The organism is Streptomyces sp. NPDC048590, assembly GCF_043199535.1.
Taxonomy (GTDB): domain Bacteria; phylum Actinomycetota; class Actinomycetes; order Streptomycetales; family Streptomycetaceae; genus Streptomyces.
Genome location: NZ_JBICWC010000003.1, coordinates 402330 through 458882, shown reverse-complemented (window position 1 = coordinate 458882; position 56553 = coordinate 402330). Strand labels below are relative to the sequence as shown.

55 protein-coding genes and 1 tRNA gene (2 of these 56 running past the window's edge) are annotated in these 56553 nt (G+C 70.5%); 34 read left to right on the top strand and 22 right to left on the bottom strand.

All coding sequences use genetic code 11. The features are described 5' to 3' along the window. Positions 1-108, top strand: the end of a protein-coding gene (locus ACGFNN_RS10355; protein ID WP_393554571.1) for a hypothetical protein. 747 nt of this gene lie to the left of the window's left edge; 108 of the gene's 855 nt are visible here — the last part of the coding sequence; its start codon lies beyond the left edge, outside the window; its stop codon occupies positions 106-108. 255 nt (positions 109-363) lie between these two features. On the opposite strand, the gene ACGFNN_RS10350 is transcribed toward ACGFNN_RS10355, so the two are convergent. From ACGFNN_RS10350 to ACGFNN_RS10325, 6 genes are all read right to left on the bottom strand, one after another. Further along, positions 364-807 carry a hypothetical protein gene (locus ACGFNN_RS10350; RefSeq protein WP_393554569.1) on the bottom strand — a complete coding sequence of 148 codons (444 nt, stop codon included), beginning with the start codon at positions 805-807 and terminating at the stop codon, positions 364-366. A 10-nt stretch (positions 808-817) separates the two neighbouring features. Beyond that, a complete protein-coding gene (locus tag ACGFNN_RS10345) occupies positions 818-1105 on the bottom strand; it encodes a hypothetical protein (RefSeq protein ID WP_393554568.1) in 288 nt (95 codons plus the stop codon). Continuing rightward, complete coding sequence (locus ACGFNN_RS10340; RefSeq protein WP_393554566.1) at positions 1102-2682, bottom strand: caspase family protein; 1581 nt, start codon at positions 2680-2682, stop codon at positions 1102-1104. Before ACGFNN_RS10340 ends, ACGFNN_RS10345 begins: the two co-directional genes overlap by 4 nt. Continuing rightward, entirely contained in the window at positions 2675-3052 is a 378-nt protein-coding gene (locus tag ACGFNN_RS10335) for a hypothetical protein (RefSeq protein ID WP_393554564.1), read from the bottom strand. Before ACGFNN_RS10335 ends, ACGFNN_RS10340 begins: the two co-directional genes overlap by 8 nt. Positions 3053-3129: 77 nt before the next feature. After that, positions 3130-3282 (bottom strand): hypothetical protein, encoded by a 153-nt coding sequence (locus tag ACGFNN_RS10330; RefSeq protein ID WP_393554562.1) that lies wholly within the window; start codon positions 3280-3282, stop codon positions 3130-3132. Between the two features lie 514 nt (positions 3283-3796). Continuing rightward, positions 3797-3868: transfer RNA gene (locus ACGFNN_RS10325), tRNA-Arg, on the bottom strand. Positions 3869-4027: 159 nt separating this feature from the next. On the opposite strand from ACGFNN_RS10325, the gene ACGFNN_RS10320 reads away from it, so the two are divergent. The 25 genes from ACGFNN_RS10320 to ACGFNN_RS10200 all read left to right on the top strand — a co-directional run bounded on the left by ACGFNN_RS10320 (position 4028) and on the right by ACGFNN_RS10200 (position 30255). Then, entirely contained in the window at positions 4028-4531 is a 504-nt protein-coding gene (locus tag ACGFNN_RS10320; RefSeq protein ID WP_393554560.1) for a response regulator, read from the top strand. 137 nt (positions 4532-4668) lie between these two features. Next, positions 4669-5733: an ArgS-related anticodon-binding protein NrtL gene (gene nrtL / locus ACGFNN_RS10315; RefSeq protein ID WP_393554558.1), complete on the top strand. Its 1065-nt coding sequence runs from the start codon at positions 4669-4671 to the stop codon at positions 5731-5733. A 24-nt stretch (positions 5734-5757) separates the two neighbouring features. Next, a complete protein-coding gene (lysA, locus tag ACGFNN_RS10310; protein ID WP_362542343.1) occupies positions 5758-7149 on the top strand; it encodes a diaminopimelate decarboxylase in 1392 nt (463 codons plus the stop codon). Positions 7150-7244: 95 nt separating this feature from the next. After that, positions 7245-8597: a homoserine dehydrogenase gene (locus ACGFNN_RS10305; protein WP_393554556.1), complete on the top strand. Its 1353-nt coding sequence runs from the start codon at positions 7245-7247 to the stop codon at positions 8595-8597. Positions 8598-8603: 6 nt separating this feature from the next. After that, positions 8604-9674 carry a threonine synthase gene (gene thrC, locus ACGFNN_RS10300; protein ID WP_362542336.1) on the top strand — a complete coding sequence of 357 codons (1071 nt, stop codon included), beginning with the start codon at positions 8604-8606 and terminating at the stop codon, positions 9672-9674. A gap of 262 nt (positions 9675-9936) precedes the next feature. Continuing rightward, the gene (thrB, locus tag ACGFNN_RS10295) at positions 9937-10854 is read left to right on the top strand and encodes a homoserine kinase (RefSeq protein ID WP_362542333.1); all 918 of its coding nucleotides are present in this window, start codon (positions 9937-9939) and stop codon (positions 10852-10854) included. A gap of 387 nt (positions 10855-11241) precedes the next feature. Then, positions 11242-13296: a transcription termination factor Rho gene (gene rho / locus ACGFNN_RS10290; RefSeq protein ID WP_393554553.1), complete on the top strand. Its 2055-nt coding sequence runs from the start codon at positions 11242-11244 to the stop codon at positions 13294-13296. A gap of 476 nt (positions 13297-13772) precedes the next feature. Next, positions 13773-14876 (top strand): LCP family protein, encoded by a 1104-nt coding sequence (locus tag ACGFNN_RS10285; RefSeq protein WP_365093665.1) that lies wholly within the window; start codon positions 13773-13775, stop codon positions 14874-14876. Positions 14877-15065: 189 nt separating this feature from the next. Continuing rightward, positions 15066-15290 (top strand): 50S ribosomal protein L31, encoded by a 225-nt coding sequence (gene rpmE, locus ACGFNN_RS10280; RefSeq protein ID WP_351275551.1) that lies wholly within the window; start codon positions 15066-15068, stop codon positions 15288-15290. Positions 15291-15444: 154 nt separating this feature from the next. Beyond that, positions 15445-16521 carry a peptide chain release factor 1 gene (gene prfA / locus ACGFNN_RS10275; RefSeq protein WP_362542322.1) on the top strand — a complete coding sequence of 359 codons (1077 nt, stop codon included), beginning with the start codon at positions 15445-15447 and terminating at the stop codon, positions 16519-16521. Positions 16522-16562: 41 nt separating this feature from the next. Next, positions 16563-17408: a peptide chain release factor N(5)-glutamine methyltransferase gene (gene prmC, locus ACGFNN_RS10270; RefSeq protein ID WP_362665426.1), complete on the top strand. Its 846-nt coding sequence runs from the start codon at positions 16563-16565 to the stop codon at positions 17406-17408. A gap of 64 nt (positions 17409-17472) precedes the next feature. After that, positions 17473-18120, top strand: coding sequence for an L-threonylcarbamoyladenylate synthase (locus ACGFNN_RS10265; protein WP_362542312.1), 648 nt, complete (start codon positions 17473-17475; stop codon positions 18118-18120). Next, positions 18117-18758 (top strand): protein-tyrosine-phosphatase, encoded by a 642-nt coding sequence (locus ACGFNN_RS10260; protein ID WP_393554549.1) that lies wholly within the window; start codon positions 18117-18119, stop codon positions 18756-18758. Before ACGFNN_RS10265 ends, ACGFNN_RS10260 begins: the two co-directional genes overlap by 4 nt. A gap of 139 nt (positions 18759-18897) precedes the next feature. Further along, positions 18898-20187 (top strand): serine hydroxymethyltransferase, encoded by a 1290-nt coding sequence (gene glyA / locus ACGFNN_RS10255; protein ID WP_393554548.1) that lies wholly within the window; start codon positions 18898-18900, stop codon positions 20185-20187. 96 nt (positions 20188-20283) lie between these two features. Further along, positions 20284-21654, top strand: a complete 1371-nt coding sequence (locus tag ACGFNN_RS10250) for an MraY family glycosyltransferase (protein WP_393554546.1) — start codon at positions 20284-20286, stop codon at positions 21652-21654. A 261-nt stretch (positions 21655-21915) separates the two neighbouring features. After that, positions 21916-22353: a hypothetical protein gene (locus ACGFNN_RS10245; protein WP_362542295.1), complete on the top strand. Its 438-nt coding sequence runs from the start codon at positions 21916-21918 to the stop codon at positions 22351-22353. A 222-nt stretch (positions 22354-22575) separates the two neighbouring features. Continuing rightward, positions 22576-23391, top strand: a complete 816-nt coding sequence (gene atpB, locus ACGFNN_RS10240) for a F0F1 ATP synthase subunit A (RefSeq protein WP_362542292.1) — start codon at positions 22576-22578, stop codon at positions 23389-23391. A gap of 75 nt (positions 23392-23466) precedes the next feature. After that, positions 23467-23712 (top strand): ATP synthase F0 subunit C, encoded by a 246-nt coding sequence (atpE, locus tag ACGFNN_RS10235; protein ID WP_014048348.1) that lies wholly within the window; start codon positions 23467-23469, stop codon positions 23710-23712. Positions 23713-23754: 42 nt separating this feature from the next. After that, complete coding sequence (locus ACGFNN_RS10230; RefSeq protein ID WP_329232901.1) at positions 23755-24300, top strand: F0F1 ATP synthase subunit B; 546 nt, start codon at positions 23755-23757, stop codon at positions 24298-24300. Then, entirely contained in the window at positions 24297-25112 is an 816-nt protein-coding gene (locus tag ACGFNN_RS10225) for a F0F1 ATP synthase subunit delta (RefSeq protein ID WP_362542287.1), read from the top strand. The genes ACGFNN_RS10230 and ACGFNN_RS10225 overlap by 4 nt, the downstream gene beginning before the upstream one ends. Positions 25113-25256: 144 nt before the next feature. After that, positions 25257-26828, top strand: coding sequence for a F0F1 ATP synthase subunit alpha (atpA, locus tag ACGFNN_RS10220; RefSeq protein ID WP_362542284.1), 1572 nt, complete (start codon positions 25257-25259; stop codon positions 26826-26828). 3 nt (positions 26829-26831) lie between these two features. Next, on the top strand, positions 26832-27752 hold the full coding sequence (locus ACGFNN_RS10215) for a F0F1 ATP synthase subunit gamma (protein ID WP_393554543.1): 921 nt from the start codon (positions 26832-26834) through the stop codon (positions 27750-27752). Then, on the top strand, positions 27752-29194 hold the full coding sequence (atpD, locus tag ACGFNN_RS10210; protein WP_393554541.1) for a F0F1 ATP synthase subunit beta: 1443 nt from the start codon (positions 27752-27754) through the stop codon (positions 29192-29194). The genes ACGFNN_RS10215 and atpD overlap by 1 nt, the downstream gene beginning before the upstream one ends. Before the next feature lie 109 nt (positions 29195-29303). Then, positions 29304-29678 carry a F0F1 ATP synthase subunit epsilon gene (locus tag ACGFNN_RS10205; RefSeq protein ID WP_325747706.1) on the top strand — a complete coding sequence of 125 codons (375 nt, stop codon included), beginning with the start codon at positions 29304-29306 and terminating at the stop codon, positions 29676-29678. Between the two features lie 130 nt (positions 29679-29808). Continuing rightward, on the top strand, positions 29809-30255 hold the full coding sequence (locus ACGFNN_RS10200) for a DUF2550 domain-containing protein (RefSeq protein ID WP_385024260.1): 447 nt from the start codon (positions 29809-29811) through the stop codon (positions 30253-30255). A 144-nt stretch (positions 30256-30399) separates the two neighbouring features. Here ACGFNN_RS10200 and ACGFNN_RS10195 read toward each other — a convergent pair whose 3' ends face one another. From ACGFNN_RS10195 to ACGFNN_RS10180, 4 genes are all read right to left on the bottom strand, one after another. Next, positions 30400-30981 carry a 1,4-alpha-glucan branching protein gene (locus ACGFNN_RS10195; RefSeq protein WP_393554538.1) on the bottom strand — a complete coding sequence of 194 codons (582 nt, stop codon included), beginning with the start codon at positions 30979-30981 and terminating at the stop codon, positions 30400-30402. 171 nt (positions 30982-31152) lie between these two features. Beyond that, the gene (locus ACGFNN_RS10190; protein WP_393554536.1) at positions 31153-33036 is read right to left on the bottom strand and encodes a glycosyl hydrolase family 18 protein; all 1884 of its coding nucleotides are present in this window, start codon (positions 33034-33036) and stop codon (positions 31153-31155) included. A 155-nt stretch (positions 33037-33191) separates the two neighbouring features. Further along, positions 33192-33842, bottom strand: coding sequence for a response regulator (locus tag ACGFNN_RS10185; protein WP_393554534.1), 651 nt, complete (start codon positions 33840-33842; stop codon positions 33192-33194). Then, positions 33839-35035 carry a sensor histidine kinase gene (locus tag ACGFNN_RS10180; protein ID WP_393554532.1) on the bottom strand — a complete coding sequence of 399 codons (1197 nt, stop codon included), beginning with the start codon at positions 35033-35035 and terminating at the stop codon, positions 33839-33841. The genes ACGFNN_RS10185 and ACGFNN_RS10180 overlap by 4 nt, the downstream gene beginning before the upstream one ends. Positions 35036-35186: 151 nt before the next feature. Here ACGFNN_RS10180 and ACGFNN_RS10175 point away from each other — a divergent pair, with 151 nt between their 5' ends. Further along, positions 35187-35744 carry a hypothetical protein gene (locus ACGFNN_RS10175; RefSeq protein WP_393554530.1) on the top strand — a complete coding sequence of 186 codons (558 nt, stop codon included), beginning with the start codon at positions 35187-35189 and terminating at the stop codon, positions 35742-35744. On the opposite strand, the gene ACGFNN_RS10170 is transcribed toward ACGFNN_RS10175, so the two are convergent. Genes ACGFNN_RS10170 through ACGFNN_RS10160 form a run of 3 tightly spaced genes read right to left on the bottom strand, consistent with a single transcriptional unit; the run spans position 35745 to position 37871 of the window. Continuing rightward, positions 35745-36317 carry a cob(I)yrinic acid a,c-diamide adenosyltransferase gene (locus ACGFNN_RS10170; protein ID WP_393554528.1) on the bottom strand — a complete coding sequence of 191 codons (573 nt, stop codon included), beginning with the start codon at positions 36315-36317 and terminating at the stop codon, positions 35745-35747. Between the two features lie 13 nt (positions 36318-36330). Beyond that, the gene (locus tag ACGFNN_RS10165; protein ID WP_393554526.1) at positions 36331-37080 is read right to left on the bottom strand and encodes an ABC transporter permease; all 750 of its coding nucleotides are present in this window, start codon (positions 37078-37080) and stop codon (positions 36331-36333) included. A gap of 8 nt (positions 37081-37088) precedes the next feature. Further along, a complete protein-coding gene (locus tag ACGFNN_RS10160; protein ID WP_393554524.1) occupies positions 37089-37871 on the bottom strand; it encodes an ABC transporter ATP-binding protein in 783 nt (260 codons plus the stop codon). Between the two features lie 82 nt (positions 37872-37953). Here ACGFNN_RS10160 and ACGFNN_RS10155 point away from each other — a divergent pair, with 82 nt between their 5' ends. The 4 genes from ACGFNN_RS10155 (at position 37954) to ACGFNN_RS10140 (ending at position 42839) form a co-directional block, all read left to right on the top strand. Next, positions 37954-38595: a TetR/AcrR family transcriptional regulator gene (locus tag ACGFNN_RS10155; protein ID WP_393554522.1), complete on the top strand. Its 642-nt coding sequence runs from the start codon at positions 37954-37956 to the stop codon at positions 38593-38595. A 127-nt stretch (positions 38596-38722) separates the two neighbouring features. Further along, on the top strand, positions 38723-39571 hold the full coding sequence (locus ACGFNN_RS10150) for a 3-hydroxyacyl-CoA dehydrogenase family protein (RefSeq protein ID WP_362665404.1): 849 nt from the start codon (positions 38723-38725) through the stop codon (positions 39569-39571). 262 nt (positions 39572-39833) lie between these two features. Continuing rightward, positions 39834-40157 carry an STAS domain-containing protein gene (locus tag ACGFNN_RS10145; protein WP_362542252.1) on the top strand — a complete coding sequence of 108 codons (324 nt, stop codon included), beginning with the start codon at positions 39834-39836 and terminating at the stop codon, positions 40155-40157. A gap of 207 nt (positions 40158-40364) precedes the next feature. Continuing rightward, positions 40365-42839, top strand: a complete 2475-nt coding sequence (locus ACGFNN_RS10140) for an ATP-binding protein (protein WP_393554520.1) — start codon at positions 40365-40367, stop codon at positions 42837-42839. 65 nt (positions 42840-42904) lie between these two features. Here the strand turns inward: ACGFNN_RS10140 and nucS are convergent, their stop codons facing one another. Beyond that, positions 42905-43576: an endonuclease NucS gene (gene nucS / locus ACGFNN_RS10135; RefSeq protein WP_014154036.1), complete on the bottom strand. Its 672-nt coding sequence runs from the start codon at positions 43574-43576 to the stop codon at positions 42905-42907. A gap of 260 nt (positions 43577-43836) precedes the next feature. On the opposite strand from nucS, the gene ACGFNN_RS10130 reads away from it, so the two are divergent. Further along, positions 43837-44229: an SCO5389 family protein gene (locus tag ACGFNN_RS10130; protein ID WP_362542243.1), complete on the top strand. Its 393-nt coding sequence runs from the start codon at positions 43837-43839 to the stop codon at positions 44227-44229. Positions 44230-44321: 92 nt separating this feature from the next. Here ACGFNN_RS10130 and ACGFNN_RS10125 read toward each other — a convergent pair whose 3' ends face one another. Then, positions 44322-45353, bottom strand: coding sequence for an LLM class flavin-dependent oxidoreductase (locus ACGFNN_RS10125; RefSeq protein ID WP_393554517.1), 1032 nt, complete (start codon positions 45351-45353; stop codon positions 44322-44324). A 214-nt stretch (positions 45354-45567) separates the two neighbouring features. Here ACGFNN_RS10125 and ACGFNN_RS10120 point away from each other — a divergent pair, with 214 nt between their 5' ends. Beyond that, on the top strand, positions 45568-45897 hold the full coding sequence (locus ACGFNN_RS10120; protein WP_362542237.1) for an ATP/GTP-binding protein: 330 nt from the start codon (positions 45568-45570) through the stop codon (positions 45895-45897). 10 nt (positions 45898-45907) lie between these two features. Here the strand turns inward: ACGFNN_RS10120 and ACGFNN_RS10115 are convergent, their stop codons facing one another. The 7 genes from ACGFNN_RS10115 to mce all read right to left on the bottom strand — a co-directional run bounded on the left by ACGFNN_RS10115 (position 45908) and on the right by mce (position 55397). Further along, positions 45908-46786, bottom strand: a complete 879-nt coding sequence (locus tag ACGFNN_RS10115) for an ABC transporter permease subunit (protein ID WP_393554515.1) — start codon at positions 46784-46786, stop codon at positions 45908-45910. Continuing rightward, a complete protein-coding gene (locus ACGFNN_RS10110) occupies positions 46783-47901 on the bottom strand; it encodes an ABC transporter ATP-binding protein (protein ID WP_393554513.1) in 1119 nt (372 codons plus the stop codon). Before ACGFNN_RS10110 ends, ACGFNN_RS10115 begins: the two co-directional genes overlap by 4 nt. A 136-nt stretch (positions 47902-48037) precedes the next feature. Then, positions 48038-48817 carry an ABC transporter permease subunit gene (locus tag ACGFNN_RS10105; RefSeq protein WP_362542228.1) on the bottom strand — a complete coding sequence of 260 codons (780 nt, stop codon included), beginning with the start codon at positions 48815-48817 and terminating at the stop codon, positions 48038-48040. A gap of 5 nt (positions 48818-48822) precedes the next feature. Continuing rightward, positions 48823-49836 (bottom strand): ATP-binding cassette domain-containing protein, encoded by a 1014-nt coding sequence (locus ACGFNN_RS10100; protein ID WP_393554512.1) that lies wholly within the window; start codon positions 49834-49836, stop codon positions 48823-48825. Positions 49837-49925: 89 nt separating this feature from the next. After that, complete coding sequence (locus ACGFNN_RS10095; protein WP_362542222.1) at positions 49926-50864, bottom strand: cellulose-binding protein; 939 nt, start codon at positions 50862-50864, stop codon at positions 49926-49928. A gap of 175 nt (positions 50865-51039) precedes the next feature. Beyond that, positions 51040-54765: a polarized growth protein Scy gene (gene scy / locus ACGFNN_RS10090; protein ID WP_393554509.1), complete on the bottom strand. Its 3726-nt coding sequence runs from the start codon at positions 54763-54765 to the stop codon at positions 51040-51042. A 203-nt stretch (positions 54766-54968) separates the two neighbouring features. Further along, positions 54969-55397 (bottom strand): methylmalonyl-CoA epimerase, encoded by a 429-nt coding sequence (mce, locus tag ACGFNN_RS10085; protein WP_362665388.1) that lies wholly within the window; start codon positions 55395-55397, stop codon positions 54969-54971. Positions 55398-55532: 135 nt separating this feature from the next. On the opposite strand from mce, the gene ACGFNN_RS10080 reads away from it, so the two are divergent. Beyond that, positions 55533-56553 carry the 5' portion of an acetyl-CoA C-acetyltransferase gene (locus tag ACGFNN_RS10080; protein ID WP_393554507.1) on the top strand. The gene runs 182 nt beyond the window's last position, so 1021 of the gene's 1203 nt are visible here — the first part of the coding sequence; it begins with the start codon at positions 55533-55535; its stop codon lies off the right edge, out of view.

Genomic DNA, 56553 nt, shown 5'->3' with positions numbered 1-56553 from the left:
GTCAACGTCATCCCGGGGGAGGTGGTGGAGGACGCCTCCCCGGCAGAAGAGGATGTCAAGCTGCCCAAGCAGGGCCGTGACTGGCGCATCGCGCGGAGGCGGAAGTGACGCGGATGCGCGGGTTCCTGGCATGGGCGGGCTCACGCCCCGGAGCTCGGATCCCGAGTCTTGGGCTTCGAGCGCCGTGCACGGCTCCATCACCCGTTCGGGGGTGAGTTCGTCCACGCCTGGAGGCGTGCGGGACGATAGGAGGGAGCACGATCCGGGCAGCGGAGGACCGCCGACGGTTGGAGCGGGCCCAGAGACGCGATTCACTCGCTGACAGGCTCTCCTGCGGCATCCCCCTTGACTCCGACTGCGGCCTCAACGCGGGCCGTGGTGTCGGTGGAGGTCGGCAGCGGTGTCGAGGATGCGGTCGATGTCGGCAGCGACAGCCCTGTCCGTGTTGTTCAGATACCGCACGATCGCCGCGCCCGCCGCCGATACGGTTCTGGGCGGTACGGGGAGCGTCAGGAACAGGCCTGGTATGCCGTACACCTCGCGGAGGATCTCCTCCACGACGAACTCGTTGACCGGTCGACGCTCGGCGCGGTGTGCGGCAGCGACCTTGTCGCTGAAGACAGCGAGGCGCGCGATGCCGCACCGGTCGCCCAGCCTGGGGGCGAGAAGCACGGCGACGACCGACACCAGAAATCCGTTGAAGGCGATCCTGTCCCCCGGGGAAAGGGCCTCATCGAGCGCTTTCGCCCTGCGGTCCTTGAGGACGAGGCATCTGATCTGATCGCGGAACCGGGGTTCGAATCGCATTCCGGGCCTCCTACTCCACGTAGGTGAAACTCATGAGGACGGCGAGCACGGCATCCTCGAACGATTCGTACCGGCCGACCTCGTCGGCCCGCCACAGACTCTGTGGGCGCACGACGGCGAAGGCCGACCACAGCCCTCGATCCTGGATCACCCGGCCGGCGTGGAGAGTCTCCCCACCGTGGTCGAGGACGACGTGCACGGTCTCCTCGCCGACGGGCATTCCTGGCTGCGGACTGAGCGAGAAACGGTGACGTTCGAGGGACTGCCGGAGTTCTGTACTGACGGGTGGGATCGTCATGGCGTCTTTCCCGTGTCCGGGGATTCGGCGGGGACCTCTGCCGCCCGGCGGCGCAGGCGGGCGACATGAGCGCGGAGCTCACCCGGGCCGACGGACTCGTAGTAGCGGCGTGCAGCCTTCGCGAGCTCCGCCCTGCGTGGCAGCGGGGTGGTGAAGTCGCGCAAGACGTCGGCCTGTTCCCGCTGCGTGAGGATTCCCCACTCGCCGTGGGCTCCACCGCAGGCGTCCGTGAGCACGTCGAGGCAGTCGGCCAGCGCCAGTGGTTCAGGATTCTTGTCGCCCCAGTCCGCAAGCCATCGCCGACGCAGCAGCTCGGAGGCTCGTCCGGCCTGGGTGCGGCCGGTAACGGGGGCCGCGTCCGGCTCCTCGCCACTCCCGCCCTCGGGACGCGGGGAGGACGCGCCGATCCCGAGACGGATGCGCTGTTCCAGCCCCGTCAGACGTTCCTTCGCCGCACTGTTGCCCCGGCGTTCGGCGAGGTCGTACCAGAACAGTGCCTGCCTCTGGTTGCCGTACCGCTCCTCGTAGAGCTGCCCGAGGTGGAGCGGGGCCGCGTGATCACCGGATTCGTAGGCCTTCGTGTACCACTGCGTCGCCTCCTGGAGCGCCTCGCCGTCGACAGGCCCCGGCTCGATGCCCTGCATCCTCGCCTGTACCCGGCCTTCGGCGATCTGCCCAAGCCGATTCATCGAGGGGGCGTGTCCGGCCGCGGCTGCCGCCTGATAATGCGCGGTGATCAGAGGAAGCCGCTCGATGCCGTCCTTGGTCTCGAGGCGGTACGCCTCGCGGTAGAGGGCTTCCGGATCAGCCCCTGGTTCGGGCGGTGCCTCGGGGGCGTTGTTGCGGGCGAACACCCAGCCGGCGGCGTTGTCCTCGACGCGGCGGCCGGGCTCGGGCCTGCCGTTCTCGACGAGCTGGTCGGCGACCACGGGGAAGACATGATCGAAGGTGAGGCCGGCCGGTCCGCCGGGGATGCCCTGCCGCACGGTGTCCACGAGGGCTCGGGTGAAGTACGTCTGCGCGTCGTGGACATCCTCCTTCTCGTACCAGGAGGTCTCGAACGCGCTGCTGCTCATCAGCAGGTAGGCGCCGGACACCGGGGGCAGACGGTCTGCGGAAAGGCGGCCGTACTCCTCGGTGGCGAGCCCCGCGTAGCAGCAGTCGAGCACCGCGATCTTGACGGCGGCACGGCTGGCGCGGAAGGCGTCCCGCACATCCTCGAACAACAGCCCTGTTGCGGTCGTGTAATTGGAATCGATCCTGGTGTCGCCCACGGTGAGGCACAGTCGCTCGCGATGATCGTAGATGCCGTGGCCGACGTAGTAGAAGAACGCGATGTCCGTGGCCGCGACGAATGTCTCGATGAGCTCGACATGGGTCGTGCCGAGCGTGGGGCGGTTGTCGAACTCCTTGACGGAGGTTTCGGGCCACGAGCCGCACACCGGGTCCAGGAGCAGCTCCCGCATCCGGTGATAGCTGCGTTCCACGGCCCGTGACGTCTCGAAGTCCGTGTAGTCCCAGGTGCCCATGAGAACCGCCCGCGAACGGGAGTAGTCCCGGCCGGTCAGGTCAGTCATCGCTGAGCAGGCGGGATGCGATCTCGAGGACCGTCTGCGGGTCGTCGGAGTTCTCGACGTTCACCGTCACGGAACGCTTGCCGCGTGTCAGCGTCACCGTCACGGACGACCGCCGGGACTTGACGAACGCCGGAAGGGTCCGGATCGCGACCGTGAGCACCGCCGCCGAAGGCACGAGCAACTGCAGAACCTCGACGACCCCGAGCTGCCCCACGCCCGGGCCGGAGCGCATGCGGGAGACCTCCAGCCCAGGGAGGGAGCTGAGACGGCGGTACAGCGGTCCTACGTCGGCCGGCTCGGAGACCGACAGGACCACTTCGAAGGGCGCGTCGGCGTCTCCGGCCCGCTGTGAAGAGGTCGCTTCAGTCATAGGGCCTCCCAGTCGATGGTGCATCCGGTCCGCACGTCCGCGGTCACGTCGTGCACGTGTCCCCTGCGGGACAGCCCTTAGGACGGGTTGGCGGGGTCGTCGGGATCCAGGAGATCAACACCCTGGTCCTCCAGCTCCCGCAGAGCCGTCCCGATCTTCCGCAAGCAGGGGTCGCACAGCGTCATGCCTTTGTCGAGCCCGGTTGCTTTGCACCTTTCACACGTGCTCATCGAGTACTCCCTCGTCGGCAACAGAGTTTTCGCTCAAGGGTGTTGTGCGCATCGTGGTACGCGAGAAAAATACCAAACGGTCCGTACTCGCGGCAGGGCGTTCGCGTAGTCCGCTCCGCGAGGTCTTCCGGTGGGTGTGCGACGAAGGGGTGCGTGGGCGACGCCTCACGCTCAGGGTTCCGGGCCTCGCCGTCGATATCGGACCAGCCGCGGGGATCCGGGACCCGCGCCGTCAGCGCGATGACATCGCGGACCCACTCCGCGTGGCGGCACGGGCCCGTGGCGACGTACGGGCCGCCGGGCATCGGCTTGCCGTGCGGCCAGGCCGTCGTCGGGCCGTTCGACCGCTGGTCACGCAGGCGCTGCGCCAACTGTGGCCGACGACTTCGATGCCTTCTTCGAGAAGTGGAGGAGAGCGCTCCGGGAACACATCGCCACGGCGATGGGCAAGCGAAAAGACCCTCTGCTCAGTGTCACCACTGGCAAGAGGGTCTTTTCGGCACTTCCTGCGAAGTGCCCCCGGCAGGATTCGAACCTGCGCACCCGGCTCCGGAGGCCGATGCTCTATCCCCTGAGCTACGGGGGCGTTGCCGCTGCTCTCGGCGGCGACGAGAGAAACCCTACCAGCTCCGACGGGGTGCCCACGTACAGGTTTTACGCGTCGCCGGCGGTCGTGGCCGAGGTGTGGTCCGGGGCTTCCGGGAGTCGGCACGGGGGAGCGGCGGGTCCCCGTGCCGGGACGGAAGTGGGCAAAACCCGGACGCGGCGCCTCCGCCCGCCCTACGCTCGGAGGGTGTCAGGGGCGTACGGCCGCGTGCTTGTTGTGGACGACAACAAGGTCATCCGGCAGCTGATCAGGGTCAACCTCGAGCTGGAGGGCTTCGAGGTCGTGACCGCGGCCGACGGCGTCGAGTGCCTGGACCTGGTGCACGAGGTCCGGCCGGACGTGATCACCCTCGACGTCGTGATGCCACGCCTCGACGGCATGCAGACCGCGGCCAGGCTCCGCGCCGACCCGCGCACCGGACATCTGCCGGTCGCCGTCATCAGTGCCTGCACTCCACCCGAGGCCGAGTCCGGGTCGGCCGCCGCCGTCGACGCCTTCCTGGCCAAGCCCTTCGAGCCGAGCGAACTGATCAGCATGGTGCGCAGGCTCGCCCGCAAGGAGCTCCCCTCGGCGTCCGAGGACGGATGCGGGTTCGAGGATCTGCGGGGAGCGGGCGCAGCGGAGCGCAGCCCGGCCGGCTGAGCGCCGCCCGTGCCTCCCGTACGCCCGCGGGCCGCTCCTGCTCGTACGCCGTCGGCCGTGCGCCGGCGACCGCCCTCGGCGCCCGGATGGGGAAACCGGTTGGCGGGGCGCCCCCCTTCCTCCCATACGCTTGACCCGTGACCCCCGCAGATCTCTCCCGGACCGTGCTGCACGCTGTGCGCCGCGCGGTCGACGAGGACGTCCTGCGCGCCCCCGTTCCCGCGAGCGTGCGGGTGGAGCGGACACGGCCCGGGGGCAGCGGTGACTACGCCTGCGCGGTCGCCCTGCAACTGGCGGGCCCCTCGGGAATCCCGGCCCGTGGTGTGGCGGAGATCCTGCGTGAGCGGGTCGCCGGGGCGCCCGGCATCGGACGGGTCGAGGTCACCGGACCCGGCTTCCTGAACTTCACCCTGGAGAGCTCCGCCGGGGAGGCGGCCCGCGCCGCGCTCGTACGCGACGTACTGGCCCGGGGGACCGGCTTCGGCCTTGGCACAAGCTGTGCGGGGCAGGTCCGCCGGCTCCACCACCGCCGCGAGGTCCGGGCGGCGGTGTGGGCAGCCGCGGTGAAGAGGCTGCTGGCCGCCCAGGGCGCCCTGGTGCGCACCAGCTGCGAGGAGGCGCCCGACCCGGACTGGGAACGTCTGGGCGTCACCGTCGACGCCCATGGGCGGCCCCCCGTGCCGCTGGAGGAGACGAGGCCCGTCCCCGCCGCGGCGACGGCCGGTGAGCTGCTGGAACGGCTGGGGGCCGACGCGGCGCTCTGGGGCCTGCTCCGGCCCGCCGCACACGATCACGCGCCCCTCGACGACGGCCTCCTCGTCCAGGGCGAGCCCAACCCGCTCTTCCTCGTCCGCTACGCGCACGCCCGCAGCCGCGCCCTCGTCCGCGAGGGCCTGCGGCTCGGCGTCACCCCCCGCTACGAGAGCGACGTGGACGCGCCGGCCCTTCACGAGGTGCTCGCCGCCCACCCCGACGCGCTCGCCGCGGCCGCACGCCACCAGGCCCCCGACCGGGTCGCCCGGCACCTGGAGACCGTCGCCGCGGCCTTCTTCGACTTCCACGACGCGACCCCGCCGCTGCCCGTCGGCCACGAGAAACCCTCGGCCGCCCACCGTTCCCGGCTGGCCCTTGCCGAAGCAGCCGGTACGGTGCTCGCCGGTGGCCTGTCCGTACTCGGCATCAGCGCGCCCGAACACCTCTGAGACCCGAGAGAGCAGAGCAGAACGATGAGCCGATCCGCCCACCCCGCCGGCCCCCGTCACGCCGACGTCCTTCCCGAGGGCCACTACAGCGCCCCGGCCACCGACCTGAACGAACTCGACCCGAAGGTCTGGTCCCGCACCGTCACCCGTGACGCCGACGGCGCGCTCACCGTCGGCGGGATCGCCGTCGCCCGGCTCGCCGAGGAGTTCGGTACCCCCGCCTACTTCCTGGACGAGTCCGACTTCCGGGCACGCTGCCGCGCCTGGGCCGACGCCTTCGGCACCGAAGCCGACGTCTTCTACGCCGGGAAGGCATTCCTCTCGCGCGCCGTGGTCCGCTGGCTCAAGGAAGAAGGGCTGAACCTCGACGTGTGCTCCGGGGGCGAGCTGGCGACCGCGCTGGACGCCGGGATGCCCGCCGAGCGCATCGCCTTCCACGGCAACAACAAGACCGTCGCCGAGATCGAGCGTGCCGTCGAGGCCGGGGTCGGGCGGATCGTGCTCGACTCCTTCCAGGAGATCGCCAGGGTCGCCCACACCGCCCAGCGGCTCGGTACCCGCCAGCGCGTGCAGATCCGCGTCACCGTCGGCGTCGAGGCCCACACCCACGAGTTCATCGCCACCGCGCACGAGGACCAGAAGTTCGGCATCGCGCTCGCCGGCGGCCAGGCGGCCGAGGCGGTCCGCAGGGCGCTCACCCTGGACGGCCTCGAACTCGTCGGCATCCACTCGCACATCGGCTCGCAGATCTTCGACATGGCCGGCTTCGAGGTCTCCGCCCGGCGCGTGGTCCAGCTGCTCGCCCAGATCCGCGACGAGCACGGCGTCGAGCTCCCCGAGATCGACCTCGGCGGCGGCCTCGGTATCGCGTACACCTCCGACGACGACCCCCGCGAGCCGCACGAGATCGCCAAGGCGCTCGGCGCCATCGTGACCCGTGAGTGCGAGGCCGCGGGCCTGCGCACCCCCCGGATCTCCGTCGAGCCCGGCCGGGCGATCGTCGGCCCCACGGCGTTCACCCTCTACGAGGTCGGCACCATCAAGCCCCTGGAGGGCCTGCGGACGTACGTCAGCGTCGACGGCGGCATGTCGGACAACATCCGCACCGCGCTGTACGACGCCGAGTACAGCGTCGCCCTCGTCTCCCGCACCTCCGACGCCGAGCCCATGCTGGTACGCGTCGTCGGCAAGCACTGCGAGAGCGGCGACATCGTGGTCAAGGACGCGTTCCTGCCGTCCGACCTGGCCCCGGGCGACCTGATCGCGGTGCCGGCCACCGGCGCGTACTGCCGGTCGATGGCGAGCAACTACAACCACGCCCTGCGCCCCCCGGTCGTCGCCGTGCGCGACGGTCAGGCGCGGGTCATCGTCCGGCGCGAGACCGAGGAAGATCTTCTGCGTCTCGATGTCGGCTGATGAAATTTACATCTCAAAATCCGGACGGGTGACAGAAACGCCCGTCCGGTGAGTGAGACTGGTCCACACATCAGAAGTATGAGAAACGAGGTCGGATGATGCGTACGCGTCCGCTGAAGGTGGCGCTGCTGGGCTGTGGAGTGGTCGGCTCAGAGGTGGCTCGCATCATGACGACGCACGCCGACGACCTCGCCGCGCGCATCGGCGCACCGGTGGAGCTCGCCGGTGTCGCCGTCCGCCGGCCCTCCCGGGTGCGCGAGGGCATCGATCCCGCGCTGATCACCACGGACGCGACCGCCCTCGTCAAACGCGGGGACATCGACGTCGTCATCGAGGTCATCGGGGGCATCGAGCCCGCCCGTACGCTCATCACGACCGCCTTCGAGCACGGCGCGGGCGTCGTCTCCGCCAACAAGGCGCTGCTCGCCGAGGACGGCTCCGCGCTGCACGCCGCGGCCGAGCGGCACGGCCGCGACCTCTACTACGAGGCGGCCGTCGCCGGCGCCATCCCGCTCGTCCGCCCGCTGCGCGAGTCGCTCGCGGGTGACAAGGTCAACCGGGTCCTCGGCATCGTCAACGGCACGACCAACTTCATCCTCGACAAGATGGACACCAGCGGCGCCGGCTATTCCGAGGCGCTCGACGAGGCCACCGCGCTCGGGTACGCCGAGGCCGACCCGACCGCCGACGTCGAGGGCTTCGACGCCGCCGCCAAGGCCGCGATCCTCGCCGGGATCGCCTTCCACACCCGGGTGAAGATCGGTGAGGTGCACCGCGAGGGCATCACCGAGGTCACCGCCGCCGACATCGCCTCCGCCCGTCGCATGGGCTGTACGGTCAAGCTCCTCGCCATCTGCGAGCGGGCCGCCGACGGCCGGTCCGTCACCGCCCGCGTGCACCCCGCGATGATCCCCCTCAGCCACCCGCTGGCCTCCGTCCGTGAGGCGTACAACGCGGTCTTCGTCGAGGCGGAGGCGGCCGGGCAGCTGATGTTCTACGGCCCCGGCGCCGGCGGCTCCCCGACCGCGTCCGCGGTCCTCGGCGACCTCGTCGCCGTCTGCCGCAACATCATCGGGAAGACCACCGGTCCGGGTGAGTCCGCGTACACGCGCCTGCCGGTCAGCCCCATGGGCGACGTGGTGACGCGGTACCACATCAGTCTCGACGTGGCCGACAAGCCTGGCGTACTCGCCCAGGTCGCGACGGTCTTCGCCGAACAGGGCGTATCGATCGATACGGTCCGACAGCAGAGCCGACATTCGAGCAGCGACGAGATCGCCGGCGAGCAGGGCGGCGCCGGGCGGCGGACGGGAGGGGACGGCGAGGCATCCCTCGTGGTCGTCACCCACCGCGCGCCCGACGCGGCCCTCTCCGGGACCGTCGAAGCGCTGCGCAAGCTGGACACCGTGCGTGGTGTCGCCAGCATCATGCGTGTTGAAGGGGAGTAAGGACCCATGACCAGCAAGGGCACCCACCAGTGGCGCGGCATCATCGAGGAGTACCGGGACCGTCTTCCGGTCACGAGCACGACGCCGGTCGTCACACTCCGTGAGGGCGGTACGCCGCTCGTCCCGGCGCAGGTCCTCTCCGAGCGCACGGGCTGCGAGGTGCACCTCAAGGTCGAGGGCGCCAACCCCACCGGGTCGTTCAAGGACCGCGGTATGACCATGGCGATCACCCGGGCCAAGGAGGAGGGCGCGCAGGCCGTCATCTGCGCCTCCACCGGCAACACCTCGGCCTCCGCGGCCGCCTACGCGGTGCGTGCCGGCATGGTCTGCGCCGTCCTGGTGCCGCAGGGCAAGATCGCGCTCGGCAAGATGGGGCAGGCGCTCGTCCACGGCGCCAAGATCCTCCAGGTCGACGGCAACTTCGACGACTGCCTGACCCTGGCCCGCAGTCTCTCGGACAACTACCCGGTGGCGCTGGTCAATTCGGTGAACCCGGTCCGCATCGAGGGCCAGAAGACCGCCGCGTTCGAGATCGTCGACGCGCTCGGCGACGCCCCCGACATCCATGTGCTGCCGGTGGGCAACGCGGGCAACATCACCGCCTACTGGAAGGGCTACAAGGAGTACGCGGGAGACGGCCTTTCCACGCACTCCCCCCGCATGTGGGGCTTCCAGGCGTCCGGCTCCGCGCCGATCGTGCGCGGCGAGATCGTCAAGGACCCGGCCACCATCGCCACGGCCATCCGGATCGGCAACCCCGCGTCCTGGCAGTTCGCCCTGGACGCGCGGGACGAGTCGGGCGGCGCCATCGATGATGTGACGGACCGTCAGATCCTGTCGGCGTACCGCCTGCTGGCGTCCCAGGAGGGTGTCTTCGTCGAGCCCGCCTCGGCGGCGTCCGTGGCCGGTCTGCTCAAGGCCGCCGAGGAGGGCAAGGTCGACCCGGGGCAGAAGATCGTCTGCACCGTCACGGGCAACGGCCTCAAGGACCCCGACTGGGCCGTCGCGGGCGCGCCGCAGCCCGTCACCGTGCCCGTCGACGCGGTCGCCGCGGCCGAGAAGCTGGGCCTCGCCTGATCTGCTCCACCCCAGCTCAGCCGCCGTTTCACGACGGAGAGCGCATGGGAGGTGTGCGACACGCATCGTGCGCCTCCTGTGCGCCCTATGTCGCCACAGAACCTTCCTTCGATAAGCTGTGGCCGACCCGCCCCACCGCAACCGCCGCGGTGCCGCAGCCGTTGACTGCCGGGCCCCCCGTACCCCGCGCAACGGCACCCCACGCACGTCGAAGTACCCTGCACCACATCCCCGCCGCCGTACAGGAAGAGTCGTCCAACCGATGGCCGGTCCCGCGTTCCGAGCCGCCGCCGTCCGGGTGCGCGTCCCCGCTACCAGCGCCAATCTGGGCCCGGGCTTCGACGCCCTCGGGCTCTCGCTGGGTCTCTACGACGACGTCGTCGTCCGGGTCGCCGACTCCGGTCTGCACATCGACATCGCGGGGGAGGGCGCCGAGACGCTGCCCCGCGACGAGAGCCACCTGCTCGTACGCTCCCTGCGCACGGCCTTCGACCTGCTCGGGGGACAGCCCCGCGGCCTGGAGATCGTCTGCGCCAACCGCATCCCGCACGGCCGCGGCCTCGGCTCGTCGTCCGCGGCCATCTGCGCCGGGATCGTCGCCGCCCGCGCCGTGACGACGGGCGGTGAGGCACGCCTCGACGACGCCGCGCTGCTGGAGCTCGCGACCGAGATCGAGGGGCACCCGGACAACGTCGCCGCCTGCCTCCTCGGCGGCTTCACCCTCGCCTGGACCGACGGCGGAGCCGCCAGGGCGATCCGCATGGACCCCGCCGAGTCCGTCGTGCCGGTGGTCTTCGTACCCGCCACGCCCGTACTCACGGAGACCGCCCGGGGCCTGCTGCCCCGCACCGTCCCCCACGTGGACGCCGCTGCCAACGCCGGCCGCGCCGCGCTGCTCGTCGAGGCCCTGACCAGGCGCCCCGAGCTGCTGCTGGCCGCCACCGAGGACCGGCTCCACCAGGAGTACCGGGGCCCGGCGATGCCGCAGAGTGTGGAGCTGGTCAACCGGCTGCGCGCCGACGGCGTGCCCGCTGTCATCTCCGGTGCCGGGCCCACGGTCCTGGCACTGACGGAGGAGGGTTCGGCCGACAAGGTGGCCCGGCTGGCGGGGGAGGGCTGGGCCGCGAACCGGCTCGCTCTCGACGGCCCGGGTGCGAGCGTGCTGCCGCTCGCCGCATAGGCCCACGTGATTGCCGGTGCTCGAGAGGGGGAATGTTTGTTGGAGCCGGTAGTGTTAATCTCAAGTCAGCAATCGACGTCTTCGTGGCGCGTTGCTTCGTGTCCCCTTTCGGGACCACCACTCTTCCGGGAGCCTCCCCGACTGCCTGAGCAGCCTGCCTGAGCTTTCGAGCACGCTCCGGAACCGGCACGACACCCTCTTGCTCGTCCAGGAGTGGGCCGAGCAGGGGGATCTCGCGCCGGACCCCGCACATTCGTCTCTCCGCCGTACCCGGCGGACCACCGCCCCGGCAAGGTCCGCGATCGACACGATCAACAGACCGCAGTCGGACAGCACAACCGGTCGCCGAGCCAGAAGGCCGACGTCCGCTCCAGGGAAGGACCCTTCGTGAGCGACACCACCGATCTGATGGGCGTGACTGCCGACAAGAGCGTCGACAGCGCCGCGCCCGCCGAAGGTGCTGCCTCTGGCACCACCGCACGGCGCCGCCGCTCCGGCACCGGCCTCGAGGGCATGGTCCTGGCCGAGCTGCAGCAGGTCGCGTCCGGCCTCGGTATCAGGGGGACTGCGCGGATGCGCAAGAGCCAGCTGATCGAGGTCATCAAGGAGGCGCAGGCCGGAGGATCCTCCGCGCCCGCCTCCAAGGCCGCCGCGTCCGCCGGTACGGACACCGAGAGCAAGCCGAAGCGGCGCGCCACCTCCAAGGCCCGCACCGGTGACGAGACCCCTGCCGCCCCGGCCGCCGACAAGGCCGCCGCCCAGCAGCAGATCGACATCCCCGGTCAGCCGGCCAGCGACGACCAGCCCACGGGCGAGCGCCGCCGTCGCCGGGCCACCGCGCAGGCGGGCAGCCCCGAGACCAAGGCCGAGCCCAAGGCGGAGTCCCGCACGGAGCAGAAGGCCGAGGCGAAGTCCGAGCCGAAGGGCGAGGGCCGCCAGGACCGCGCCGACGAGCGGGGCGAGGCCAAGGGCGACGCCAAGGCCGAGTCCGCCGCCGACACCGCCGAAGGCCGTCGGGGCGACCGCCAGGACGGCCGTCGCGATCGCCAGGACCGCGGTGACCGCCGCGACCGCCAGCGCGGCCGGGGCAAGGGCGACGACCAGGGCCAGCAGGGCGGCGGACGTCGTCAGGGCCAGGGCGGCGGCCAGAACCAGGGCCAGCAGCAGGGTGGCGGCGGCCAGCAGGACGACGGTTACGACGACGAGGGCGGGCGCCGCGGGCGCCGCGGGCGCTACCGCGACCGCCGTGGCCGTCGTGGACGCGACGACTTCGCGACCGACGTCCAGGTCGCCGACGACGACGTGCTGATCCCCGTCGCGGGCATCCTCGACATCCTCGACAACTACGCGTTCATCCGGACCTCCGGCTACCTGCCGGGCCCGAACGACGTGTACGTGTCGCTCGCCCAGGTCCGTAAGAACGGCCTGCGCAAGGGTGACCACGTCACCGGCGCGGTGCGCCAGCCCAAGGACGGCGAGCGCCGCGAGAAGTTCAACGCGCTGGTGCGCCTCGACTCGGTCAACGGCATGGCGCCGGAGACCGGCCGCGGCCGCCCCGAGTTCCAGAAGCTGACCCCGCTCTACCCGCAGGACAGGCTCCGTCTGGAGACCGACTCCAACGTCCTGACCACCCGGATCATCGACCTGGTCGCACCGATCGGCAAGGGCCAGCGAGGCCTGATCGTGGCCCCGCCGAAGACCGGTAAGACGATGATCCTGCAGGCCATCGCCAACGCGATCACGGTCAACAGCCCCGAGTGCCACCTGATGGTCGTCCTCGTCGACGAGCGTCCGGAAGAGGTCACCGACATGCAGCGGTCGGTGAAGGGCGAGGTCATCTCCTCGACCTTCGACCGTCCGGCCGAGGACCACACCACGGTCGCCGAGCTCGCCATCGAGCGCGCGAAGCGCCTCGTGGAGCTGGGACACGACGTGGTGGTCCTGCTGGACTCGATCACCCGTCTGGGCCGCGCCTACAACCTGGCGGCACCGGCTTCCGGGCGCATCCTGTCCGGTGGTGTCGACTCGACCGCGCTCTACCCGCCGAAGCGCTTCTTCGGCGCGGCGCGCAACATCGAGGACGGCGGCTCGCTGACCATCCTGGCGACCGCGCTCGTCGAGACCGGATCCCGCATGGACGAGGTCATCTTCGAGGAGTTCAAGGGCACCGGCAACATGGAGCTCAAGCTCGACCGGAAGCTCTCGGACAAGCGCATCTTCCCGGCGGTGGACGTCGACGCGTCCAGCACGCGTAAGGAAGAAATCCTGCTCGGCACCGACGAGTTGGCCGTGGTCTGGAAGCTGCGCCGGGTGCTGCACGCACTCGACCAGCAGCAGGCGATCGAACTCCTCCTGGACCGCATGAAGAAGACGCAGTCCAACGCGGAGTTCCTGCTGCAGATCCAGAAGACGACGCCGGGCAACGGCAACAGCAACGACTGACGCTTCGTCAAGTAGCAGGCCCCGTCACGTATGTGACGGGGCCTCTTACTTTCCCAGGCCCCGGTCTTCTTTCAGCGCCCGCCCCGGCCGGCGTACCGGTACGGCCGGCCGCGCCTCGGTCGTACCCCACTCCCGCCCGTCGGGGCCCGGGCGGGCAGCCGGGAGAAGCCGACGCCGCCCCGCCGCGTACCGGTGGGCGCACGGTGAGGGTGATCCCGGACGCTCCCGATGCGATCTTTGCCACACATGTCGCATTCCGTCCGGCGTGGATCGGACGCTGCCCCGCGCGCCGAAATGCCAGGTGAGGAGCCTGTTTCCGGAAGATCACCCGCTCCCCGCGGGGACGTCGTCGCGCTCCCCGGGCCCTCGTGGCCCTGTGCGACGCTTCTGGATGCTCCGGCCGTCCACCGAGTGACGCCGGACCACGCCCGTGCACCACGGCAGGGGGTACCAGCGAGAAGCGGAAGAGGGAGCGCATGAGCGAGCAGAGCAGGAGCACCGGACGAATACGCGGCACCGGCACCCGCCGGAAGAAGCCGTCGACGGGCCGCCGGGTCAAGAGGATCGCCCTCTGGGGCGCCGCCGCACTCGTGGTCGTCGGAGGATCGGGCCTCGGCTACGCCTACTACACGCTCAACGGGAACCTGAAGGGCGTCGACATCGACGCGGCCCTGGGCACCGACCGTCCCGACGACGTCGACGACGGCTCGCAGGACATCCTGGTGCTCGGGTCGGACTCCCGCTCCGGCGACAACGCGAAGTACGGCGAGGACCAGGGGTCCGCCCGTTCGGACACCGCGATGGTCGTCCACGTCGACAAGGGGCACAAGTCCGCGAGCGTGGTCTCCGTCCCTCGCGACACCCTCGTCGACCGCCCCGCCTGCACGAGCGACACCAGCGGCCGGGAGGTGGCCGGGGAGAAGCAGACGATGTTCAACTCGGCGTACTCCGTGGGCGGACCCGCCTGCGCCGTGAAGACCGTCGAGCAGATGTCCGGCATCCGCATGGACCACTACGTCGAGGTCGACTTCACCGGGTTCAAGAAGCTCATCGACGAGCTCGGCGGGGTCGACATCACCACCTCCGAGGCGATCGACGACCCCAACAGCCACCTCGCCCTCAAGCCCGGCCGGCACACCCTGAGCGGGGAGCAGTCGCTCGGCCTCGTCCGTACCCGCGAGAGCGTCGGGGACGGCAGCGACCTCGGCCGGATCCAGCTCCAGCAGGCCTTCGTCAAGGCGCTGATGAACCAGGCGAAGAGCGTGGGCGTGTTCTCCGACCCGAAGACCCTCTTCGGTCTCGCCGACACCGCGACCAAGGCCGTCACCACCGACTCCGAGCTGGCCTCCGTCCAGAAGCTGACCGGCTTCGCCAACGGGCTCAAGGGGCTCGACTCGTCGGACGTCGACATGGTCACGCTGCCCGTCGAGTACGACCCCCAGGCCCCGAACCGGGTGCTGCCGCAGAAGAAGGCCGACGCCCAGGTGTGGGCCGCGCTCAAGCAGGACAGGCCCATCCCCGCGTCCGCCACAGAGAAGTCGGCCGGCGACAAGGGCGACGCCGGAAAGATCGTGCGTTAGGGCCTGTCCGGCAGGACGTTCCGTCACCGGGTGGGCGCGGAGCGTTCCCCGGAAGCCGGGGGAATATGCGCGACCGGGTCCTCGTTTTGGGAGATACGGCCGGTCCTGGCAGACTGGTACGTCGGCCCCGGTTCACGGACGCGCAATCCGCGCGAACGACCCGGAGCCCTCCCGAACCTAGGAGACACCTTGAAGCGCGAAATCCACCCCGAGTACGTCGAGACCCAGGTCAGCTGCACCTGTGGCGCGTCGTTCACCACCCGGAGCACCCTCGAGGGCGGCGCCATCCGCGCCGACGTCTGCTCCGAGTGCCACCCGTTCTACACGGGCAAGCAGAAGATCCTCGACACCGGCGGCCGTGTGGCCCGCTTCGAGGCCCGCTTCGGCAAGGCCGCCGGCTCCGCCAGCAAGTAGCGAGCCCCAGCGCCGGTTCCCGACGCCCCTCACCGGGCGCCGGGGCCGGCGTTTTTCCGGCTGTGCGGCCGGGTGGTGCCCCCAGGGCGCACCGGCGGCCGCACACCGTCCAGCAGGCCCGCAGACGTATGACGCAGAAACCAGGAGCCCGAAGATGTTCGAGGCGGTCGAGGAACTGATCGGCGAGCACGCCGATCTCGAGAAGAAGCTCGCCGACCCGTCGGTCCACGCCGACCAGGCCAACGCGCGCAAGCTCAACAAGCGCTACGCGGAGCTCACCCCGATCGTCTCCACGTACCGGTCCTGGAGGCAGACGGGCGACGACATCGAGACCGCCCGCGAGTTCGCCGCCGACGACCCGGACTTCGCCGCCGAGGTCAAGGTCCTGGAGAAGCAGCGCGAGGAGATCACCGAGAAGCTCCGGCTCCTCCTGGTCCCGCGCGACCCCAGCGACGACAAGGACGTCCTCCTGGAGATCAAGGCGGGTGCCGGCGGCGACGAGTCCGCCCTCTTCGCCGGAGACCTCCTGCGCATGTACCTGCGCTACGCCGAGCGCGTCGGCTGGAAGACCGAGATCATCGACTCCACCGAGTCCGAGCTCGGCGGCTACAAGGACGTCCAGGTCGCCGTGAAGACCAAGGGCGGCAACGGCGCCACCGAGCCCGGCCAGGGCGTGTGGGCGCGGATGAAGTACGAAGGCGGGGTGCACCGCGTGCAGCGCGTGCCCTCCACCGAGTCCCAGGGCCGTATCCACACCTCTGCCGCCGGTGTGCTCGTCACGCCCGAGGCGGAGGAGGTCGACGTGGAGATCCACGCCAACGACCTGCGCATCGACGTCTACCGCTCCTCCGGCCCCGGCGGCCAGTCCGTCAACACCACGGACTCCGCCGTCCGCATCACGCACCTGCCGACCGGCGTCGTCGCCTCCTGCCAGAACGAGAAGAGCCAGCTCCAGAACAAGGAGCAGGCGATGCGCATCCTGAGGTCCAGGCTGCTCGCCGCGGCCCAGGAGGCCGCCGAGCAGGAAGCCTCCGACGTGCGCCGCAGCCAGGTGCGCACCGTGGACCGGTCCGAGAAGATCCGCACGTACAACTTCCCGGAAAACCGGATCTCGGACCACCGCGTCGGCTTCAAGGCGTACAACTTGGACCAGGTGCTCGACGGCGACCTCGAAGCCGTCATCCAGGCCTGCGTCGACGCCGACTCCGCCGCGAAGCTCGCCAACGCGTAAGCCCCACCCGCCCCGCTCGTGAACCCGTACGGAGAACCGCGATGAACCTGCTGCTCGCCGAGGTGGCCCAGGCCACCCAGCGGCTGGCCGACGCCGGTGTCCCCTCACCGCGATTCGACGCCGAGGAACTCGCCGCGTTCGTGCACGGGGTCAAGCGGGGCGAGCTGCACAACGTGCCGGACGCCGACTTCGACGCCCGCTACTGGGAGACCGTCGCCCGCCGCGAGGCCCGCGAACCGCTCCAGCACATCACCGGCCGCGCCTTCTTCCGCTACCTGGAGCTCCAGGTCGGCCCCGGCGTCTTCGTGCCCCGGCCGGAGACCGAGTCCGTCGTCGGCTGGGCGATAGACGCGGTCCGCGCGATGGACGTCGTCGAACCCCTGATCGTCGACCTGTGCACCGGGTCCGGCGCGATCGCGCTCGCCATGGCGCAGGAGGTGCCACGCTCGCGCGTGCACGCCGTGGAGCTGTCCGAGGACGCCCTCAGGTGGACCCGCAAGAACGCCGAGGGATCCAGGGTGACCGTCCACCAGGGAGACGCCCTGAGCGCCCTCCCCGAGCTCGACGGCCAGGTCGACCTGGTGATCTCCAACCCGCCCTACATCCCGCTGACCGAGTGGGAGTACGTGGCGCCCGAGGCCCGGGACCACGACCCGCAGATGGCGCTGTTCTCCGGCGAGGACGGACTCGACACCATCCGCGGCATCGAACGCACCGCGCACCGGCTGCTCCGCCCCGGCGGGCTCGTCGTCATCGAGCACGCCGACACCCAGGGCGGCCAGGTGCCGTGGATCTTCACCGAGGAACGGGGCTGGGCCGACGCGGCCGACCACCCGGACCTCAACCGCCGCCCCCGGTTCGCGACGGCCCGCAAGGCCACGCCGTGACCGGGACACACGCACCGAACGACCCCTACCCGCCCCACCCGTACATGTCCGAGGAGACCGGCTGATGGCACGGCGATACGACTGCAACGACGCGACCGACCGTACGACGGGCCTGCGTGAGGCCGCGTCCGCCGTCCGCCGCGGCGAACTGGTCGTGCTCCCGACCGACACCGTCTACGGGATCGGCGCGGACGCCTTCAGCACGGAGGCCGTCGGCGACCTGCTCGATGCCAAGGGCCGTGGGCGCAACATGCCGTCCCCCGTGCTGATCGGCTCGCCGAACACCCTGCACGGCCTGGTCACCGACTTCTCCGAGCAGGCGTGGGAGCTCGTCGACGCGTTCTGGCCCGGCGCCCTCACCCTCGTCGCCCGCCACCAGCCTTCCTTGCAGTGGGACCTCGGCGACACCCGGGGCACGGTCGCCGTCCGGATGCCCCTGCACCCGGTCGCCATCGAGCTGCTCACCGAGGTCGGCCCGATGGCCGTCTCCAGCGCCAACCTCACCGGACACCCCTCGCCCGAGGACTGCGACGCCGCGCAGGAGATGCTCGGCGACAGCGTCTCCGTCTACCTCGACGGCGGCCCCACCCCGGGGATCGTGCCGTCCTCGATCGTCGACGTCACGGGGAAGACCCCGGTACTGCTGCGGGCCGGCTCCCTCTCGGTCGAGGAGCTCCGCAAGGTGGTACCCGACCTCGAGGTGGCCAATTGACCGCCCCTGAGGGGCGTGGCATAGCGGGGCAGCACGACACTTTCCGCATCCTCCACGTCAGCACCGGCAACGTCTGCCGCTCGCCCATCACCGAGCGGCTGACCCGCCATGCCCTCGTGGACCGTCTCGGCGATCCGCTGAGCGGCGGCCTCATCGTGGAGAGCGCGGGGACCTGGGGGCACGAGGGGGCGCCCATGGAGGCCAACGCGGAGGTCGTCCTCGCCGACTTCGGCGCCGACTCCTCCGGGTTCGTCGGCCGTGAACTCCTCGACGAGCACGTGATCCGCGCGGACCTGGTGCTCACCGCCACCCGCGACCACCGCGCCCAGGTCATCTCCATGGGCCACTCGGCGGGCCTGCGCACCTTCACGCTCAAGGAGTTCACCCGGCTGGTGCGGGCCATAGACCCCGCGACCCTGCCCGACGCCCGTGAGGAGGGCGTCGTCGAGCGCGCCCGCGCCCTGGTGCGCGCCGCGGCGGCCCTGCGCGGATGGCTCCTGGCACCCACCGCGGAGGCGGACGAGGTCTACGACCCCTACGGCGCCCCGATCACCTTCTTCCGCTCCGTCGGCGACGAGATCAGCCAGGCGCTCGATCCGGTCGTGACCGCCCTGACCGGGGTGAGCACCCCGCGCTGAAGGCCACTCGCGGGCGTCCCACGCGCCCGGGTGCGCCGACCGGCGTAGAGGGACGTCCGGCAGCGGGCAGGCCGCCCAGGGCGGGCCTACATTGGATCTGACGCCACGCACCCCCCTCCTCGAGGCCCGGAGCCGTCAGATGCCGGTCACCACTCCAGCCGCACCCGTACCCGCGCCGTCGTACTCCACGTCCGGCCCGGTCATGCCGCAGGACTTCGACAGCCTCCTCCACCAGGACCCGGAGGTCGGCTCCATCCTGCTGGCCGAGGCGGACCGGCAGGCGGGCACCCTCCAGCTCGTCGCAGCCGAGAACTTCACCTCACCCGCGGTCCTCGCCGCACTCGGCTCCCCGCTCGCCAACAAGTACGCCGAGGGCTATCCGGGAGCCCGCCACCACGGCGGCTGCGAGCAGGCCGACGCCGTCGAACGCCTCGCGGTCGACCGGGCCACCGCACTCTTCGGGGCCGAGCACGCCAACGTCCAGCCCCACTCCGGATCCTCCGCCGTCCTCGCCGCCTACGCCGCGCTGCTGCGCCCCGGCGACACCGTGCTCGCGATGGGCCTCCCGTACGGCGGGCACCTCACCCACGGCGCACCGGGGAACTTCTCCGGCCGCTGGTTCGAGTTCGCCGGCTACGGGGTCGACCCGGACACCGGGCTCATCGACTACGCGCAGGTACGCGCCCTGGCCAGGGCCAGGCGGCCGAAGGCGATCGTCTGCGGCTCCATCTCGTACCCGCGCCACCCCGACTACGAGCGGTTCCGCGACATCGCCGACGAGGCCGGCGCCTATCTGATCGTGGACGCCGCGCATCCGATGGGGCTGATCGCCGGCGGAGCGGCACCGAGCCCGGTGCCGTACGCCGACGTGGTGTGCGCCACCACGCACAAGGTGCTGCGCGGCCCTCGCGGCGGGATGATCCTCTGCGGCTCCGGCCTCGCGGAGCGGATCGACCGGGCGGTGTTCCCCTTCACCCAGGGCGGCGCCCAGATGCACACGGTGGCGGCCAAGGCGGTCGCCTTCGGTGAGGCGGCGAACCCCCGGTTCGCCCTCTACGCCCACCAGGTCGTCGCACACGCCCGTGTACTTGCCTCCGCCCTGGAGTCCGAGGGCTTCGAGATCACCACGGGCGGTACCGACACCCACATCGTCGTCGCGGACCCCGCTCCGCTGGGCGTCGAGGCGCGCACCGCCCGGGAACGGCTGATGGCCGCCGGAGTGGTCCTCGACACCTGCGCGCTGCCCTACGGGGACGCCCGGGGCCTCAGGCTCGGCACGGCGGCGGTCACCACGCAGGGGATGGACGAGGACGCCATGACGCGCATCGCCTCGCTGCTCGGGCAGGCTGTCCGCGGTGAGGGCGACCCGGGTCGGCTGAGGGCCCAGGTGCGCGAACTCGCGGAGCACAATCCGCCGTATCCGGGGTAGGCGGGGCCTGTGGAACCATCACCCGTGGCTCGGTGTCCTTGCTCATGAGACTAGGGTGTGGGGCTGAGATGGCCGGCGAAATCTGTGGGGCAGCCCGTGCGTGATTACCTGCTGACGCTCTGTGTCACGGCCGCAGTGACCTATCTGCTGACCGGACCGGTGCGGAAGTTCGCCATCGCGGTCGGGGCGATGCCCGCGATCCGCGCGCGTGACGTACACCGGGAACCGACTCCTCGGCTCGGTGGCATCGCCATGTTCGGCGGACTGTGCGCCGGGCTCATCGTCGCGGACCACCTCTTCAACCTGAACAGCGTCTTCGAACTCTCCAACGAACCGCGCGCGCTGCTCTCCGGCGCCGCGCTGATCTGGCTGATCGGCGTCCTGGACGACAAGTTCGAGATCGACGCGCTCATCAAACTCGGCGGCCAGATGATCGCCGCCGCCGTGATGGTCATCCAGGGTCTGACGATCCTGTGGCTCCCCATCCCCGGCGTCGGCACGGTCGCGCTCACCCAGTGGCAGGGCACCCTGCTCACGGTCGCGCTGATCGTGATCACCATCAACGCGGTCAACTTCGTCGACGGCCTCGACGGTCTCGCGGCCGGCATGGTCTGCATCGCGTCGGCGGCGTTCTTCCTGTACACCTACCGCCTCTGGTACGGGTACGGCATCGAGGCGGCCGCCCCCGCGACGCTGTTCGCCGCGATCCTGATGGGGATGTGCCTCGGCTTCCTGCCGCACAACATGCACCCCGCCCGGATCTTCATGGGCGACTCGGGCTCGATGCTGATCGGACTGGTCCTGGCAGCCGGCGCCATCTCCGTCACCGGGCAGGTCGACCCGGACGCGATGCAGCTCTTCGAGGGCAGCGAGCGGCAGGCGACCCACGCGATGCTCCCGGTCTTCATCCCGCTGCTGCTGCCGCTGACGGTCATCGCCATCCCGGCCGCCGACCTGGTGCTGGCCATCGTGCGCCGCACCTGGAACGGCCAGTCGCCGTTCGCCGCCGACCGCGGCCACCTGCACCACCGGCTGCTGGAGATCGGGCACTCGCACAGCAGGTCCGTGCTGATCATGTACTTCTGGTCCGCGCTCATCGCCTTCGGTGCCGTCGGGTACTCGGTGCACTCCGCGTCGCTCTGGATCGTGCTGGTGATCGTCGGGCTCAGCGCCGTCGGTCTCGTCCTGCTGCTCATGCCGCGCTTCACCCCGCGAGCCCCGCACTGGGCCGAGTCCTTCGTGCCGCCGCGCTACCGCCGCCGGCGGCGACAGGCGGCGCACGAGGAGTCCGACGGGAGCGAGGAGACCTCCCCGGGAGGGCAACTGGGCGCGGAGGATTCGCAGATGGTTTCGACGGCTGCCGACAGGGCCCCCGTCCCGGTCGGTGTCTCGGGCGTCAACGGAGCGACGGCGATCGGCCCCCGTTCGCGCTTCGGAGGCCGGGACCGCGCGGACTCGACGCGCTGACCTCTGCGGACAGAAGCCCCTATATCAGACAACGTGTCGTGATGTTCTGCACACACGGGCGGGTTAACTCTCACGTGTGACAGCTGGCACACTTTCTGAGTAAAGACCTCATCAAATAGTTTGTGATACCGTTCACGAACCCGGTGAGGGAGCCGAAGGATCTGAGTAGAACGGTCCTCCGGCCTGAAGCGTCGGCCCGGAACGGGCCTACGCTCGTCCCTGACGACCACTGACCACCCCCTGCAAAGCGGAGCAACCGCCATGCCGTCCAACGACGTCCGGACCCTCCTTCACACCGCCGTGCCCACTGCCGCCGTCGGTGTCGTCACCGTCGCCGTCAGCGCGGCGGTCGCCGGTGGCAAGGGAGCGATCGGTGCGGCGGCGGGGACGCTCGTGGTGATCCTCTTCATGGGGCTCGGCCTCGGCGTCCTCCAGCGCACCGCGAAGTCCCTGCCGCACCTGTTCCAGTCGATGGGCCTGGTGCTCTACACGACCGAACTGCTGCTGCTCTTCGTCTTCGTGGCCGCGTTCAAGGACACGACGCTGTTCAACCCCCGGGCCTTCGCCGCCGGGGTCATGGTCGCCACCCTCACCTGGGTCGCGGCGCAGATCCGCGTGCACATGAAGACCAAGATCCTCTACGTCGAGCCGGACTCGTCCGCGGGCAAGACGCCCGAGAACACGGGGTCTTCGACGTGAGGGGTAGGGCCGGGATAAGCGAGCGTTCGAGACCCTGCTATCGTCCGGTGCCAACTGCGGCACTGCGGGCGCGGGCATCAAAATCGGCGCCTGCTTCATCGCGAGGCGTAATGCCTGAGCCGCCCCCCATCCGTAAAACCAGTCCAGTGCCGACCAGCGGCTGCTTGCCGCGCCGACACAACGAGGTTGCCGTACCTATGCGCCACGCTGAAGGAGCCCGCGGTGAGTGCTGACCCGACGACGGTGCTCGCCTTCGAGACCGACTGCCACATCTTCGACGGATGCGGCTTCCCGGCTCCCGGCCTGCACTCCTTTGTTTTCGAGCCGATGTTCACCGTCGGCGGCATCGAGTTCAACAAGCCGATGCTGCTGGCGGTCCTGAGCACCGTTGTCGTCGTCGGCTTCTTCTGGGCCGCCTTCAACAAGCCGAAGGTCGTGCCCGGGAAGCTCCAGATGGTCGCCGAGGCGGGCTACGACTTCATCCGCACCGGTGTGGTGTACGAGACGCTCGGCAAGCGCGAGGGCAAGAAGTACGTGCCCCTCATGGTCTCGCTGTTCTTCTTCATCTGGATCATGAACCTCTGGGCGATCATCCCGTTCGCCCAGTTCCCGGTGGTCTCGGTCATCGGGTTCCCGGTGGCGCTGGCCGCGATCGTGTACATCCTCTGGGTCAGCCTGACCTTCAAGCGCCACGGCTTCGTCGGCGGCTGGAAGAACATCTCCGGCTACGACCCGTCGATCGGCCCGGCTCTGCCCTTCGTCATGCTCATCGAGATCATGTCGAACCTGCTGATCCGTCCGTTCACGCACGCCGTGCGACTCTTCGCCAACATGTTCGCGGGCCACGTGCTGCTGCTGATCTTCACGATCGCCAGCTGGTACCTGCTGAACGGCATCGGTATCGCCTACGCCGGTGTCTCGTTCGTGATGACCATCCTGATGACCGCCTTCGAGCTGTTCATCCAGGCGCTGCAGGCCTACGTCTTCGTGCTCCTGGCCTGCAACTACATTCAGGGCGCTCTCGCCGAGCACCACTGATCCGGCTCAGCTCCACCCCCGATAGTCGTCCGGTGGCCAACCCCCACCGGTTCTGAAAGAGAAGGAAGAAACGGCATGTCCGCTCTTGAGACCCTCGCCGCCGTCAACATCACGGGCAACCTCGGTTCCATCGGCTACGGCCTCGCCGCGATCGGCCCCGGCGTCGGCGTCGGCATCATCTTCGGTAACGGCACCCAGGCCCTGGCCCGTCAGCCCGAGGCCGCCGGCCTGATCCGCTCGAACCAGATCCTCGGCTTCGTTCTCTGTGAGGCGCTCGCCCTGATCGGTCTCGTCATGCCCTTCGTCTACCCGGTCGACTAATTCGCGGCACGACGACTGCCCGAAGCGACGAAAGGCATTGATGTGAACGCCCTTTTGCTGGCGTCCGAGGAAGAGATCCAGAACCCGCTGCTCCCGGCGGTTCCTGAGATCATCATCGGTCTCATCGCCTTCGCCATCGTCTTCGGTTTCCTCGCCAAGAAGCTCCTCCCGAACATCAACAAGGTTCTGGAAGAGCGCCGCGAGGCCATCGAAGGCGGTATCGAGAAGGCCGATGCGGCCCAGACCGAGGCCCAGAGCGTGCTTGAGCAGTACAAGGCTCAGCTCGCCGAGGCCCGCCACGAGGCCGCCCGTCTGCGCCAGGAGGCGCAGGAGCAGGGTGCCGTCATCATCCAGGAGATGAGGGCGGAAGGTCAGCGGCAGCGCGAGGAGATCATCGCGGCCGGCCACGCCCAGATCGAGGCCGACCGCAAGGCCGCGGCGTCCGCGCTGCGCCAGGACGTGGGCTCCCTCGCCACCGCCCTGGCCGGCAAGCTGGTCGGCGAGTCCCTCGAGGACCACGCCCGGCAGAGCGGCACCGTCGACCGTTTCCTCGACGAGCTCGAGGCGAAGGCCGAGGCCGTCCGATGAATGGAGCGAGCCGCGAGGCGCTGGCCGCCGCACGCGAGCGCCTCGACGCACTGACCGACTCCACGTCGGTCGACGCGGCGAAGCTCGCCGAGGAGCTGGCAGCCGTCACCGCGCTGCTCCACCGCGAGGTATCGCTGCGCCGGGTCCTCACCGACCCGTCGCAGGGCGGCGAGGCCAAGGCCGAGCTGGCGGGACGGCTGCTGCGCGGCCAGGTGGGCGGCGAAGCCGTGGACCTGGTCTCCGGCATGGTCCGTTCCCGCTGGTCGCAGTCGCGTGACCTGGTGGACTCGGTCGAGGAGCTGGCGAACACCGCCGACCTCACCGCGGCCCAGCGCGCCGGTGTGCTCGACGACGTCGAGGACGAGCTGTTCCGGTTCAGCCGGATCCTCGGCTCCGACGTCGCGCTGCGCTCCGCGCTGACCGACCGCAGGGCCACCGCCTCCGCCAAGGGCGAGCTGCTCCGCAGCCTGCTCGCCGGCAAGGCGCAGCCCGTCACGGAGCGTGTGATCACGCGCCTCGTGACGCACCCCCGAGGACGTAGCCTGGAAGCGGGACTCGAGTCCCTGTCCGGGCTCGCCGCGGAGCGCCGGGACCGTACGGTCGCCGTCGTCACCTCGGCGGTGCCGCTGTCTGATCGCCAGAAGCAGCGCCTCGGCGCGGCCCTGGCGAAGATCTACGGCCGGCAGATGCACCTGAACCTGGACGTGGACCCCGAGGTCCTCGGCGGGATCTCGGTGCGCGTCGGTGACGAGGTCATCAACGGCACGATCGCGGAGCGCCTCGAAGAGGTCACCCGCAGGATGGCCGGCTGACAGCGCCCAGCGCCACAGCACCAACTGAACGAGCAACAAGAGCGGCCCGGTTGGGCCGTGCAGAAATTGCGGAAGATTCCTGGGGGTCGCCCCCAGACCCCTTTGAGAAACTTCGGGCCCAACAAGGAGAGCAGGGAACCCCAGATGGCGGAGCTTACGATCCGGCCGGAGGAGATCCGGGACGCACTGGATAACTTTGTCCAGTCGTACCAGCCGGACGCGGCCTCGCGCGAGGAGGTCGGGACGGTCAGCGTTGCCGGCGACGGCATCGCGAAGGTGGAGGGCCTGCCCTCCGCCCAGGCGAACGAGCTGCTGAAGTTCGAGGACGGCACCCTCGGTCTCGCCCTCAACCTCGAGGAGCGCGAGATCGGTGCGATCGTCCTCGGCGAGTTCAGCGGAATCGAGGAGGGCCAGCCGGTGCAGCGCACCGGTGAGGTGCTCTCCGTCGGCGTCGGCGAGGGTTACCTCGGCCGTGTCGTCGACCCGCTCGGCAACCCGATCGACGGTCTCGGCGAGATCGCGACCGAAGGCCGTCGCGCCCTCGAGCTGCAGGCCCCCGGCGTCATGGTCCGCAAGTCGGTCCACGAGCCGATGCAGACCGGCTACAAGGCCGTCGACGCCATGGTGCCGATCGGCCGTGGCCAGCGTCAGCTGATCATCGGCGACCGTCAGACGGGTAAGACCGCTCTGGCCGTCGACACGATCATCAACCAGCGCGACAACTGGCGCTCGGGCGACGTGAACAAGCAGGTGCGCTGCATCTACGTCGCCATCGGTCAGAAGGGCTCCACCATCGCCTCCGTGCGCGGTGCCCTCGAAGAGGCCGGCGCGCTCGAGTACACGACCATCGTCGCCGCCCCGGCGTCCGACCCGGCCGGCTTCAAGTACCTGGCGCCGTACACCGGTTCGGCCATCGGCCAGCACTGGATGTACGACGGCAAGCACGTCCTCATCATCTTCGACGACCTCTCGAAGCAGGCCGACGCCTACCGCGCCGTGTCGCTTCTGCTGCGCCGTCCGCCGGGCCGTGAGGCCTACCCGGGCGACGTCTTCTACCTGCACTCGCGTCTGCTGGAGCGCTGCGCCAAGCTCTCCGACGACATGGGCGCCGGTTCGATGACGGGCCTCCCGATCGTCGAGACCAAGGCGAACGACGTGTCGGCGTTCATCCCGACCAACGTCATCTCCATCACCGACGGCCAGTGCTTCCTGGAGTCCGACCTGTTCAACGCGGGTCAGCGTCCGGCGCTCAACGTCGGTATCTCGGTCTCCCGAGTCGGTGGCTCCGCCCAGCACAAGGCCATGAAGCAGGTTTCCGGCCGGCTCCGCGTGGACCTCGCCCAGTACCGCGAGCTGGAGGCGTTCGCCGCCTTCGGTTCCGACCTGGACGCGGCCTCCAAGGCCTCGCTGGAGCGCGGTAAGCGCATGGTCGAGCTGCTCAAGCAGCCCCAGTACGCCCCGTTCCCGATGGAGGAGCAGGTCGTCTCCGTCTGGGCCGGCACCACGGGCAAGATGGACGACGTCCCGGTCGAGGACATCCGCCGCTTCGAGTCCGAGCTGCTGGAGTACCTGCGCCGCGAGCGCAAGGACCTCCTGACCAGCATCGCCGAGGGCGGCAAGATGTCCGACGACACGCTGCAGTCGGTCGCCGACGCGATCGCCGCCTTCAAGCAGCAGTTCGAGACCTCGGACGGCAAGCTCCTGGGCGAGGGCTGATCGATGGGCGCTCAGCTTCGCGTTTACAAGCGCCGCATCCAAGCCGTCACCGCGACCAAGAAGATCACCAAGGCGATGGAGATGATCGCCGCCTCGCGCATCGTCAAGGCGCAGCGCAAGGTGGCGGCGTCGATGCCGTACGCGACCGAGCTCACCCGTGCGGTGACCGCGGTCGCGACCGGCTCGAACACCAACCATCCGCTCACCACCGAGGCCGAGGCTCCGGCCCGGGCGGCGGTCCTGCTCCTCACGAGCGACCGCGGTCTGGCCGGCGGCTACTCCTCCAACGCCATCAAGGCGGCGGAGCGGCTGAGGGAGCGGCTGGCGGCCGAGGGCAAGGAGGTCGACACCTACATCGTCGGCCGCAAGGGTGTCGCGTACTACGGCTTCCGCGAGCGCAAGGTCTCGGGGTCGTGGACCGGCTTCACCGACAGCCCCGAGTACTCGGATGCCAAGAAGATCGCCGAGCCCCTCATCGAGTCCATCCAGAAGGACACGGCCGAGGGCGGCGTCGACGAGCTGCACATCGTCTTCACGGAATTCGTGTCGATGATGACGCAGAACGCGGTCGACGGCCGGATGCTTCCGCTGTCGCTCGACAAGGCCGAGGAGGAGAGCACCGGGAAGACCGGTGAGATCCTCCCGCTGTTCGAGTTCGAGCCGTCGGCGGAGGACGTCCTCGACGCCCTTCTGCCGCGCTACGTCGAGAGCCGTATCTACAACGCACTGCTGCAGGCAGCCGCTTCCGAGCACGCTGCCCGCCGCCGCGCGATGAAGTCGGCGACCGACAACGCCGGGGATCTGATCAAGAGCCTCTCCCGGCTTGCCAACGCGGCCCGCCAGGCCGAAATCACCCAGGAAATCAGCGAGATCGTCGGCGGTGCAGGTGCGCTGGCCGACGCGTCCGCGGGGAGTGACAAGTAATGACGACGACAGTTGAGACGGCCGCTGCCACGGGCCGCGTCGCCCGGGTCATCGGCCCGGTCGTCGACGTGGAGTTCCCCGTCGACGCGATGCCGGAGATCTACAACGCCCTCCACGTCGAGGTCGACGACCCGGCCGAGGCCGGCGCTCGCAAGACGCTGACCCTCGAGGTCGCCCAGCACCTGGGTGACGGCGTGGTCCGCGCGATCTCGATGCAGCCCACCGACGGCCTGGTCCGCCAGGCCCCGGTGACCGACACGGGCGCGGGCATCACCGTCCCCGTCGGTGACGTCACCAAGGGCAAGGTGTTCAACACCCTCGGTCAGATCCTGAACGAGCCGGAGGCCGAAGCTCAGATCACCGAGCGCTGGCCGATCCACCGCAAGGCCCCGGCCTTCGACCAGCTCGAGTCCAAGACCGAGATGTTCGAGACCGGCCTGAAGGTCGTCGACCTGCTGACCCCGTACGTCAAGGGCGGCAAGATCGGTCTGTTCGGTGGTGCGGGCGTCGGCAAGACGGTCCTCATCCAGGAAATGATCATGCGTGTGGCGAAGCTGCACGACGGTGTGTCGGTGTTCGCCGGCGTCGGTGAGCGCACCCGTGAGGGCAACGACCTCATCGACGAGATGACGGACTCGGGCGTTCTGGACAAGACCGCGCTGGTCTTCGGCCAGATGGACGAGCCGCCGGGGACGCGTCTCCGGGTCGCGCTGTCCGCCCTGACCATGGCGGAGTACTTCCGCGATGTGCAGAAGCAGGACGTGCTCCTCTTCATCGACAACATCTTCCGCTTCACGCAGGCCGGTTCCGAGGTCTCCACGCTGCTCGGCCGCATGCCGTCCGCGGTGGGTTACCAGCCGACCCTGGCCGACGAGATGGGTGTGCTCCAGGAGCGCATCACCTCGACGCGTGGTCACTCGATCACCTCGATGCAGGCGATCTACGTCCCCGCGGACGACCTGACCGACCCGGCCCCGGCCACCACGTTCGCCCACCTCGACGCGACGACGGTTCTCTCCCGTCCGATCTCCGAGAAGGGCATCTACCCGGCCGTGGACCCGCTGGACTCCACGTCCCGCATCCTGGACCCGCGTTACATCGCGCAGGACCACTACGACGCGGCCAGCCGCGTCAAGGGGATCCTGCAGAAGTACAAGGACCTCCAGGACATCATCGCGATCCTCGGTATCGACGAGCTGGGCGAGGAGGACAAGCTCGTCGTCCACCGTGCCCGTCGCGTCGAGCGCTTCCTGTCGCAGAACACCCACGCCGCCAAGCAGTTCACCGGCCTGGACGGTTCGGACGTTCCGCTCGACGAGTCGATCGCCGCGTTCAACGCGATCTGCGACGGGGAGTACGACCACTTCCCCGAGCAGGCGTTCTTCATGTGCGGTGGCATCGAGGACCTGAAGGCCAACGCCAAGGAGCTCGGCGTCTCCTGAGCCTCCGGCTCACCGAGGGGGGTGGGTGTGTCCCGCCCCCCTCACCACGCCCCGTAGAATCGACCCAACACCCGGCACGACCGCCGGGTGGTGACCCGAGGAGCCACCCTTGGCTGCTGAGCTGCATGTCGAGCTGGTCGCCGCGGACCGCAGTGTCTGGTCCGGCGAGGCCACCCTCGTTGTCGCGCGTACCACGTCCGGCGACATCGGCGTCATGCCCGGTCACCAGCCGCTTCTGGGTGTGCTGGAATCGGGCCCCGTGACGATCCGTACGAGCGACGGCGGGACCGTTGTCGCCGCTGTCCACGGCGGTTTCATCTCGTTCGCGGACAACAAGCTGTCGCTGCTCGCGGAGATCGCCGAGCTTGCCGACGAGATCGATGTCCAGCGCGCCGAGCGTGCGCTGGAGCGCGCGAAGTCGGAGACGGACGCCGGTGCGGAGCGCCGCGCGGACGTACGACTGCGTGCGGTGGCGGCGCACTGAGCGTCCCCACGAGTAGTTCTTGACTCAGCCGCGGCCCGAGCTGGAGAGATCCAGACCGTGTCGCGGCTGAGGCGATGCAGGTGCAGTCCGGTTCGGTCCGTTACTCGACGATGCGAGGAGGTCGGTGAAGATGGTCCTCGCTCTGTGGGTGGGCGGCCTGGTCGTCGTGCTGGTCGCGGTGGGGCTTTTCGTCTTCGGCCTCCGCAGGCGGCTCATCCAGCGTTCCGGCGGTACGTTCGACTGCAGCCTGCGCTGGGACATCCCCCAGGAGCCGGACCCCTCCGGCAAGGGCTGGGTGTACGGGGTCGCCCGGTACAGCGGTGACCGTGTCGACTGGTTCCGGGTGTTCTCGTACTCGCCCCGCCCGCGCCGCGGCCTGGAGCGCTCCGCCATCGAGGTGGTCGGCCGCCGGCTGCCCGAGGGCGAGGAGGAGCTCGCGCTCCTGTCCGACTCCGTCGTGCTCGGCTGCCTCCACCGGGGGACACGCCTGGAGCTGGCGATGAGCGAGGACGCCCTGACCGGCTTCCTCGCCTGGCTGGAGGCGGCACCGCCCGGCCAGCGAGTCAATGTGGCTTGAGTAGAGGTCTCGCTGGTGGGGGTGCCCCCGGACGGAGTCCGGGGGAGGGTCAACGTGGCCTGAGCAGAGGGCCTCTCTCCCGGACGGAGTCCGAGGGAGGTGGCATGGCCTCAAGCCCTTTCCCGCCGGCCCGGACGGCGTTCCTCAGGCGGCCTCGACGGTGGCGACAACGCCCCGTACGCCCGTCCCGTCCGGCCAGGTCCAGCCCGTGACGACGCTCCCGGCAGGACCCTCGACGGCGTCCGCCCGACGCAGGACCCGGATGATCCGCGCCTTGCTCGTCCCGTCCCCGGGGCCCGCCCCGTGCACGACGACGGTCGGGTCGGGGGTGTCGCTCTCGCTCTGCATCTGGGGCTCCGCCCCGCCGCGCAGCAGCGCCTCCAACTGGGACCGGACCACGGGGTCGCGGTCGCCGTCGTAGATCCACCGGGTACCGAGCACCCCGTGCTCGGAGGTGCCGATCAGCGCGTCGGCGGGGATGTCCTTGGCCTCCGAGCCCCGATAGCTCAGCGGTGTCAGATAGGCCACGGGCCGCTGCCCGCCGGTGTCCACCACGATCATGAACTCGATCCCGACCTCGCCCTCGGGGTCGTCCAGGCGGAACCCGCCGGCCCGGACCAGTGCGGGTGACCGCCCGCCGCCCTCGTACCAGCTCTGTTCCGGGAGCCACCCGGTGAGCAGCTCGAGCTTGGTCGGTTCCAGGGTGGTGCGGTGGATGGTCGCCATCTGCGTGCTCCTTCTGCATGGGCCTGGTCCGTCCCCCGACGGGACCCCGACCGAACCTATAGGAACCCCGCCGGCATCCGGGCGAGGGCAGACGAAAACCGGGGAGACAGGGGGCGGACCTGTCTCCCCGGCGTTCTCGGGGTGCTACCGCTCGGTGGGGGTGGGGGCGTCCTAGTTGAGGCCGCTGTCCATCGCGCTCACGAGTTCACCGTTGGCGGTGTCACCGCTGAACTCCCAGAAGAACGCTCCACCGAGGCCCTGGCTGTTCGCCCAGGCCATCTTGGAACCGATGGTGGCCGGGGTGTCGTAGCTCCACCAGTTGGTGCCGCAGTGGGCGTAGGCGGTGCCGGCGATGGTGCCGGTGGCGGGGCAGCTGTTCTTGAGGACCTTGTAGTCCTCGATGCCGGCCTCGTAGGTGCCCGGGGCCGCTCCGGTGGCGGTGCCGCCCGGCGCCGCCTGGGTGACTCCGGTCCAGCCGCGGCCGTAGAAGCCGATGCCGAGCAGCAGCTTCTTGGCGGGGACGCCCTTCGCCTTCAGCTTGGCGATGGCGGCCGCGGAGTTGAAGCCCTCCTGCGGGATGCCGGTGTAGGAGGTCAGCGGGGAGTGCGGGGCGGTCGGGCCCTTGGCCTCCCAGGCGCCGAAGAAGTCGTACGTCATCACGTTGTACCAGTCGAAGCTGGTCGCGGCGCCGGCGTAGTCGGCGGCGTCGATCTTGCCGCCGTTCGAGCCGTCCGCGGTGATCGCGGCGGTGACCAGGTTGCCGGCGCCGAACTTGGTGCGCAGCGCCGAGGCGAGGTTCTTCAGTGCGGCGGGGCCGCTGGTGTCGCAGGTCAGGCCGCAGGCGTTGGGGTACTCCCAGTCGATGTCGATGCCGTCGAAGACATCGGCCCAGCGGGGGTCCTCCACCAGCTTGTAGCAGGAGTCGGCGAACGCGGCCGGGTTCTGCGCCGCGGCGCCGAAGCCACCGGACCAGGTCCAGCCGCCGAACGACCAGATCACCTTGATGTGGGGGTACTTGGCCTTCAGCTTGCGCAGCTGGTTGAAGTTGCCGCGCAGCGGCTGGTCCCACGTGTCGGCGACGCCGTCGACCGACTGGTCGGCGGTGTACGCCTTGTCGTAGTCGGCGTAGGAGTCACCGATGGTGCACTTGCCGCCCTGGACGTTGCCGAAGGCGTAGTTGATGTGCGTGATCTTCGAGGCGGAGCCCGAGGTGACCAGGTTCTTCACGTGGTAGTTGCGCCCGTAGACGCCCCAGTTGGTGAAGTATCCGAGGTTGACCTTGTCACCCGTGCCGGGGCCGGGGTCGGTGGTCCCGGTGGTGCGTACGGCGACCGAGGCGCTGACCGGGCCGGTCTGGTCGGCGGTGTCGCGGGCCTGCACCGTGTACGAGTAGTCCGTGCCCTTGGTGAGGCCGGTGTCGGTGTACGTCAGCGTGGTGACGGTCGCGACCTTGGCGCCGTCCCGCAGGACGTCATAGTTCTTGATGCCCTTGTCGTCCGTGGCGGCGCTCCAGCTGATCTTCGCGGAGGTGTCCGTCACGTTGCTCGCGGTCGGGGTGCCGGGCTTGGACGGCGCGCTGTCACCGGGGACCGTCGGGCCGCCGTCACAGGAGGCGCCGTTCAGCTTGCACCCGGTGGGGGAGCCGGAGCCGGTGCCGTTGAAGCCGAAGCTGATGCTGGCGCCGGGTGCCACCGTGCCGTTCCAGCCGAGGTTCTTGGCCGTCCAGTGGGTGCCCGAGCTGGTGACGGTGGCGTCCCAGGCGGAGCCGACCGCGGTGCCGGAGGGGAAGTCCCACTCGATCGTCCAGGAGGAGAGCGAGGTGGTGCCGGTGTTCTTGACCGTCCACTGGCCCTCGAAGCCGGTGCCCCAGTCGGACTTCTTGACGTATGTGGCGGTGGCGGAGGTCGCTGCCTCGGCGGGGGAGGCCAGGCCGACCATCGCGGCGAGGGGAAGCAGGAGGGCGGTGAGACCCGCGACCGTCCTGGACCGGGTGGCTGCGCCTGCTCCGCGTCTCCATCTGAGTCGGGTGAGGCGTACGGGGTTGTCAGTGCTCAACGGTGCTCCTCGGGTGAGGTCCGGCAAACGGGGATCTGACCCTGCGTCGCCCTGAGCCCGCTTTGTCATGGCGTACTCACCGCAGCGTGTTCGGTGAGATTAGGAAGGTCTGGACCAATCGTCAAGAGGTCCAGACCAAAGATCGAGCTCGTCGCTCAGAGATCCAACTCCTGCGCGAGTACTGCGGCTTGTACCCGGCTGCGCAGCCCGAGCTTTCCCAGCACCCTGCTGACGTGCGTCTTCACCGTCGCCTCGGCCATCGAGAGCCGCACCGCGATCTCCGCGTTGGACAGCCCCTGGCCGAGGCAGCCCAGCACCTCGCGCTCCCTGCGCGTCAGTTCGGCCAGCGCCGCCGGCGCGGGTGCGACCGGACCCCGCGCGGCGGAAGCGTCCGCGAACTCCCGGATCAGCCTGCGCGTCACGGCCGGGGCGATCAGGCCCTCGCCGCGCGCCACCGTGCGTACGGCGCCGAGGAGATCCCCCGCCTCCGTGTTCTTCAGCAGGAAGCCGGACGCACCTGCCCGCAGCGCCCCGAAGACGTACTCGTCGAGATCGAAGGTGGTCAGCACCAGCACGTCGGCCAGTCGCTCCGCCACGACCTGCCCGGTCGCCGAAACCCCGTCGAGCCGCGGCATCTGAATGTCCATCAGCACCAGATCCGGCCGTAGTTCACGGGCCAGGCGTACGGCTTCCTCGCCGTCGGCCGCCTCGCCCACCACCTCGATGTCCGGGGCGCTGCGCAGGATCAAAACCAGTCCGGCGCGTACGGCCGACTGGTCCTCCGCCACGAGCACACGGATACTCATGCTCCCTGCGTCCTCTCCTCGACGGGCAGTTCGGCCCGCACCCGCCAGATCCGTACACCGTTCTCGCCGGGTTCGGGCCCCGCCCGCATGGTCCCGCCCAACAGCGCCACCCTCTCCCGCATCCCGAGGAGACCGGCCCCCGAGCCCGGCGCACGCGGCCCGGGACGGTCGCCGAACACGCTGCTCACCTCGACGCCGAGCGCGGCGCGCGAGGTCTCCAGCCGCACCACCACAGGGCCGGGCGCCGCGTGCTTCAGCGCGTTCGTCAGCGACTCCTGGACGATGCGGTACGCGGCCAGTTCCACCGGCGCGGGCAACGGTCCGGACTCCACGCGGGCGTCCTCCAGGGTGACGGTGAGCCCGCTGGAGGCGGAGTTCGCACCGGCCTGCCCCACGAGGGCGTCCAGCGAGGCGAGGGTCGGTGCGGCGCTCGGCGGACCGTCCGCGCCGTTCTCCCGCAGCAGCCCGATCAGCCGGCGCATCTCGGCCAGCCCGTCGACACTGTTCCGCCTGATCACCCCCAGAGCCTCCCGGGACGTGCCCGGATCGCCGATGGAGAGCGCCGCGGTGGAGTGGATGGCGATCGCGGAGAGATGGTTGGCGACCATGTCGTGGAGCTCGCGTGCCATCCGTGACCGCTCCGCCGTCACCGCCTGGGCCCGGTCCATCTCGGCGAGCAGCGCCGTCTGGTCGGCGCGGAGCCGGGCGGCCTCGGCGGCGTCCCGGTGGTTGCGGACACTCGCGCCGGTGAGGGCCGGACCGAAGCAGACCATGCCCACGACGATGCCGATGAGCAGGGCGTCCGCCGTGGGCGCCCAGGCCACGAAGCCGAGCGTGACGGCGACGGTGACGAGCAGCGTGATCACCGGGATCCGCCGGGACGCGGCGGGGGAGCCGTACAGCACCGCGGCGTACACCAGGTCTGTGAACATCAGCACGGTGGCCAGGCTGCCCACGGTGAACTGGTCCGCCACCAGTGCGAGCGCGCCCACCGTCAGAGCGGTCCGGGGAGCGGAGCGCCGCAGCAGCTCCGAGCCCGACGTGACCGCCAGCGGGAGCAGCGACACCCAAGGGGCGTCGAAGAGCCGCCCGTTCTGGATGTGGATGCCGACCAGCCACAGGAACAGACCGCCGGACAGCCCGGAGGCGGCCAGGATCACGTCGTGGCGGTGCGGGCGCGCGAGGGAGGGCACCCGTCCATCCAACACGGCGAGGCGTCCCGCCACGTCCGTACGGAGAGTGAGCCGCGCCTACATCGAAGGATGCAGTCGCCTCTCGTCACAGCCGACGACGCCACGGCGCCGCCGGGGAGGGAACCTGGAGCCGACGGGAAGGAGAGGGACCGTGATCGTCACGCTGATCGTGCTCTGCGAGATCGGATTCTGGGTGCTGCTGGCCGCGGGGCTCGCACTGCGGTACGTCGCGAGGAAGCCCCGGCTGGGTGCGGCCGTGCTGCTCTGCGAGCCGCTGCTCGAGGTCGTACTGCTCGTGGTGACTGCCGTCGACCTCAGGAACGGCGCCGAGCCGGACTGGAAGCACGGCCTGGCCGCGGTCTACATCGGCTTCACCGTCGCCCTCGGCCACTCCACCGTCAAGTGGGTCGACGCCAGGGTCGCCCACCGCTTCGCCGGCGGCCCGCCGCCGGTGCGGCCGCCCAGGTACGGGATGGCGCGGGCAGCCCACGAGTGGCGCACCGCCGCCCGCTGGAGCCTGGCGGCGGCGATCGCGATCGCCCTGCTCCAGGCGGCAGCCTGGTACGTCGGAGAGGAAGGGGACACCGGCTCGCTGGAGATGTGGAGGGGGACGATGCTCTGGGTGATCGGGATCAACCTGCTCATCGCGGGCAGCTACACGCTCTTTCCGAAGCGGGAGCCCAAGGCGCCCTTGGGCTCCGGGCGCTGATCAGCGCTCGCCGCCCGGCACCCACAGCACGTCGCCGACCTCCTTGTTCGCGGTCCTGGCCAGGATGAACAGGAGGTCGGAGAGCCGGTTGAGGTACGTCGCGGTCAACGCGTTCATGATCTCGCCGTGCGCCTCCAGTGCCGCCCAGGTCGACCGCTCGGCACGCCGGACCACCGTGCACGCCTGGTGGAGCAGCGCCGCGCCCGGGGTACCCCCCGGAAGGATGAAGCTCCGCAGCTTCTCCAACTCCTCCAGGAAGGTGTCGCAGTCGGCCTCCAGCTTGTCGATGTACGACTGCTCCACCCGCAGCGGCGGGTACTCCGGGTTCTCCACCACCGGGGTGGCGAGGTCCGCGCCGACGTCGAACAGGTCGTTCTGCACCCGGACGAGGACCTTCACGACGTCCTCGGAGAGGTCGCCGAGGGCGATGGCCGTACCGATCACGGCGTTGGCCTCGTTGGTGTCGGCGTAGGCCGCGATCCGGAGATCGGTCTTGGCGGTCCGGCTCATGTCTCCGAGGGCGGTGGTGCCCTTGTCGCCGGTGCGGGTGTAGATGCGCGTCAGGTTGACCATGGGGTCAGCGTAGTTACGCTCCCGCTCGCCGGAAGACCCGTGTGCCGACCGTCACGGCGAGAACGGCGAAGCCGAGTGCCACCAGGAACCCGTACAGCATGTGCGCCGTGGCGTAGGAGCCGACGTACGCGTCCCGCACCGCGTCCACCAGATAGCGCAGCGGCGTGAAGTGCGAGAGGACGTCCAGCCACGCGGGGCCGAGCGTCATCGGCAGCATCAGGCCGGAGAGGAGCATCGCCGGCATGGTGAGCGCGTTGATCACCGGCCCGAACTCCTGCGGTGTGCGCACCCGCATCGCCAGGGCGTACGACAGCGAGGCCAGCGAGAGGGCCAGCAGGCCCACGAACGCGAAGCCGATCAGCACGCCGGGCAGCGGTGCGCGCAGCCCCATGGCGAGGGCGGCGAGCACCAGCAGCACGGCCTGGAACACGAAGAGCAGCGCGTCCCGCAGCACTCGTCCCAGGAGCAGGGCGAGGCGGCTGACAGGGGTCACGCGCATGCGTTCCACCACTCCCGTCGACTTCTCGATGATGATCGAGAAACCGGCGAACGAGGCCCCGAAGAGGCTGAGTTGCAGCAGCAGGCCGGGCACCAGGACCTGCCAGGAGTCGCCGGCGGAACCGAGCGGCAGGCCCGTGAGGAGAGGTCCGAAGAACAGCAGGTGGAGCAACGGCATCAGGATCCCGAAGAGGATCTGGAACCTGGAGCGCAGGGTCTGCCGGAGGTACCGGCCGAAGACCAGCGAGGTGTCGTGGAGAAGCATCCTGGGTCCTATACGGCGACGGGGGCGGGAGCCGCGTCCGCCGGGGTGCGCCCGGTGATCGCGAGGAAGGCGTCATGGAGCGAGGCGCCGGGCGACCCGGCGTACGCGGACTTCAGCGCTGAGGGGGAGCCCTCCGCGACGACCAGGCCGCCGTCCACCACCACCAGCCGGTCGGCCAGGGCGTCGGCCTCGTCCAGATGGTGGGTGGTGAGCACGACGGTCGTGCCGAAGTCGTCCCGGAGCGCCCGGACCAGGTCCCACAGGTCCTCGCGGCTGCCCGGATCGAGCCCCGTGGTCGGTTCGTCGAGGAAGAGGACCGGTGGGCGGTGGGTGAGGCCCATCGCGATGTCGAGGCGGCGGCGCTGGCCGCCGGAGAGAGCGGACGTCCGGCGCTCCAGCAGGCCGCCGAGGCCGAGCTGCCCGGCCAGCTCTTCGGCGCGAGCGGCGGCCTCGGCCTTGCCGAGCCGGTACAGGCGTCCCTGTGTGACCAGCTCCTCCCGCACGCCGAGGTGCGGATCCACCCCGCCGGACTGGGCGACGTAGCCGCACTTCGCGCGGACACCCGCGGGGTCGGCCACCAGGTCGCAGCCGGCCACGGTGGCTGCCCCGCCGGTCGGTGCCAACAGGGTGGTGAGCATCCGGAGCGTGGTGGTCTTCCCCGCTCCGTTGGGCCCGAGAAGGCCGACGATCTCGCCGGGCATGACGGTCAGATCGACCGAACGCACGGCCCGCACCGGGCCCGCCTTGGTCTCGAAGGTCCGGGAGAGCCCGGACGTACTGATGATCGGCATAGCGACTACAAAAACAGAGTCAGTGAAAAAATGCAATGACTCCAAAAATTCAGAGGGCCCATGAAATCCGTAGGATGGGCGCATGACTGAAGGGCTGAGGGAGCGGAAGAAGCGCCGGACGAGGCAGCACCTCTCCGACGTGGCCACCGGACTCTTCGTGGAGCGGGGCTTCGACGCGGTCACCATCGCCGAGATCGCCCAGGCGGCCGACGTCTCGGTCAACACGGTGTACAACTACTTCCCGGCCAAGGAGGACCTCTTCCTGGACCGGGGCAGCGATGTGATCGACCGCCTGTCCCGCTACGTCCGGGGCCGCGGCAAGGGGGAGTCCGCCGCCGACGCCGTCCTGCGTGAGCTGCGGATCCAGGTGACGGGCGTCTCGCCCGCCGTCGGCCTGATGGCCGGATACGCGAGCTTCATGCGGGTCATCGAGGGGGCCGACGGCCTCAAGGCCCGCCTCTGGCACATCGGGCAGGAGGCCCAGGCGGATCTGGAGGCGACCGTCCGGGAGGAGTCCGGGACGGATCCGGGCGACCCGGTGCCGGATCTGGTGGCGGGTCAGCTGTCCTGGGTGCACAGCACGCTCATGGCGTACATCGGCCGGGAGATGATGGCGGGCCGGGATCCGGTCGAGGTCTCCCGTGACGCGCTGGTACTCCTGGACGAGATGGAGGACCTCCTTGGTGAGCGGGTCCTCAACTACGCCCGGCGCGCCGTCGCGTGACACCGACCGGTGTGATGTCCGTCATGTGAGACGTGACGCGCATCTCTTCGCGGCCTCACGGGCCCTCACGGGTACTAACCTCCGCCGGAGAGCATGCAACGTACAAGACTGCATAGGGGTGCGAATCGTGGCCAGGAAGCTCGCCGTCATCGGCGCCGGACTCATGGGGTCCGGTATCGCGCAGGTCTCCGCCCAGGCCGGCTGGGACGTCGTGCTGCGTGACGTCACCGACGAGGCCCTGGCGCGCGGACGCGGCGGCATCGAGGCCAGTTACGGGAAGTTCGTCGCCAAGGGCAAGCTGGAAGCGGCCGAGGCCGAGGCCGCGCTCGCCCGGATCACCACCACCACCGACCTGGACGCGGTGGCCGACGCGGACGTCGTCGTGGAGGCCGTCTTCGAGAAGCTCGAGGTCAAGCACGAGATCTTCCGGACGCTCGACAAGGTCGTGCGGGAGGACACCGTCCTGGCCTCCAACACCTCCGCGATCCCGATCACCAAGATCGCGGCGGTCACCGAGCGTCCGGAGCGGGTCGTCGGCGTGCACTTCTTCTCGCCGGTCCCGATGATGCAGCTCTGCGAACTGGTGCGCGGCTACAAGACCAGCGACGAAACCCTGGCCACCGCCCGGGAGTTCGCCGAATCCGTCGGCAAGACCTGCATCGTCGTCAACCGCGACGTCGCGGGCTTCGTCACCACCCGGCTGATCTCGGCCCTGGTCGTCGAGGCGGCCAAGCTGTACGAGTCCGGCGTAGCCTCCGCCGAGGACATCGACACCGCGTGCAAGCTGGGCTTCGGGCACGCGATGGGCCCGCTCGCCACGGCCGACATGACCGGGGTGGACATCCTCCTGCACGCCACGGGCAACATCTACACCGAGTCCCAGGACGAGAAGTTCGCGGCTCCCGAGCTGATGCGCCGGATGGTCGACGCCGGTGACATCGGCCGCAAGAGCGGGCAGGGCTTCTACACCTACTGATCACGGGGCCGTGTCCCCACCGGTGTCCCGGGCCGTCCGATCCGCGGAGGAACGGACGCGGGGCACCGGGATCCGTCGCCGTCAGGTACGCGGATCCGGTGGACACCACCGGACCGGTTTCACCCCTCGGGGTGAATTCGGTATCGGTTCGCTTACAGACGGCAACTTCCCCGTCGCTGACGCAGTCAGTGGTGGCAAGGGAAGCAGAGCACGAACAGAACAAGACAGACCGACCACTACGGGGTATATCCGGGGAGCGCATATGCACATCAGGGGCGACCACGCCGAGCTGGTCGTCGGGGGCCGCCTCGACGTCCGAAGCGCGGCGGACGCCCGTACGGTTCTGCATTCGGCCGTCGACGACGGAGTCGGGGACCTCGTGCTGAACCTGACCGAGCTCGACTCCTGGGACGCCACCGGACTCGGCGTCATCATGGGCGCGCACCGCAGAGCCGGCCGGGCCGGCCGACGTCTCGTGCTGCGCGGCGTGCCGCCGCAGATGCAGCGGCTGCTCGTGGCGACCAGACTGCACCGGATCCTGGCCATCGAGGGCGGGATCGCCGCGGACTCCCTGCCACGCGTCTGAGGCCGCCGCGACATCCGCACAATCCTCACGAGAACGTGATGTCCGGGGCAGCGCGGCACCCCAGCCGTTCGTAGATACTGTGCGAAGGTTTAGGGTTCGGCCGTCCGCACATGGACGTGGACCCGCCGGCGCACCCCGGCCGGGACGACGACGGGCGTGCGGAGCCGGAGGGACAACCGCGCGCTGCGCGTCTGGGGGCTTTTGAGGATGGACCCGACCAACCGGGGACCGGAAGAGTACGGTCACGGCAACGACCGGTCCGGGGACGACGGCGGGCGCCGACGGCAGTCCCGAGACCCGCTGACACCCGACTTCGGGCATCAGACACCGCAGAAGTCACGCACCGTGCAGCTGATATCGGGTGACTTCCTCCTCACCGTGAACCCGGTCGACGGCAGCGAGATAGAGCCCTGCCGGCCGGGCGAGCAGCCCGACGCACCCGTACGGCACACCGCCGCCCGGCGCGTGGAGCGTGAGCGGGCGGCGGCGCCGCCCGTCCCTCCCGGGCCGCCCGCCCCGCAGATGCCCCTCCTCGAACGCGAGGAGGAGCGGGAGAAGCTGGTACGGCTGCTCGCCCGGGGACGCTCGGTCCGTCTCACCGGGCCGGCCGGATCCGGCCGCACAGCCCTGCTCGACGCCGTCGCCGCCGACTGCGCGGACCTCGCGCCCGACGGGATCGTGCGGCTGTCCGGTCACAAGCGCACCGCCGGTGAACTGCTCCACGCGCTGTTCGAGGCCGTCTACGAGGCTCCGCTGCACCGCCCCGACCGCGAGGACCTCCACACGCTCGTCCAGGGGATCGGAGCCGTCGTCGTCGTCGACGACACGGAGATCGGCGGGGCACAGCTCCAGGAGCTTCTCGACGCCACCCCCGAGTGCGCGTTCCTCCTCGCCACCGCCCCCGACGCGCCCGCCCCGTCGGCCGAGGCCAACCTCGACGAAGTCCCCCTCACCGGTCTCGGCCGCGCCGCCTCGATCGAGCTCATGGAGCACGTCGTGGAACGCCCGCTCACCGAGGAGGAGGCGAACTGGGCGGGCGACCTCTGGTTCGAGTCGGAAGGGCTGCCCCTGCGTTTCGTCCAGGCCGGGGCGCTGCTCCGTCGCCACGACGACCTGCGCACCGGTCAGGAGGCCTTCGACGCCGACCACGCCGACTACGACGACGACCCCGAGGACGCACCCTTCGGCCGTCGGCCGGAGCCTGCCCGGATGCCGCTGCCCAGCCTCGGCGAGGGTGCGGCGCCCGCCGCCCTGATCGCCTCACGGCTGAGCGAGGCCGCCCGGGAGGCACTGCGCTTCGCCGTGGCACTCGGCGGCGAGGTGCCCCACCAGGCCCATCTGCCGGCCCTCGTGGGAGACACCCACGCCGACGCCGCCCTCGGTGAACTGGCCGGCAACGGCCTGCTCTCCCCGGCCGGCCCCCGCTACCGGCTCGCGGCCGGGGCCCTGGCGCAGCTGGAGGCGAGCGGCTACGGCGACGGTGCCGAGGAACACGCCCGCAGCGTCGCCCAGCACTACGCCTGGTGGGCGGCGCACCCCTCCGTCACGCCCGAGCGCGCGGCGGCCGAGGCCGACGCGATCATCGCCGCCATGGCCCGTCTCGTCCCCGGTGACACACCGGGGCAGGCCAGCGTGGCGGTCCTGCTCGCCCGCAGCGCCGCTCCCGCCTTCGCGGCGGCCATGCAGTGGGGAGCCTGGGAGAAGAGCCTCAGAACAGGCCAGGAAGCCGCTCGTATCGCCGGTGAGGTCGCGGAAGAGGCCTACTTCCACCACGAGTTGGGCATCCTCGCGCTCTGCACCGGTCAACTGGACAGGGCCAGGGCCGAACTGGAGACCTCCATCAGCATGCGCGGGGCGCTCGCCGACAAGCCCGGCGCGGTCGCCGGCCGCAGGGCGCTCGCACTCGTCGCCGACCGCTCCGGTGAACCGCTGCCCAGCACCCTCGTCGGCGAGGACATCCCCCTCGCGCCCAGGGACGAGCCCAGCTCGCCTCCCCGTGGCATCCCTCCGGCCACTCCTCTCTTCCCCCGGCCGACGGAGACCTCCGCGACCCTGATCACCCGTCAGGAACTGCCGCCCGCCGCCCCCGCCCGAGGGCCCGTCGGAGTCCTCAAGGGGGCCCGGCGCAACCTGGTCGCGGTGGGTGCCGGGGCGCTCCTGGCCGCGGTCCTCGGCACGGTGGTGACCCTCGGGGCCACCTCGGGGAGCGGCGAGGACCCGGAAGGGCAGAACGTCACCACCGAGCAGTCGGCGGGCGAGGACGGCGCCGACGACGGCTACACCGAGGACGAGCCGACCGCGGGCCCGGCCACCGGCGCCCCGTCCACGGACGGCCCGACGTCACCGGGGCCGTCGGGCACCGCCGGCCCGTCCGAGAGCGGCACGCCGTCCGCCGGCACCTCGGACCCCGGCACGAGCCCCTCAGGCACCCCGTCCGAGAGCGACACCACGGACCGCCCGACGCACACCCCGTCGCCCTCGAAGACGACCAAGCCGCCCAAGCCCACCGAGACCGGGACCCCGACCGAGACGCCCACCGACCCCGAGTCCCCCTCGCCCACACCCTCGGAGACGGAGACCACCACCGAGCCGTCGACGTCGGACTCCGCGAGCGGACCCACGGCGACAGTCACCGCGTCCACGACGCGGGACGGGACCGCCGCACCGGCGATCACGGCCTGAGAGACGGAACGCCGCACGGACCCGGTCCTCCGGATCCGTGCGGCGTCGTCGTGCGGGGCCGGGTCTCAGAAGAGCCGCAGCTTGTCGTCCTCGATACCGCGCATCGCGTCGTAGTCGAGCACCAGGCAGCCGATGCCCCGGTCCGTCGCCAGCACACGGGCCTGCGGCTTGATCTCCTGAGCCGCGAACACACCCCGCACCGGAGCCAGATGCGGATCACGGTTGAGCAGCTCCAGATAGCGGGTCAGCTGCTCCACGCCGTCGATGTCGCCCCGCCGCTTGAGCTCCACGGCCACGGTGGCGCCGTCCGCGTCCCGGCACAGGATGTCGACCGGGCCGATCGCGGTCGGGTACTCCCGGCGGATCAGGGTGTAGCCCTCGCCGATCGTCTCGATGCGGTCGGCGAGCAGCTCCTGGAGATGTGCCTCCACACCGTCCTTGATGAGCCCCGGGTCGACACCCAGTTCGTGGGACGAGTCATGGAGGATCTCCTCCATGGTGATGATCAGTTTCTCGCCCGCTTTGTTCACCACCGTCCAGACGCCCTCGTTCTCGTCGGCGCCCTCCTTGAGGGTGCACGGCGGGGACATCCAGTTGAGCGGTTTGTAGGCCCGGTCGTCTGCGTGGATCGAGACGCTGCCGTCCGCCTTCACCAGGATCAGACGGGGGGCGGAGGGCAGGTGGGCGGTGAGCCGGCCCGCGTAGTCGACGGAGCAACGGGCGATGACGAGACGCATGGTCGGCAACGCTACTCGACTACCCGTGCCTGACGCGATTCCCGCCCGGATCGTCCGAGGGGGCCCTTGACCCCCGGGCATCGGGCTTGCCCCTCTTTGCGAGTGTTCGACAATGGCCGGTTGTGTTCCCAATCTCCTGGTGCGGCCCGGACTGCGCCCTTACCGTGGAAGCAGGAGGTCGCCGCATGTGTACGCAGCGTCGCCGTCCTGCCCCGCCCGTAAGGCCCCGGCCATCCGTCGGGGCCGCGAGAGGAGAACCCATGTCGCTCGACGTCTCACCGGCCCTGTTGGAACAGGCCGAGCGAGGCGAGGTCGACGAAGCCGACTTCGTCGACTGCGTCCGGACCTCCCTGCCCTTCGCATGGGAGATGATCAGCTCCCTGGTGGCTCAGCTCAAGGTCGACGGCGGAGAGTTCGCCGACAACCAGACGCCCCCGCCGGACGAGCAGGCACGTGGTCAGCTGCTGCGTGCACTCGCGAGTGATGCGATACGCGGCGCACTGCAGCGGCACTTCGGAGTGCGCCTGGCATTCCAGAACTGCCACCGGGTCGCGGTGTTCCCCCTGGACGCCTCGGCCGACGACCGACTGGCCCGATTCACCTCGGTGAGGGGCCAGTTGCTCAACCAGTCGCCCGAACTCCGCGACTGCTGAGCGCATTGCCGCCGCTCCGGGCCGCGGGAGGTTCAACTGGCCCGGGGCGGCAGCACCCGCACCACCGCACCAGGACGAACAACGTGAACGGGTCACTCCAGCAACGGCAGCACTTCCGTGCCCAGCCGCTGCACATTCGTCTCCGTCGCCGCGAGATCGCCCGACCCCTCCACCATGAGGGCGAACCGGGTGATGCCCGTGCGCTCCGCGGTGGCCGCGAGCCGGTCGGCCGCGAGCCGCGGCGAGCCCACCGGGTGCAGGCCGCAGAGGAACTCCGTGTACGCCACGGGGTCCCGCATCACCCGGTGCCGCCCGTCGACCGTCACATGGGCGTCGAGCCCCTGTCGCAGCCACCCCGGCATCGCCTTCACGAGCGTCTCCACGGCGTCGGCGGGACGGTCGGCGATCTGTGCCACCCCTGCGGACACATGTGCTACCCGCTCGACCACCTCCGCCGGCTGACCGGCCTCCCGGGCGGCCGATCGCCACAGGGCGACCATGTCCGCCTTCTCCTCGTCGCCGCAATGCATCCCGAGGAGCATCGGCAAACCCTTTCCAGCGGCGAGTTTCACGCTTTTCGGCGAAGTGCACGCGACGATCACCTCGGGGCGCTGAGGGCCGTCCCCGAGGATCTCGTCGGCACGCGGGACGACCGCCACCTCCCGGAAGCCGAAGCGCTTCCCGCGGCCTGCCACCCGGGGCTCGCCGAGCCAGTCGAGCAGCAGGTCCAAGGACTCGGGGAAGCCCTTCTCGTACGCCTCCAGACCGCTTCCGAACACCTCCAGATCGACCCAGGGGCCGCCCCGCCCCACCCCGAGGGTGAAGCGCCCGCCGCTGGTCAGGTGCAGCAGGGCCGCCTGCTCGCCCACCATCACCGGATGCTGGCTCGGCAGCACGGTCACCGCCGTGCCCACCCGGATTCTCCGGGTGCGGCCGAGCAGCAGGGCGGCCAGTGTCGTGGCGGACGGGCACACCCCGTACGGCACGAAGTGATGCTCCGCCAGCCAGACGGAGTCGAGCCCGGACTCCTCCGCGACCTCCGCGGAGCGGACGGCCCGGTGCAGGGCCTCACCCTGGCCCTGGCCCGGAAACTGAGCTGCCAGTACGAACGTTCCTACGCGCATCGCCTTCTGCCTCCTTGCGGCCGACGCGGCTGCCCCCTCACGGGCAACAACGTCTGACACGTGCCAAAGGCACGGTCCAGGGCGAAGTTGTTGCGATTTTCCGGTAACCCACCCGCCCCGGTGGCGCTCACGCGCCACTCCTGACACGTGCCCGCGCCCGATGGCTCTAGGCTGGACGGAACGATCCGCCCGTTACCGTTCCGTGAGGTGTCCCGTGTCCCCGCGCCGTAACCGCCCCCGAGGCGGCGAGAGTCCGACCGGCAGCACGAGCGGAGCGGGGGAGCGGTACGGCGCCGGAGGCGCGACGGAGAGCTGGCAGGGCGAGGAGTGGTCCGTGCGCCCGGTGAGCGGCGCGAGCGCGGCCGGCAAACGCTACCGTTGCCCCGGCTGCGACCAGGAGATCCCCTCCGGCGTCCCGCATCTCGTCGCCTGGTCCGAGTACGGCGGGGTGGACGACCGCAGGCACTGGCACAAGGCCTGCTGGAACGCGAAGGACCGCCGCACCACCCGGGTGCAGCGGTCCAGGAACGCCCCGCGCTACTGACCCGGGCGCCTCAGACGTCCCTCCGGTCCAGCGCCACGAAGGCGCCGGCCATCGTCACCGCGGTCACCCCGAGGATGATCCACAGGGGCTCCCAGCCGGACGGCCCCGACGCGGTCATCGAGGCGTCGTACATCGCGCCCAGCTGGCTGGGGATCGAGTACTCGAAGAGCGCCTCCTGCACACCGGAGAGGGTCGGCGAGAACATGAACATCGCCAGCACCAGCGGGAGCAGCACCAGCGCGATCATGATCGTGATCGCGCCCGCGGAGTGCCGGATGAGGGCGCCGACCGCGAGCGAGAGCAGGCCGAGGGTCGCCACGTAGAGGCCGACACCCACCGTCGAGCGCACCCAGAGGCCCGTGTCGGGTGTGGCGCCGTCCAGGAGCGCCGTCTGCAGGACCCCCACGATCCCCGTGGTCACCGTGGTGATGGCGAAGGCGAGCAGGAAGAAGACCACCGACTTGGCGATCAGCATCCGGGACCGGCTCGGGCACGCCGTCAGCGTCGTGCGGATCATTCCGGTGCCGTACTCGGACGCGATGGTCAGCACCCCGAGGGTGATCACACAGATCGAACCCAGCAGCACCCCGAAGAAGCCGAGGCTGAGTACGGAGGTCTCCTCCAGCGCGGCGTCCGACACGCTCACCGCGAAGGCGGTGAGCAGCCCGATGCCGAGCAGCAGCACGATCATCACCCCCAGCGTCCACATGGTGGAGCGCACCGAGCGGATCTTGGTCCACTCGGAGGCGATCGCGTCCCCGAGACCGGGGGTGCGCACGGGGATGGGCGAGGCGTAGAGGCCGTCGTGACCGCCCCCGTGCTGCCACGGCTGCTCGTACGGCGTCCGGGGGGCCTGCGGGGGAGACGGTGGAGTCGCCGGCATCGTCATCGGGGGTCCTCGCTCGTCCTGTGCCCCTGGCCGTCCGCGGGGGCGGCGGGCTCGGGTGCGGTGGCGTACGGATTCTGTCCTGGGGGAGGCGGGGCGTACCAGCTCTGCTGCGGGACCTCCGGCGGCGCCTGCGGCACCGGGCCCGGCCCGTGGGGGGCGTAGCCGGGCGGCGGCAACTGGAGACCCGCCCTGGCGTCCGTGGTGGAGCGGTAGTCCACCGCGCCCTGCGTCATTCGCATGTACGCCTCCTCGAGCGACGCCCGGTGCGGTGAGAGCTCCCACAGGCGTACGTCCGAGGCGTACGCCAGATCGCTGATCCGGGGCAGCGGCAGACCGGTCACCCGAAGCGCCCCGTCGGCCTCGGGCATGACGCGGCCGCCTGCCTCCGTCAGCGAGGAGGTCAGCTTCTCCCTCAGCTCCGCGGCCTCCGACGCGACCCGGACCCGGGCGAAGTCGGCGGAGTTGGCGGAGATGAAGTCGGTGACGCTCATGTCGGACAGCAACTGCCCGCGGCCGATCACGATCAGATGGTCGGCGGTCAGCGCCATCTCGCTCATCAGGTGGCTGGAGACGAAGACGGTACGGCCCTCGGACGCGAGGCGCTTCATCAGATTGCGGACCCAGAGGATGCCCTCGGGGTCCAGGCCGTTGACCGGCTCGTCGAAGAGCAGCACCTGAGGGTCGCCGAGCAGCGCCGCCGCGATGCCCAGGCGCTGCCCCATGCCGAGCGAGAAGCCGTTGGAGCGCTTCTTGGCGACATCCCTGAGCCCCACGACGTCGAGCACCTCGTCCACCCGGGCGGCGGGGATGCCGGCCAGCTGGGCCAGGGACAGCAGGTGGTTGCGGGCGCTGCGCCCGCCGTGCACCGCCTTGGCGTCGAGCAGGGCACCCACCTGCCGCGGAGCGTTGGGGAGGCTGCGGAAGGCATGGCCGCCGATCGTCACATGTCCGGACGTCGGGCGGTCCAGGCCCAGCATCATCCGCATGGTCGTCGACTTGCCCGACCCGTTGGGGCCGAGGAAGCCGGTGACGGCGCCCGGCCGCACCTGGAAGGAAAGGTTGTACACGGCCGTCTTGGCGCCGTAGCGCTTGGTCAGGCCGACCGCCTCGATCATTCTCCAGCCCCATCGACTTGTCCGTCGTCGGGGCTCCGGGCTTCCCTCCGAACGCCCCCGTAAGAGTTAGGAGGATAACCAGCGCCCGACGGTTCCGGCCAAGCCCGAGAGCGGTGCGTCGGGACCGGGCGGGAGGTCAGGCGTCCCGCTTCCTCAGGACCAGGTAGCCGCCTGCGAGGGCCGCGAGCACCCACAGCACCATGATCCCGAGACCGCCCCAGGGGCCGTACGGCGCGGGATCGCTGTTCATGGCGTCGGGAACCACCTGCATCACCTTGGAACCGGCCTGGTCCGGGAAGTACCGGGCCACGCTCTTGGCGCCGGGGACCGCGGAGAGGATCTGCGAGACGAGGAAGAAGAACGGCATCAGGATGCCCAGCGACAGCATCGAACTGCGCAGCATCGTGGCCACGCCCATGGAGAAGACCGCGATCAGCCCCATGTAGAGCCCGCCGCCGAAGACCGCGCGCAGCACGTTCTGGGCACCGAGGTCGGTGCCGCGGTCACCGAGCATGGCCTGGCTCAGGAAGAAGGTCACGAAACTGGTGGCCAGACCGACCAGCAGGGCCAGGACCCCGGCCACCGCGATCTTGCTGAAGAGGAACGTCCCGCGCTGCGGCACGGCGGCGAGCGAGGTGCGGATCATGCCGGAGCTGTACTCCGTGCCCACCACGAGGACACCGAAGACGACCATCGCGAGCTGGCCCAGGACCATGCCGGAGAAGCTGACGAACGTCGGGTCGAAGGTGGCCTGCTCCGCCGCCGAGAGATCGTCGAACTGGCTGTTCAGCAGGGCGCTCAGCGCCGCGCCCATGGCCACCGTCACGAGGAACGCGGAGATCAGCGTCCAGGTGGTCGACGAGACCGTACGGATCTTGGTCCACTCCGAATTGAGAACCGCGGGTACCGTTGCCATGGCGGTCACACCTCCTTCGCGCGTTCGTCGGCCACGGGGGCGGCCGGCCGGCGCCCCTCCCATCCGTCGCCCCAGTGCGGGCCCACCTGTGGAGGAGGTGCCCCGCCGTCCCGCTCGGAGTGCGCGTGGTACTCCACGGAGCCCGCGGTCATCTGCATGAAGGCCTCCTCCAGGGAGGCCCGCTGGGCGCTCAGCTCGTGCAGGACGATGCCGTGCCGGCCGGCCAGCTCGCCCAGCCTCTCCGGTTCCTCGCCGTCGATCTCCAGCGTGCCGTTGCCCGACTCGACCGCCACGACGCCCTCCGCGTGCAGCAGATCGCGCAGGCGTTCCTGCTCGGGGGAGCGCATCCGCACGAAACTGCGGGAGTTCTCATGGATGAAGTCGGCCATCGAGGTGTCGGCGAGCAGCTTGCCCTGCCCGATGACGATCAGATGGTCGGCGGTCAGCGCCATCTCGCTCATGAGGTGGCTGGAGACGAAGATGGTCCGGCCCTCCGCGGCGAGGGTCTTCATCAGGTTCCGGATCCAGTGGATGCCCTCCGGGTCCAGCCCGTTCACGGGCTCGTCGAACATCAGGATCTCCGGATCGCCGAGCAGCGCCGCCGCGATCCCCAGCCGCTGCCCCATGCCGAGCGAGAAGCCCTTGGACTTCTTCTTCGCCACCGCGCTCAGGCCCACCGTGTCGAGCACCTGGGAGACACGGCTCGTCGGGATGCGGTTGCTCTGGGCGAGACAGAGGAGGTTGTTGTAGGCGCTGCGGCCACCGTGCATCGACTTCGCGTCGAGCAGTGCCCCGATGTGCTTGAGCGGCTCCTGGAGCTCACGGTAGTGACGGCCGTCGATGCGTACCGTCCCGCTCGTCGGGTTGTCGAGATCGAGCATCATGCGCATGGTGGTGGACTTGCCGGCGCCGTTCGGGCCGAGGAACCCCGTCACCATGCCGGGTCTGACCCGGCATGAGAGATGGTCGACGGCAACCTTGTTGCCGAAGCGTTTGGTGAGACCGTCGAGCTCGATCATGCGTTCACGCTAGAACGGCCGCGCGCCCGGCGCCACCACAAGGGCGGAACCGGGCGCGCAAGGGGTACAGCTGATGTACGTGCCCTCGGTCAGCGGGTCTGCTGGGCGGGGACCCCGCGGGTGGCGGACTCGTCCTCGACGGGGGATCCGGCGGCCGCGACAGCGGCGCCCGTCAGCGTCGCGAGCATCTCCCGGACGTTGGTCAGCTGGGCGTTGATCGAGTCGCGGCGGTTGGTGAGCGCCGCCAGCTCGCGCTCCGATTCGCTGCGGATGCGGTCGGCCTTGGCGTTTGCGTCCGCCACGATGTCCTCGGCCTGCCGCTGAGCGGTCTCCACCGTCTGGCGGGCCCGGCGCTCGGCGTCCGTACGGAGCTTCTCCGCCTCCAGGCGCAGCTGCTCGGCGCGGTGCTCGATCTCCGCGAGGCGCTTCTCGGCCTTCGCCTGGCGGGACGCGAGGTCGCGCTCGGACTGCTCACGGCGCTTGGCGAGGTTGGTCTCGAAGTCCGCGGCGGCCTGAGCGGCCTTCGCGCGGGTCTCCTCGAAGAGGGCGTCCGCCTCCTCGCGCTTCTGCTGGGCGTCCTTCTGGGCGTCGGAGCGCAGTGTGCTCGCCTCGCCCTTGGCCTTCTCGACGATGCGGACGCCCTCGTCCTCGGCCTTCGCCTTGCGCTCGGCGGCGAAGGTCTCCGCGTCGTTGCGCACCTGCTGGGCGGCCGACTCGGCCAGCTCGCGGTGCTGCTCGGCGGCGCGGCGTGCCTCCTCGCGCAGGTCCTTCGCCTCCTCCTCGGCGAGGCGGAGGATCTTCTCGACGCGGGCGCCGAGACCGGCGTACGACGGCTCGGCGTCGTTGACCTGGGCCTGGGCGTTCTGCGTTTCGAGGTGGAGCTCCTCGATGCGCTTTTCCAGAGAGGTGATGCGGGCGAGAGCACTGTCACGGTCGGCGACGAGCTTCGTAATGCGGTCGTCCACCTGACCGCGGTCGTATCCACGTCGCACGAGCTCGAAGCCGAAGGGGGAGGAAGGGTCGCTCATGGGGTTCCTGTCGAATGAGACCGGTGAGGTGTTAGAGGGAATCCTAGGGGCCTGGGCGGCGTGTCAAAGTGAAGATGCCGCTTTGGTATGGAGAATGACACCCCTTTTGAGTGGCTGACCCTCGGAGCGCTTGCGACCCGAAGGCTTGAATGTTCACGGCTAAGTCCCTGGACCGCTACCCGTCCGACGCCTTGCCGCCCGGCCGCGTGCCTGCCGACGCACCGGCCTTGACGCCCCCGGCACCGCCCGACGCCTTGCCCGATCCACCCGGAGCCTCGAAAGATTCCAACGCCTCGAGGACGTCCTGGACACGGGAGATCTCGGTATTGATGTCCTCACGCCTGCGGACGAGCAGATCCAGCTCCCGCCTTCCCTCGTCCACCATCTGGCTCGCCTCGGCCTCGGCGTCCGCGCGGAGCTTCTCCGCGGCGCGGGTCAGCTCGGCCTTCTTGGTCTCCGCCTCCTTCAGGAGGGACTCGGCGCGCTTCACCGCGGCGATACGGACCTTGCTCGCCTCCGAATTGGCGTCGGCCAGCAGCTCCTTCGCCTTCGCCTCGGCCTCGGCCCGCTGCTCCGTCGCCGCCTTCATCAGCTTGTCGACGCGCTCGCCCGCCGTCTTCATCTGCTCGGAGGTCTCACGCCGGGCCCGCTCGTGGAGATCCTCGATCTCGGCCTCGATCCGCGCCCTGAGCTCCTCGGCACGCTCCCGGGTGGCGGTGGCGTCGCGCCGGGCGCCGACGAGCAGCTCGTCCGCGTCCGTACGCGCCCGCTCCACGAGGGAGTTGCCCTCGACCGTGGCGTCCGAGGTGATGCGGACCGCCTCGTTGCGTGCGGCGCCCACCATCCGGTCGGCCTGCTCCTCGGCCTCGGTGGCGGCACGCAGCGCCTCCTCCTGAGCCTTCGCGACGAGCTGGTCGGCCTGCTCGGCGGCGTCCGTACGCCGCTTCGCGGCCGCCTCACGCGCCTCGTCCAGCAGCCGGTCCGCCTCCTCACGGGTGCGGTCGGCGTGCTCCTCGGCGGAGCCGACGGTCCGCGCGGCCTCCGCGCGGAGCCGTTCGGCCTCGTCGGCCGCCTCGCCGACGGTGCGCTCGGCCTGCTCGGCCGCCTCCGCCCGGAGCCGCTCGCTCTCGCCCGTGGCCTCGGCCATGAGCCGGTCCGCCTGCGCCGCCGCCTCCGTGCGGATCCGGTTGGCGTCCTCGCGGGCCTCGCCCCGGGCGCGCGAGGCGTCCTGCTCCGCCGACGTCTTGGCGTCGGAAGCCTCCGTACGGATCCGCTGGCTGTACTCGGAGGCGTCCGAGCGCAGCTTCTCCGACTCCGTGATCGCCTCGGAGACCGTCCGCTCCGCCAGGGTCTTCGCGGCCTCCGACTCCTCGTGCGCGACCTGCCGCACGCGGTTGGCGTCCTCCGTGGCACGCTCGCGCTCGGCGTAGGCGTCGGAACGGACCCGGTCCGCCTCCTCCTGCGCCTCGGTCCGCGTGCGTTCCGCCGAGTGCTCGGCGGCGGACCGCAGACCGGAGATCTCCTCCTCGGCCTGCTCCTGCAACCCGGCCACGGAGTCCCGCACCTGCTGGGCGGTCTGCTCGGCCGCCGAGACCAGCTCGGCCGCCCGGCTCTCCGCCTCCTCGACCAGACGCTGGGCCTCGGCCTGCGCCTCCTCGACCCGCTTGCGGGCCGAGGCCAGCAGCTCCTCGCTCTGCTCGCGGGCCCGCTCGCGCTCCTGCTCCGCCTCGGCGCGCGCGGAGCCGAGGGCCTCCTCGGCGGCGCGGCGGCGGCGGTTGGCCTCCTCCTGGGCCGCGGCCAGGGCCTCCGCGGCCTCGGCGCCGACCCGCTCGGCGGCGGCCGCGGCCTCGGAGCGCACCCGGTCCGCGCTCTCCTGGGCCTCGTTCTTCAGGCGTTCGGCCTCGGCCGCCGCCTCGGAGCGCAGGCGTACGGCGACGGCCTCGCCCTCCGCGCGGGACCGCGCGGCGTCGGACGCGGCCTCGGTACGTACCGCCTCCGCCTCCGTGGCGGCCTGCTCCTGCAGCGTCCGTACCCGCTCGGCGGCCTCCGCGCGGAGCCGCTCGGACTCCTCGCCGGTCTCGCGGCGGACGCGCTCCGCCTCCGTGCGGGCCTCGCCGAGCGCCTCCTCGGCGGCGGTGACCCGTGACTCCGCCTCGGTGTGCAGCCGGGACAGCTCCTCGGCCGCCTCCGCCTTGCGCGCCTCGACGCCGCGCTCGGTCTCCTCGCGCAGCTCCTCGGCCGCGGTCTCAGCGGCGGCGGTCAGCGCGGCGGCCTGCTCCTCGGCCTCGGCGCGCAGCTGCTCGGCCTCGGCGCGGGCCCGTTCGAGGGCCTCCTCGGCCTGCTTGCGCAGCGTGGCGGCGCGCTCGGCGGCCTCGGCCTTGACCCGCTCGCTCTCGGTGCCGGCGGAGGCGCGCAGCTCCTCGGAGTCGGCCTTGGCCTTGGTGAGGAGCTCCTCCGCGGTGCGGGCACCCTCCTCGAGCTGCTGGACCGCCTCGCGGCGAGCCTCGCCGCGGATCCGCTCGCCCTCGGCCACGGCCTCGGAGCGCAGCTGTTCGGCCTCGCCGCGGAGCCGGCGGGCCTCCTCCTGCAGCTCGACCGTCTTGGCCCGGTACTCCTTGGTGTCGTCCTTGGCGGCGCCCTTGAGCTGGTCCGCCTGCTCCGCGGCCTCGCCACGCAGCCGGTCGGCCTCCGCCTCCGCCTCACGGCGGATCCGGTCGGCCTCCTCGCCCGCTGCCCTGGTCGTCGACCTGGCGTCCTCGGAGGCCTTGGTCAGGACCTCCTCCGCGCTGCGCGCCGCCTTGGCGAGCTGGGCGGCGGCGTCCTCCGCGGCGAGGGTACGGGCCTTCTCCGCTGCCTCGGCGACGACCCGCTCGGCCTCGGCCCGGGCGTCCACCAGGGCCTGCTCGGCCTCTTCCTTGAGGGTCTCCGCCTGCTTGGTGGCCTCGCCGACCAGCCGTGCGATCTCGGACTTCGCCGTACGGGTGCGCTGCTCGTTCTGCGACTCGGCGCCGGCCAGCCGCTTGACCGCGGCCTCCTTGGCCTCGGCGAGGACCTTCTCCGCCTCCAGCCGGGCCTCGCGCAGCCGGGTCTCGGCCTCCTGCATGCGCTGCTCGGCGGCGCGGTTCAGCTCCGCGGTCTGCTGCCGGGTCTGATCGGTCTCGGCCGTGGCCGTGGAGCGCAGCTGCTCGGCGTGGCTGGTGGCCTCCTGCGCCTGGGTGGACGCGGCGTCGAGCAGCCGCTCGGCGTCCCTGCGCGCCCGCAGCAGCGTGGCCTCGGCCTCGGCGCGGGCCGACTCCGCCTCGGAGCTGACCCGGCGCCGGGTCTCGTCCGCCAGCCGCGCCGCTTCGGCCCGCGCGGTGGCCAGCGACTGCTCGGACTCCGCCCGCGACTCGTCCAGGAGCCGGCGCGCCTGGGACTCGGTCCTGGCACGCAGCTGCTCGGCCCAGGCGACGTTCTCGTTGACGTGGGACTCGACGGTCTGACGGCGCTCCGCCAGCTCCTGGTCGAGCCGCTGGCGCCGCTGCACGGCCTCGGCGTGCAACTCGGCCTGCAGACGGGCCTGGTGCTCCGCGTGCTCCTGAAGGATCCGCTGGGTCTGCGCCCTCGCCTCACGCAGCTCGCGCTCGGCGTCGTTGCGCAGCTGGTCGGCCTGGATCTGCGCGTTGCGGAGCATCTGTTCGGCCTGGTAGCCGATGTCCGCACCGTCGTGCGCCGGACGGATCGCCAGACTGCGCCTCGCCTCGTGCAGCTTGGCGCGCAAGACCTCGACCTGGTAACCGAGGTCCTCGGCGTGCTGGACGGCCTTCTCCCGGTCGGTCTTCAGCCGGTCCATCTCGGCTTCGAACCGCGAGAGATGGTCGTCGTCAGCCCGGTGGCTCTGCTGGCTCTCGTAGCCCCGCACTGCGCGGTCCCATCCTTCCCCGAGCTCTCAACTCTGTTCGAGCGGGGAGACCCCAACCCTGGTCGCAAACTCCGAACGAGCACCGCTCGGCGGCGAACGGTCCCCCCGGGGAATGGTGACAGATCAACGGCGAGGACGTGGCACGGCCCCGACCCGGCCCCGGCCCGGAACCGCCCACTCTACCGGGCCGGGTATCGGTCGGGTCAGTGCTCCGTCGCCGAGGTGACCAGTTCGGTCAGTACGCCGTGGCAGTCCTTGGGGTGGAGGAAGGTGATGCGGGAGCCCATCGACCCCGTCCGGGGCTCGTCGTACAGCACCCGTACGCCCTTTCCGCGGATGTCCGAGGAGTCGGCGTCGACGTCGGCGGTCCCGAAGGCGATGTGGTGCACGCCCTCACCGTTCTTCGCCAGCCACTTGCCGACGGCCGAGTCCTCACGGGTCGGCTCCAGCAACTGGAGGTAGGAGGCCCCGCCGTCGGAGGTCTCGTTGATCTTCAGCATGGCCTCGCGCACACCCTGCTCCTCGTTGATCTCGGAGTGGTGCACCTCGAAGCCGTACGTCGCGCGGTAGAACTCCACCGTCCTGTCGAGGTCGAAGCAGGCAATTCCGATGTGGTCGATTCGCGTCAGCATGGAACCAGTGCAGCGCCCCGGTGATGGTTACGCAACGTGCGCGCGATCACACCGACAGGCGGATGACGGGCGCCGTACCGCTCAGTACATTCGGGTAAACCCTCGTTCACAACCGATCCCAAGGGGCTGTGCCTCATGTCTGGAACGACCGGAACCACCTCAGTGATCGTCGCGGGCGCGCGCACGCCCATGGGCCGGCTCCTCGGCTCGCTGAAGAGCTTCTCCGGGGCCGACCTCGGAGGCGTCGCCATCAAGGCCGCGCTGGACCGGGCCGGCATCGGCGGCGACCAGGTCGAGTATGTGATCATGGGACAGGTGCTGCAGGCCGGGGCAGGGCAGATCCCGGCACGCCAGGCCGCGGTCAAGGCGGGAATCCCGCTGAACGTCCCCGCGCTCACCGTCAACAAGGTGTGCCTCTCGGGCCTCGACGCGATCGCGCTGGCCGACCAGCTGATCCGGGCCGGAGAGTTCGACGTCGTGGTGGCCGGCGGCCAGGAGTCCATGACCAATGCCCCGCACCTGCTCCCGAAGTCCCGTGAGGGCTACAAGTACGGCGCGGTCGAGATGCTCGACTCGATGGCGTACGACGGTCTGACGGACGCCTACGAGAACATCCCGATGGGCGAGTCCACCGAGAAGCACAACACCCGCCTCGGCCTGGACCGCGCGGCCCAGGACGAGATCGGCGCCCTGTCCCACCAGCGGGCGGCGGCGGCCCAGAAGAACGGCGTCTTCGAGGCCGAGATCACCCCGGTGGAGATCCCGCAGCGCAAGGGCGACCCGGTCCTCTTCTCCAAGGACGAGGGCATCCGCGCCGAGACGACCGTCGAGTCCCTCGGAAAGCTGCGCCCGGCGTTCACCAAGGACGGCACGATCACCGCGGGCACCTCCTCGCAGATCTCGGACGGTGCCGCGGCCGTCGTCGTCATGAGCAAGGCCAAGGCCGAGGAGCTGGGCCTGGACTGGATCGCCGAGATCGGCGCCCACGGCAACGTGGCCGGACCGGACAACTCGCTCCAGTCGCAGCCCTCCAACGCCATCCGGCACGCCCTGAAGAAGGAGGGCATCGGCGTCGAGGACCTCGACCTGATCGAGATCAACGAGGCGTTCGCCGCCGTCGCGGTCCAGTCGATGAAGGACCTCGGCGTCACCTCCG

Bases quoted from the DNA above. Each gene is read 5' to 3' on its own strand.
- ACGFNN_RS10225 (WP_362542287.1), top strand. From the start codon at position 24,297: ATGAATGGAGCGAGCCGCGAGGCGCTGGCCGCCGCACGCGAGCGCCTC.
- ACGFNN_RS10350 (WP_393554569.1), bottom strand. From the start codon at position 807: ATGCGATTCGAACCCCGGTTCCGCGATCAGATCAGATGCCTCGTCCTC.
- ACGFNN_RS10345 (WP_393554568.1), bottom strand. From the start codon at position 1,105: ATGACGATCCCACCCGTCAGTACAGAACTCCGGCAGTCCCTCGAACGT.
- ACGFNN_RS10165 (WP_393554526.1), bottom strand. From the start codon at position 37,080: ATGCTTCTCCACGACACCTCGCTGGTCTTCGGCCGGTACCTCCGGCAG.
- ACGFNN_RS10170 (WP_393554528.1), bottom strand. From the start codon at position 36,317: ATGGTCAACCTGACGCGCATCTACACCCGCACCGGCGACAAGGGCACC.
- atpA (WP_362542284.1), top strand. From the start codon at position 25,257: ATGGCGGAGCTTACGATCCGGCCGGAGGAGATCCGGGACGCACTGGAT.
- ACGFNN_RS10155 (WP_393554522.1), top strand. From the start codon at position 37,954: ATGACTGAAGGGCTGAGGGAGCGGAAGAAGCGCCGGACGAGGCAGCAC.
- thrC (WP_362542336.1), top strand. From the start codon at position 8,604: ATGACCAGCAAGGGCACCCACCAGTGGCGCGGCATCATCGAGGAGTAC.
- prfA (WP_362542322.1), top strand. From the start codon at position 15,445: ATGTTCGAGGCGGTCGAGGAACTGATCGGCGAGCACGCCGATCTCGAG.
- ACGFNN_RS10285 (WP_365093665.1), top strand. From the start codon at position 13,773: ATGAGCGAGCAGAGCAGGAGCACCGGACGAATACGCGGCACCGGCACC.
- ACGFNN_RS10115 (WP_393554515.1), bottom strand. From the start codon at position 46,786: ATGACGATGCCGGCGACTCCACCGTCTCCCCCGCAGGCCCCCCGGACG.
- ACGFNN_RS10335 (WP_393554564.1), bottom strand. From the start codon at position 3,052: ATGACTGAAGCGACCTCTTCACAGCGGGCCGGAGACGCCGACGCGCCC.
- thrB (WP_362542333.1), top strand. From the start codon at position 9,937: ATGGCCGGTCCCGCGTTCCGAGCCGCCGCCGTCCGGGTGCGCGTCCCC.
- ACGFNN_RS10215 (WP_393554543.1), top strand. From the start codon at position 26,832: ATGGGCGCTCAGCTTCGCGTTTACAAGCGCCGCATCCAAGCCGTCACC.
- ACGFNN_RS10265 (WP_362542312.1), top strand. From the start codon at position 17,473: ATGGCACGGCGATACGACTGCAACGACGCGACCGACCGTACGACGGGC.
- atpD (WP_393554541.1), top strand. From the start codon at position 27,752: ATGACGACGACAGTTGAGACGGCCGCTGCCACGGGCCGCGTCGCCCGG.
- ACGFNN_RS10340 (WP_393554566.1), bottom strand. From the start codon at position 2,682: ATGACTGACCTGACCGGCCGGGACTACTCCCGTTCGCGGGCGGTTCTC.
- ACGFNN_RS10200 (WP_385024260.1), top strand. From the start codon at position 29,809: ATGGTCCTCGCTCTGTGGGTGGGCGGCCTGGTCGTCGTGCTGGTCGCG.
- ACGFNN_RS10110 (WP_393554513.1), bottom strand. From the start codon at position 47,901: ATGATCGAGGCGGTCGGCCTGACCAAGCGCTACGGCGCCAAGACGGCC.
- ACGFNN_RS10185 (WP_393554534.1), bottom strand. From the start codon at position 33,842: ATGAGTATCCGTGTGCTCGTGGCGGAGGACCAGTCGGCCGTACGCGCC.
- ACGFNN_RS10305 (WP_393554556.1), top strand. From the start codon at position 7,245: ATGATGCGTACGCGTCCGCTGAAGGTGGCGCTGCTGGGCTGTGGAGTG.
- nucS (WP_014154036.1), bottom strand. From the start codon at position 43,576: ATGCGTCTCGTCATCGCCCGTTGCTCCGTCGACTACGCGGGCCGGCTC.
- ACGFNN_RS10145 (WP_362542252.1), top strand. From the start codon at position 39,834: ATGCACATCAGGGGCGACCACGCCGAGCTGGTCGTCGGGGGCCGCCTC.
- ACGFNN_RS10140 (WP_393554520.1), top strand. From the start codon at position 40,365: ATGGACCCGACCAACCGGGGACCGGAAGAGTACGGTCACGGCAACGAC.
- lysA (WP_362542343.1), top strand. From the start codon at position 5,758: ATGAGCCGATCCGCCCACCCCGCCGGCCCCCGTCACGCCGACGTCCTT.
- glyA (WP_393554548.1), top strand. From the start codon at position 18,898: ATGCCGGTCACCACTCCAGCCGCACCCGTACCCGCGCCGTCGTACTCC.
- ACGFNN_RS10245 (WP_362542295.1), top strand. From the start codon at position 21,916: ATGCCGTCCAACGACGTCCGGACCCTCCTTCACACCGCCGTGCCCACT.
- ACGFNN_RS10130 (WP_362542243.1), top strand. From the start codon at position 43,837: ATGTCGCTCGACGTCTCACCGGCCCTGTTGGAACAGGCCGAGCGAGGC.
- ACGFNN_RS10095 (WP_362542222.1), bottom strand. From the start codon at position 50,864: ATGAGCGACCCTTCCTCCCCCTTCGGCTTCGAGCTCGTGCGACGTGGA.
- ACGFNN_RS10100 (WP_393554512.1), bottom strand. From the start codon at position 49,836: ATGATCGAGCTCGACGGTCTCACCAAACGCTTCGGCAACAAGGTTGCC.
- ACGFNN_RS10125 (WP_393554517.1), bottom strand. From the start codon at position 45,353: ATGCGCGTAGGAACGTTCGTACTGGCAGCTCAGTTTCCGGGCCAGGGC.
- mce (WP_362665388.1), bottom strand. From the start codon at position 55,397: ATGCTGACGCGAATCGACCACATCGGAATTGCCTGCTTCGACCTCGAC.
- atpE (WP_014048348.1), top strand. From the start codon at position 23,467: ATGTCCGCTCTTGAGACCCTCGCCGCCGTCAACATCACGGGCAACCTC.
- ACGFNN_RS10330 (WP_393554562.1), bottom strand. From the start codon at position 3,282: ATGAGCACGTGTGAAAGGTGCAAAGCAACCGGGCTCGACAAAGGCATG.
- ACGFNN_RS10160 (WP_393554524.1), bottom strand. From the start codon at position 37,871: ATGCCGATCATCAGTACGTCCGGGCTCTCCCGGACCTTCGAGACCAAG.
- ACGFNN_RS10105 (WP_362542228.1), bottom strand. From the start codon at position 48,817: ATGGCAACGGTACCCGCGGTTCTCAATTCGGAGTGGACCAAGATCCGT.
- ACGFNN_RS10195 (WP_393554538.1), bottom strand. From the start codon at position 30,981: ATGGCGACCATCCACCGCACCACCCTGGAACCGACCAAGCTCGAGCTG.
- prmC (WP_362665426.1), top strand. From the start codon at position 16,563: ATGAACCTGCTGCTCGCCGAGGTGGCCCAGGCCACCCAGCGGCTGGCC.